This window comes from Desulfobotulus mexicanus, from assembly GCF_006175995.1.
Lineage (GTDB): Bacteria > Desulfobacterota > Desulfobacteria > Desulfobacterales > ASO4-4 > Desulfobotulus > Desulfobotulus mexicanus.
Map to the genome: position 1 here is coordinate 1 of NZ_VDMB01000013.1, position 57,671 is coordinate 57,671.

Here is a 57,671-nt window from a genome sequence, read left to right on the forward strand (position 1 = left end):
GGGTTGCAGCGGTACTCAAAGTGACAGGATTAAACATCCTGAGGGCAACTGCGTTCAGAAATCGCCTCAAAAGGGTAAAAAGGGGAGGTGAGGGGGCAAACACCCTTAAATTTGCCCTTCATAAGGTTGTCAAAGAGCGCATTTTACATCTACCAGACTCGATTCATCAATTTGTAAGGATATTTTTGTCCCGGAACAATCTTTTCAACTTTTCCTCACAAAATATGGCTTGAGACTTTTTGCGAGTGCATCATTCTTGAAGGCAGGGCGGAGCCGGAAACCGTACAGGAATTGGAAGCTCTGAGGGCCATTCGTATACTGGATACGGTAATTGACTGCATAAGATATCGTTTTGTAAAAAGAAAAATGGATCAGGATGATTATCAGAAAACCCTGCTGCAGGCCCTGAGGGTTCGCAGCCGTCTGGGGGTGGCGGATGATGCCCTGCCACCTGTACCGGAGCCTGTCCGGCCTGAAAATCTGCATGGATCTTCCAGGCTGAGTGCAGGAGTACAGGTCTCTGATGGTAAAACAGCAGCAATTCTCACCTACCGGCCTGCCTTTACGGATCTTACGGATCCGGATTACCCTGAAAGTGATGGTATCCGTATTGTATTTGGTGAAACCTCCCTTCGTATTGGACCTGAGGGTGAAGGCGTTCAGCTGGAAAGCTTTGATGCCATAGATATCATGTCCCTGTCTCCGAGGGATCGTTTTTTTACTCCCCTTTCCTGGGCGGCAGGTATCGGGCTGGAAGGTGTTCCGGGGGAAGCCAGGGGAAGGCTTCTCAGGATTTCCGGGGGAGCGGGATTTGCCTGGGGAGGAGGCCAGTATGGGCTTTCTTATTTTATGGCTCTGCCCCGTTTTTTTGCCGGTTCCGGGCTGGATGACGGATATTCTCTGGGAGGGGTTGTGCGGGCCGGGTGGATTTTCAGGCTCTTTGAGCACAGCAAATGGCAGGCCTTTGCTGAAGGCGGCGGCTTTGGGGCAGGACATCAGAGTTATGCTGCGGCCGCAGGGCTGGAGGGAAGTGTGCGGCTGGGACGCAACTGGCATCTCGGATTTGAGACCATGCATGAAGAGCGCTGGGGGCAGTCCGGTTTTAGAACACAGATGGCTTTGCACTGGTTTCACTGATTTTTCAATAGCTTTTTAAAAAATATACTCTGCACGGTCATTTTTAAGACACGGCCCCTTATTGAAACATCTGCAGTGTTGATAAGTACTGTTCCAATTGTCTGATTTTACATGAATGGCGTTTGGAGCATATAGTGAAAAACAAGAGAGGAAAGCCAAATGGGAAAATAAAAAATCGAAATTTCTGCGGGCCACAGGAACAATTTTACGCAAAGGGCTTAAAAAACGGAAGGCAGAAATGTTTAGATAATGTTATTAAGGTCGAGGGCTTGGGGGAGGAGAGTTTGCGAACCCTTACATTTTCAAGTAAAATATTTTTTTAAATGCAGGAGTAATTGCCATGATCTTGACTGCCGTTATCGAAAGGGATGAATTTGGCTATTTTGCCCAAATTCCTGAATTAAAAGGATGCGTTACACAAGGTAATACTTACGAAGAAGTGCTTTTGAATATTCAGGAGGCTGCTGAATTATATATGGAAAGCCTTAAAACGGAAGAATTACATGCACTTCAAAAGCGCAAGGTAATTATATCCCCCATAGAAGTGGCTATCCATGCCTGAATATCCAAGGCTTACCGCAAAAGAAGCAGAGAAGCTACTTCTCCGTAGTGGGTTTATTTTAGATCGTCAAAAAGGCAGCCATCGGATTTACATCAACAAAACTTTTCGAATGGTTTTGCCCTGTCACACTGGAGAAATACTACACCCAAAAATCATTAAACAGCTTTTTGATGTCATTCAAGAAGCTGAGAATAAAACCTGATCCGATTACCACTGTCTTTCAGCCATCGTAGGGGCAGGCCTTCAAGCCTGCCCGTATTAAAAGTCCGCACCATGGACCTGATAATAAACTGATCGGAAAGCCGTGGCTGAGTCAGGGTGGTAAACAGAAAACCCATTCCCGGTGATCCAGCTTATTCAAACTTTTCCGGATTCCTGTAGGATGCTGCCTTTTCACAATAGTGTTTTGCAGACTCCCGGATTACTTCAATGATATCTTCTCCAAAGTTTTTGACAACTTTTGCAGGCATACCCGCAATGAGGCTGAAGGGGGGAACAATGGTGTTTTCAAGCACCACAGCACCTGCGGCTACTATGCTGCCCCTGCCGATGACAGCACCGTTCATTACAACAGCGCCCATACCTATGAGACAGTCATCTTCCACGGTGCAGCCGTGGAGTATGGCCCTGTGACCGGCAGTGATGTTTTTGCCGAGGGTCAGCGGAAAACCTGGATCGGCATGGAGCATGCAAAGATCCTGGATGTTGGTGTTCTCATCAATCCGGATGGGGGCGGTATCTCCCCGGATTACGGCAGAAAACCATAGAGAGCTGCCTGCTGCCATGTGAACATCACCTATGACAGTCGCGTTTGGTGCAATAAAAACAGTCTCTGCTAAACTAGGGCTTTCAGTTTCAAAACGGTAGATTACCATACTTGACTCCTTTTTTATTCAATTTCATTGTGCGGTGCCGTATATTATGGTTTGACCTTACAACAGATCATGGTTTATAAGTTTAAACAAGAAAATATTATTCCTGTCCCGCATATGATCAAGAACTTCCCTGTTACACCATTGTATTTTTCTGCAACTTCAGCAAAGCGAGGAAAACCATGGAGCCAAAGCCTGTATCCCGTATCAATCTCCGGGAATTCAAAGCCATCAGCCATGCCATTTCCACCTATGAAGATCTGACGGTTCTCAACCATCATCTGGTGGAAGGTATATGTAAGGCCTTCAATATTAAAGCCTGCAGTATTTTTCTTTATGATGACAGGGAAAATCAGCTTTTCCGTGTTACCAGTTATGGACTGAGTGAAGAGTATTTAAGTAAGGGTCCCATTATTGTGGATGATAATAAAAACAGGGAAGCCCTTTCCGGAGAGGTGGTTTTTTATCAGGATATCAAAAATGATGACCGTGTTCTTTACCCGGAGGAAGCCATTTCAGAAGGTATCATGTCCATGCTGTCCGTTCCCATAAAATACCATGAACACACTTTGGGGCTTTTGAAAATGTACCACAGTGATCCATGGATTCTCCATGAAGATGATCAGGATTCTTTCTGTGTTCTTGCGGCCCATCTGGGCCTGCGCATAGAACATACAGGGCTAAGAAATTTCTTTGAAATGGTGAAGGCAGCTGCGGGCAGTCTGCCCCTTCGTATGATGCAGGGTCTGGCTCTATGAAAAAAGGCGGTCGGATTGTTACTGATACCACAGGTTTTTTTGAGATAACATCCGGAGACATCATTGAGATAGGTGGCCGTAAATTCCGGGTAACGGGTAACGAAATGGAGCGTCGGTTTGGTGTGGAAGATCCCAAATACTGGGTGAAGCGCGTCATAGAAGATGCCACCGGCGACCGGAAAATAATCAAGCTTTCTTTTCTTGAAACCTTTAATACAAAAATTGGTGGCGTTCCCATACGCTGTTACCGTGACCCGGATAAGGAAGGTGATATTCTGGATCTTGTCCGCGGCAGGGATGATTTTATGCAGGGTGAAGTGTATCGGGATTCCATGGGGAATAATATTCGAATTCTGGATATTGTCCGGGGTGCGAATTTTTATGTGGCCATGGGTGATTATTTTCAGATCCCCCACAAGGTATATTATGAAAAAATAATGCCCGGCCTTCTGGCGAAACTCCTTGATGCCTTCCGGTCCATCCGTTTTTTGCATATCAATGGTTTCCGGCATGGTGATATCCGAAATGACCATCTCATGATAGAAAATCGTACAGGCAATTATGTCTGGATTGATTTTGATTATGAATACGATGCTCCGGAAAACCCCTTCAGTCTGGATCTTTTTGGTCTGGGGAATCTTCTGATCTACACTGTGGGTAAAGGCTTCCATGAGTTGTACATGATCCGCCATGAAAGAGAGCTCTACGGAGATTTCTTTGATCAGATTGTGGAAGAGGATATGTCCCTTCTGGATGCCAGCCGTTTTATAAATCTTCGCAAGCTTTATCCCTATCTGCCCCGTATGCTGAATGACATCCTCCTGCATTTTTCCAGGGGGACGGATGTATACTATGAATTCATTGATGAAATTATTGAGGACCTTGAGGGGTTTCTCCGTTCCCTGTAGGAGGTGAAGTGTGATCAATTCCATTCTGATTCCTGTAGCGGATGCGGCCAGTTCCCGGGCCGTGGTGGAATATATAGCAGGGCTTGCCCTTTCTCCGGAAAAAACAAAAATTACCCTCCTTTATGTAAACAGAACGCCATCGGGCAGTGAAGAGCTGATGGGTTACCGTTTTGTTGCATCGCTTCCTGAAAGGGGGGATAAAGCTGTCCAGTGGTCAAGGGATACCCTTGTGGCAGGTGGTATGGACCCTGACAATATTTATGCGGATATCATATCCGGTCCCTTTGCCACTGTTGCAGAGGGTATTATGTCTTATTTTAAAAAGGCACCCCATAACATGGTTGTCATTGGCCGGAAAAAGATGAGCAAGGCGGAAGAATTTGTGTTGGGTGATGTGAGTATGAAGCTGGTCCGGGCTTTGGAAGAGACGGCTGTTATGGTGGTCAAAATTAACTGATTTTTTATGAATTATTCTGTACTGTTTTTTCACGGGCATCCCTAAAGGGTGCCCGTGCCCTCAGGATCAGCTTTTTCGGGTGTCCCCGGGCTGATACTGGCAGAGGGGTTCTTCGGCCATGAAATCACCAGTTGCTTCATAGGCCCTGGCCCGACATCCACCGCATACGGCCCTGTACTCACAGGGACCGCATTTTCCCGTGAGCTGATCATAGTCCCTTAACCGTAAAAGGGTAGGGGATTTCTGCCAGATATCCACAAAAGAGCTTTCCTTCACATTGCCGCAGGGTGTTTCCAGAAAACCGCAGGGCTGAACTTCGCCCACATGGGAGACAAAGCAGAAGCCGATTCCGCCAAGGCATCCTCTGGTCATGGCATCCAGTCCATGGGTGGCAGGGGAAATGGTCTTTCCTTCCGCCTTTGCCCTCTGGCGGAGAATCCTGTAGTAGTGGGGAGCACAGGTGGCTTTGAGCTGTAAGGGCACCTTGTCCCGCTGATCATAAAACCAGTTTAAGGTTTCTTCGTACTGAACCGCATCAATGGCTGTCTCTTCAATCTCCTTGCCACGACCTGTGGGCACCAGAAGAAAAATATGATGGGCCGCAGCACCCAGGGAAACCGCAAGATCCAGAATTTTAGGAATCTCTTCCAGATTCTTTTTGGTGATTGTAGTGTTGATCTGAAACTCAATGCCTGCTGCCTTTGCGTTGGCAACTCCCTGCATGGCACCTTCAAAGGCACCGGGCATGGCACGGAAAGCATCATGCACCTCCTTTGTGGCACCGTCCAGGCTGATGGAAATGCGTTTGATACCTGCATCTGCCATGCGTTCTGCATTTTCAGGTGTTACAAGGGTTCCATTGGGAGCCATGGTCATGCGCAGCCCGAGATCCGTACCATGCTTTGCTATATCAAAGATATCCTTACGCAGAAGGGGTTCACCGCCGGTAAGAATGACAATAACCTCTCCCAGTTTGCGGATATCCCCCATAAGCCTGAAGGCTTCCTCGGTGCTGAGTTCTCCGGGATAGGGTTCGTTTCTGGCTGCAGCACGACAGTGGATGCAGTTCAGATTGCAGCTTCGGGTGGTTTCCCATGCCACAAGGCGCAGGGTATCCCGTTTGCCGGAAGTGGTTCCGGGGTGGCTGTTATTTGCGTGCATACTTATCCTTCCTTATAAAAAATCAGCCCCTGAGTTTGCGTGCTGCTTCCATGGCAAAGTAGGTGAGGATGATATCCGCACCGGCCCTGCGAATGGATAAAAGGGTTTCCATCATGGCAGCATCGCCGTCAATCCAGCCCTTTTCAGCAGCAGCCTTGATCATGGCATATTCACCGGAGACATTGTAGGCGGCCACGGGAAGATCCAGTTCATCCCTCAGGCGGGTAATAATATCCAGATAGGCAAGGGCAGGTTTCACCATGATGATGTCTGCACCTTCTTCCACATCCATGGAGGCTTCCCGCATGGCTTCCCTGCTGTTGGCAGGATCCATCTGATAGGTTCTCCGGTCACCGAATTCCGGAGCATTGCCTGCGGCCTCCCGGAATGGGCCATAAAAGGCGGAGGCATATTTTACGGCATAGCTCATGATGGCAACATCCGTATAACCTTCCTGATCAAGACCTTCACGGATTTCAGCCACGCGGCCGTCCATCATGTCCGAAGGGGCTACCATCTGGGCACCGGCACTGGCATGGCTGACGGCGGTGCGGGCCAAAAGATCCAGGGTGGCATCGTTGTCTATGCGCCCCTTTTCCACAATGCCGCAATGTCCGTGGTCCGTGAACTGACAAAGACATACGTCCGTAATAACCAGCATTTCCGGTACGGCATCGCGAACGGCCTTAATGGCCTGCTGGACGATGCCGTCTTTTTTATAGGCCTGGGTGGCTAAAGGATCTTTTTTCTCGGTAACACCGAATAGAATTACTGCGGGAATACCTAAGTCCCAGGCTTCCTTTGCTTTTTTTTTGATATTGTCACAGGAAAGCTGGGCTTGTCCCGGAAGGGCGTTTATGGGGTTTGCCACGCCTTTGCCGGGTACGGCAAAGAGGGGGAGTACCAGATTGTTCACGCTTAAACTTGTTTCACGTACCATGCTGCGGATAACTGGGCTCTGGCGAAGGCGTCGTGGCCGGGAATCTGGAAAAAGCATGGATATCTCCTTGCTGATGGGTTCGGAAAATTTCTGTTCTGAAGGAAGAAAAGGGCCGCCTCCATGGAGAACGGCCGGATTTTTTCTCTGAAATTATCAGTGATATTTTTTTATATGTATTTTCAGCCTAAATACTCTGGCTGATTTCCTCATCCGTAAGATAACAGGCCGGATCCGGAGCCCATACATCATCGGTTAAGGCTTCGGCACGTACCCGGAAGTTGCCACCGCAGATATCCAGCCACTTACAGGTGGCACAGCGCCCTGTAACAAAATCTTTTTTGTGTTTTAGCTGGGCGAGAAGCTGGTCTTCGGGTTGGGACCAGATCTGCGAAAAGGGGGTTTTTCTGATATTCCCGAAGCTGTGGTGACGCCAGAACTGATCTGCGTGTACTTCACCGTCCCAGGAAACGCAGCCGATACCCCGGCCGGAAGAGTTGCCTTCGTTCATTTTCAAAAGTTCCATGACCTCTTCAGCCCTTGCCGGGTCTTCCTGTAAAAGACGCAGGTAAATGTAAGGGCCGTCGGCATGGTTATCTACGGTCAGCACTTCCTTGGGCTTGCCCCTTTCGTGCAGATCCCGTGTCCGGTCCAGAATAAGGTCCAGGGCCTTGCGGGTTTCTTCGTGGGAAAGATCATCTTCCACCAGCTTTGAGCCCCGGCCTGCATAGACCAGATGATAAAAGCAGACCCTTGGGATTTCCATTTTTTCCATGAGATCAAATATGCCGGGTATCTCGGCAACGTTCTGCTTGTTCATGGTAAAGCGCAGTCCCACCTTGATGCCAGCCTCCTGACAGTTACGGATGCCGTCAAGGGCTGCCTGAAAAGCGCCTTTAACTCCCCTGAAGTGGTCGTTGACGGCTTCCATGCCATCCAGACTGATGCCCACATAGGAAAGGCCCACTTCCTTTAAGCGTTTTGCTTTTTCTTTTGTGATCAGGGTACCGTTGGTGGAAATAACCGCCCGCATACCCTGGGAAACGGCATATTCCGCCAGCTCCGGAAGGTCTTTGCGCATCAGGGGTTCTCCGCCGGAAAAGAGCATAACCGGAGAACCAAAGGCTGCAAGATCCCTGATGAGGGCTTTTCCCTCATCAGTGCTCAGCTCATTGGCAAAGGCCTCATCCTTGGCATGGGCATAGCAATGTACGCATTTGAGGTTACAGCGCCGGGTCATGTTCCAGACCACAACGGGTTTTTTATCTTCGGAAAACTGCAGAAGGTGGGAGGGAAGGGAGCCGGAGTGGCGTCCGTAGCGTAAAGCATCCGAAGGTTCGACTGTGCCGCAGTAAAGTTTGGATATACCTATCATAAGATCACCTGTTGGGGGAGATGGCAGGGAATGGAAGTATTCCTTCATTGAATAAAAGGCTTGTGAGGCCTGTACATGAAAGTGGATCACCGGTTGTTTCGGTCTCCGGAATCCATATTCCGTTTATATAAACAACCACTCTGCTTTATACCCTTTCCGGCTTTTTCCGGCAAGTATAAGAAAATCCATATGCTGAATCTGTGTGTAAGGATTGTTTCAGAAAGCTGCACGCTGTGCCGCATAGTCTGTTCTTGACAGGAATCTCTGAACCTGAGAAATAAACTTATATAAAAAGAATTTCTTATTGTCGGATAAAGGTGGGAAACTGATTTATTTAACGGTCAGTTTTTCATTTTTACCTTTGTTTTATTAACCATAAGGACCAGGGAGTGATTGACCATGGAAGAAAAAAACCTTGATAAGATTGAGCCAGATGGAGAGGTGAGTCCCATTGATACGGACTACCAGGTGGGGCAGGATAATGTCTTTATAAAAATAGGGCGTTTTGGTTTTGATATTCATAATCCTGTTTTTGGGACAGCTGCTCTTATAACTATTCTTTTTGTTGCCGTTACTCTGATCTTTCAGGCGCAGGCGGAACCGGTTTTCAGCAGTATCCGTGGCTGGCTGACATCCAATCTTTCATGGTTTTTTATTTCTGCGGGCAATGTTTTTGTACTCGTCTGCCTTGGGCTTATAGTATCCCCTCTTGGCCGTGTCCGCCTTGGCGGAACAGAGGCTGTGCCGGAATTTTCCTATCCCGGCTGGTTTTCCATGCTTTTTGCTGCAGGGATGGGTATAGGTCTCATGTTTTATTGTGTGTCTGAGCCCCTTGCCCATTACAGCACTGCCTATGGTGGCATAATTATGGATGGTGGTGTTCGTACGGACTGGGCACCCCTTGGAGGTGCTGTTGGTGATTCCCTTGCTGCGGAGCGCCTGGGTATGGCGGCGACCATTTTCCACTGGGGGCTGCACCCCTGGGCCATTTATTCTGTACTGGCGCTGGGGCTTGCCCTTTTTGCCTTTAATAAAGGTTTGCCGCTGACCATCCGGTCCATTTTTTATCCTCTGCTGGGTGAGCGTGTTTGGGGCTGGCCGGGACATGTCATTGATATAGTAGCTATTATAGCCACGTTGTTTGGTCTTGCGACCTCCCTTGGTATTGGTGCCTCCCAGGCCGCAGCCGGTCTTGACTACCTTTTTAAACTGCCATCGGGAGTGACAACTCAGGTGCTGCTGGTCATTGCCATTACCATAGTGGCACTGATATCTGTGATTGCCGGTCTTACTGCAGGAGTACAGAGGCTTTCAAAAATTAATATGATACTGGCGGCTTTTCTGCTTCTTTTTGTGCTTGTGGTGGGGCCCACCATGGCCATTGTCACCGGTTTCTTTGCAAACCTTGGTGCCTACCTTCAGCACCTGCCTGCTTTGGCCAACCCCATTGGTCGTGCGGACAGCAATTTTGCCGAAGGCTGGACTTCCTTTTACTGGGCATGGTGGATTTCTTGGTCTCCCTTTGTGGGCATGTTCATTGCCCGTGTTTCAAGGGGCCGCACAGTGCGGGAATTTCTGATTTCCGTACTTCTGATTCCTTCGGCGGCCTGTGTACTCTGGATGACGGTTTTCGGCAGCACAGCCATCCGTCAGTTTGTTAAAGACGGTTACACGGCAGCAGCTGAAGCTGTTTTACCCCTGCAGCTTTTTGCCATGCTGGATGCATTGCCCCTGGCACAGCTTACCTCCTTTGTAGCCATTATTCTGGTGATAGTGTTTTTTGTTACTTCATCGGATTCCGGCTCTCTTGTGATTGATACCATTTCCGCAGGAGGTAAAGTCCAGTCTCCTACGCCTCAGCGGGTTTTCTGGTGCACCTTTGAAGGTCTGGTGGCCATTGCTCTGCTTGTTGGCGGTGGTCTTGTGGCTTTGCAGGCCATGGCCGTTTCAACGGGTTTTCCTTTCACGATAATTCTGCTGGTGGGCTGCTGGTCTCTGATCAAGGGGCTTTCCACGGAGCCGCGTCCTAAAAAGCAGGCTGCCGGGGCTTAAGCAAAAAAATGAGTAAACAGGGGATGAAATATTCCCCTGTCCATACATTAAAAATGTCACAGCCTGAATTGCATGCGGGGTGGAAGGGATTGCTTTATGGAAGTTGAGCTGATGGATATTTCTGAACATCTGCGTCGTTTTGAACCCTTTGCCGAGCTGCCCGAAGAGGTGGTGCATGGAATTTCAGCCAGGGTGGATGTCCGTTATTTCAAGGCAGGCAGCACCATCCTTACTTCAGGTGAAAGTATTCATGAAATATACTTCATCCGTAGTGGGGCTGTTGAAGTTTACCGCAGGAACGGCAGCCTTTATAATCGTCTGGAAGAAGGATCTGTTTTTGGCCACCTGAGTCTTCTTATGCACAATCGTGTACGTTTTCCAGCAAAGGCTCTGGAAGATACCCTTCTTTATATTATTCCCGAAGATATTTTTAACGAGCTTTGTGATCAGCATGATTCCTTTGCCGATTTTGTGGAAATTGGGGGTAAAACCCGCCTGAGTCAGGCCGTATCCCGTGCCCAGCAGATGAATGATGTGATGCGTACCCGGATTCAGAAACTTCTTACCCGGGAGATTGTCAGCATTGATGCCGCAGCCAGTGTGTATGACGCAGCTCGTAAAATGACAGAAGAAGGGGTTTCATGTCTGCTGATTACCCATGGCCCTAATGACAGCATTTCTGCCATTGCTGGCATTGTCACAGACCGGGATCTGCGTACACGTTTTATTGCCGGGGGACTGCCTATGGAGACGCCGGTTTCTGTTATCATGTCCAGCGATCTGATTACTCTGGAAGCACAGGAATATGTTTTTGAGGCTATGCTCTGCATGCTGCGCTACAATATTCATCATCTTCCGGTAATGCGGAACAAAAGATGTATTGGCATGATATCCATTTCAGATCTGCTGCGCTATGAGTCCCAGAACAGTCTGCTGGTGGTGGCCCGTATTCTGAGGGCTCAGGATATGGACGAGCTGATTCGTATGAAAAGTGAAATTGATTCCAGTTTTATCCGGATGGTGAATGAGGGGGCCAACTCGCATATGGTGGGCAGTGCCATGAGTGTTTTTGGCCGCAGCATCAAGCAGCGTCTCATGGAGCTGGCACAGGAGCAGCTGGGACCATCTCCGGTGCCTTGTTGTCTTATGGCTATGGGTTCCATGGCCAGAGATGAGCTACTTCCCGGTGGTGATCAGGACAATGCCCTGATTCTTGATGATTCCTATGATGAAGTATTGCATGACACTTACTTTAAACAGCTTGCCAGCTTTGTCTGTGATGGTCTGGCGGCCTGCGGTTATAGCTATTGCACCGGTGGGATAATGGCCACGGAAAAAAAATGGCGTCAGCCCCTGTCCATATGGCGTCAGTATTTTCACCAGTGGATTGAAAAACCGACCAACGAGTCCCTGCTGCACAGTTCTATCTTTTTTGATCTGGACGGTGTCTGGGGGGAGGTACAATGGGTGGAGGAACTCAAGGAACAGCTTGCTCGCAAGGCAAAAAACAGCCCGAAATTTCTTTCTTATCTGGCAAGAAATTCCCTGAACCGGACACCGCCCCTTGGGTTCTTTAAGGATTTTGTCCTTGAAGAAGATGGAAAATATAAAAATTCCATGGATCTGAAACGCCGGGGGTCTGCCCCGCTTGTGGCATTGATACGGGTTTATGCCCTGGCCATCGGCTCCACGGCCCAGAATTCCTTTGAACGGCTGGAGCATATCCGTGACTCAGGCCTTCTTCCAGCGGGGCACACCCATACCCTGCATGATGCGCTGGAGTTCATTTCCATGGTTCGTCTCCGCAATCATGCCCACCTTCTGCAGGAGGGACAGGAGGTTAATAATAAGGTTAACCCGGAAGACTTAAGCCAGTTTGACAGGCGGAATCTGAAAGAGGCATTTCAGGTTTTAAGCAATGCCCAGAAGTTTATAAAATTCCGTTACTGAAAGGCCAGTCTGTTCAGGCCTTTTTAAAGGATTAAAGTATTGCATGTTTTCCCGGTAAAAAAAACAGCTTCAGAAAATAGACCGGACTGGCAGAAGCTCTTTGTCAGCAGGGCTGCAGAGGCCCAAAGCCCTCTTCTCCAGTATTATTATGGTGGGGGGGTAGTGGATGGAGATACGCCCTTGGGCGAGCTTTCTTTACTGGCACTGGACGTAGAAACCACGGGGCTGCATCCGGGGAAGGATGCCATCGTCAGTATAGGAGCTGTCCCCTTTACTCTGGAGAGAATTTTCAGCAGCCGTTCACGCTACTGGGTTGTCAATCCCGGTCGGCCCCTGACAAGGGAGTCCATAGTTATCCATGGGATTACCCATTCTCAGATTTTAAACAGTCCTGATATTATTGACATTGTGCCTGATCTGCTGGCTGTTATGGCAGGCTCTGTGATTGTGGTACACTGCAGGCAGGTGGAGCGTCTTTTCCTTGATGCTGCTTTGCGAAAAGCCATTAATGAAGGTATTTCTTTTCCGGTGATTGATACAATGGATATTGAGGCCCGATATTTCAGAAGGGGTTTTCGTTACCGGTTTTCTCAGTTTTTTGGTTTGAACAGAGGCTCCATCCGCCTTGCGGACAGCCGTACCCGCTATCATCTTCCCCAGTACAGGCCCCATCACGCCCTTACCGACGCCCTCGCAACTGCAGAGCTGTTCCAGGCCCAGGTGGCCTGGCGTTTTGATCCGCTGATGCCCGTGAAAGAAATCTGGTTATAAGTTATATAAAATGGCAAGAATCTGATGCTGTTTTTAATGGGACCAGCCTCTGGGGGCTGTGCGCAGAAGGGCCATGAAGTCGGTAAAGTTTTTGATATGAAGACTTTTTTCAAGCATGGTTTCATTGCGGAATATGCCTGCGATTTCCGATGCAATGGCCAGTTGGGCACCGGCATCGGAAAGGGGGGTAAGTATCAGAAAAATGACATGGGCCAGCTTGTCGTCCGGTGCATCGAAGTCAATGCCGTTTTTGGATATTCCCACAACAATTACCGCCTGTTTCAGGCCTTCAATGCGGGCATGGGGCAGGGCAAGCCCCTTGCCGATACCCGTACTCAAGGAGAGCTCCCGTTCCCACACTGCGGCTTCTATCAGGTTTTTCTCCAGACCCATGGTCCGGCATGGAGACTCAAGCATTTCGCCGATGGCTTCTCTGGGACTTGTTGCTTCCAGCCGATGGATAAAATATCTGGAAGCCAGCATATCTGCCACACTGAGGTTCTGGCGGTAGCGGAGGATGATACGGATCATGGGACCGCTTATCATCGATGTTGTCATGGCCATAATGACAAGGGCTACGAAAAGTTTTTCCTCAATAATACCTGCATCCATGGCCAGCAGGCCGACGATGATACCCATGGCTCCTACGGACACCATGGAAAAACCGACAGCCCAGGCTTCCCTAAGGGGCATTTTCCCCCATCTTGCACCAAAGAATGCACTGCTGACTTTGCATATGATTGCAAGGCCTGTGATTGTAAAAACCAGTTTGAAGTCAAAGTTCAGGATAAAATTGACCTTAAGACCGATGCTGGCAAAAAAAACAGGGGCAAAAATGTAAGAAACAAAATGGTCGATGGTAAAGCGGGTCCGTTCCCGGAGGTGAGCTGAATCTCCCAGAGCAGCTCCCACAAGGAAGGCACCGAACATGGCATGGATACCGATCCATTCACAAAGTGCCGCTCCAAGCAGGGCAAGGATAATGGCAAAGCTCAGTTCTCCACCGGGCCATTTGGTATAGGCCTGAACAAAGGGTAAGGCCTTGTGGATGGCTTGACGACCCAGTGTCAGCATCATAGCCGTAAAGGTAAGGGTCATGGCTATGGTTATAATGACAGGCATACCGTGGGTGCTGTTACCACCGATAAGGCCCAGTATCATGGCAAAGATCATCCAGCCCACAAGGTCGTTGAAAATGGCAGCACTGACCACCACCATTCCAAGATCACTGCGGTATAGATCCATATCCATGAGGGTTTTGGCGATGATTGGAAGTGCGGAAATAGATATGCCAATGGCCAGAAAAAGGGCGAAAATCAGAGGCGATGCATGGGCCTGTTTTCCCATGAAACCAGGGAAAAACCATGCAAAGGCAAATCCCATGGCAAAGGGTAGAAAAATACTGGTGAGTCCGACTTTAAAACCTTTGTTTCCCTGTTTCCATATGGTGGAAAGATCCACCTCAATGCCTGCGACCATGAGAAAGAGGATTATGGCAAGGGTGGCTATGGTATCCAGTGCAATGGCATTGGGACCTGTCAGGGGAAATAGGAAAAGGTTGAGTTCCGGGGCAAGGCTTCCCAGTATGGTTGGCCCCAGCAGCACACCGGCAAGCAGTTCCCCCAGTACGGCAGGCTGGCGGAAGCGTTGTGCCAGTTCACCGAGAATACGGGCTGCGGCAAGAAGGACACCCAGAGAAAGCAGCATAACCAGAATATTGTGGGGAGAAAGGGTTTCCATGGCAGCTCTTTACTTATCCTGTTGTTTTTGGTTTGTAACTGTTATGCACCATTTCCGCCTGGGGATGAGGGATGATAATATCCGCCAGGCTATGATGGGAGAGTAAATTTTGATACGGGCAGGTGCAATGCCTGATCCTGCGAAGGGTTTTTAAGGTTCTGTTTTATTGGGGCACCCTTTAAGAGCGTAAAGCAGGCAAGCAAAAAATCTGGTCATGCAATTTTCCTGATTTAAGGTTCGCATGGCTGACAGATCGTGGTAATGGAAAAAACATAGTATATTTTTTTCCGGAAGGGAATGGATTGTTTTGGTGTTTTGCAGCATGGACGTGTGTATCTTGATTCTATTAACAGGTTTTATCCAAGACTTTTGACAAGTCCGAGGCGTATACCGAATCCCACAAGAATACCGCCGCTTATGCCTTCCATCCATCGGGTGAAAGCTGGTTTTTTGAGGCAGTGGCGTATCCGGTGAAGGCCGTGGGCCACCATGCAGAGCCAGATAAGGGCCATGATGAAATGCAGACCTGCAAGGAAGAACGATTTCAGAAGAACTGAGTCACCAGCCTGAATAAACTGCGGAAGAAAAGCAAGATAGAATACAGCCGTTTTCGGATTCAGTACATTGGATATAAAGCCTTCCTGAAAGGCTTTATAAACAGATTTTCTTTGGGTTTTTTCGCAGGAAAAATCAAGGCTGCTTAATTCTTCTGCTGGTTTTGTGGCAGATTTGAGACTTTTAAGACCCAGCCATATGAGGTAAAGGGCACCGAGTATTTTTACAAAGGAAAAAACCGTTGCAGAGTGCATGAGGATAAGGGATATGCCGCAGGCGGAAAGGGCAGCATGGACAAACAGCCCGGAACAGACACCAAGGGATGTGATGCTTCCCTGCTGCTGACCGCCCTTCAGGGTATTTCTGATTACAAGGAAAGTGTCGGCACCCGGAGCAAGGGTGAGTATGAGCATGGCAGAGAGAAAGGCAATGACAGATGCGTCGAACATGGAAGCTCCATGGGGAAAGGGTCCGAATGACTGAAAGATCTCCCTTTTCAGCCGTAATGGCTCTGTATTTTCAATACGCCCTGCAATCGGCTTTGTCCAGGCTCTTTTGCTGGGTGATCTCAGGTCATTGTTTTAAGATATTCTTTGGTCATGTTTTGGTTCTGTTGTATTTATGGTAAATTCGTGTAGTTCCTTCCCCACATCTTTTGTTATATTTTAGATTTTTACCCATATCATCCTTCGGAGGTGAGACTTTTTCAGGAGAAAGGTGGCTGATATGAAAAAAACAGGATATCTCTTTGGTTTCTGGATACTTCTGATATGCTGGCCGGATATGGTAAAGGCAAAGGATCTTTCCCTTACGGTTTTTGGTGGTCAGAGTACAAGAAATGTCTGGGAAGAATTTTTTATTTCTCCCTTTGACCTTGATTTTGCAGACTCAAGGATTGCAGCACTTGCGCTGTCCTATACCTTTGCCCGCATACCGGACTGGCATCTTTCCTTTGAAGTGGAAGGGCAGATTGTCCGTCACTGGGGAATACAGAATCACTGGGAAAGCAACTTGCCGGTGGTAGTTCGCCGCCATCGCATGCCCTGGAGTCATGAGTTCCGTAGTACTGCCGCCTTTGGTGTGGGACCTTCATGGTCCAGTGATACGCCTCCTCTGGAAGTGGAAACCCGCGAGGACAGCCAGCCGGTTCTTTTTCACTGGTTTATGGAGCTGACAGCAGGTCCGCTGGAGGCACCATGGATGTTCACGGTACGCCTGCATCATCGATCCAAAGGATATGGCATGCTGGCGGATAAGGGAGGGCTGGATACCCTTGTCGGGGGTATCCGGTGGGATTTTTAGCTGTATTTATGCGGTTTTTTGAAAGGATGTTTTTCTGATGAAGTCCTGTCTTACGGATTATGGAATGATTTTTTTTGCAGGTATTCTTTATGCTGTTGCACTGAAATATTTTGTTCTTCCTTCCCAGGTTATTCTCACGGGCAGCGAAGGTATTGCTTCTGCCCTTTCCTATTATTTTGACAGTTACTGGCTTTTCATTATTCTCTACCTTGTTTTTCAGTCATTTTTGCTGATTTTTGCCTTCTTTAAGGTGAGCCGGACCTTTGCCATGCGCACTTTGATTGTGGTTCTAACGGTGGTTTGTTTCCTTGCACTTATGCCGGAGTTAGAGGTTGCCGATCCTGAGCCCCAGAGCGAGCGTATTATTCTGGTAATTTTTGGAGGGCTTCTTGCCGGTGTGGCAAAGGCCATGGCGTTTAAGAGGCGTGGCTCCACAGGGGATGAAGATATTCCTGCCGCTTATTTTGCCATGAAATATCTGAAGCCAGTAGGATATATAGCTATTTTTGCGGCCATGACATCTACGGCTTTCGGGCTTTTCATGGATTTTCTTAAATATGGGGAACTGGCTTCCGTCATCAATACCCTTATGTATACCTGTATTTATATTTTTGTTTCCACAACTACCCTGAACAATCTCTACCGGAAGTTTCAGCTGACCATGCTATCGGTTATTACCCATCAGAAGGATGCCGTAGGTGCAGCAATTAAGGCAACATCCAGTCATCGGACTTATACGATGCAGCAGGGTATAGGAGGATATACGGGTGAAACATTCTGGATGGTACGGACCATAATCACCCATGAAGAGTTGCCCCAGTTTCTTGCGGCGGTGGAAGAAGCTGATGCCAGGTGTTTCTACTATTTTGAAAACATAGAAGGTATATCAAAGGGTTATTATATTGCGCCCATTGGTTAAGCAGGAGGGTTTGTTGTCGATGGCTTTCAGCTTCATGGGAGAAAGCCGGTCCGGCTTTCTTTGGTGGAAATTACCAAAAGTCGCCGTAAAGCCCCTGGCTTTAGCCATGGGGAGGTTCAGATGCTATGATTATGCCGTTCCCAGAATCTCCAGGCACTTTTACCTGAGTTTTTAGCGTCATAGAGGGCAATATCCGCCCTTTTGAATAATTCACCGAAATTTTGGCTGTCATCCACATCTATGGCAAGACCTACGCTTACAGAAACTTCTGCATGGGGAAAATGAAGCACAATGGTTTCTTCAAAACCTGCCACGAGTTTTTCTGCGTACTGCTTTGCTGTTTCTGCTTTTTTTGTATCTGGAAGAATGATGGCAAATTCATCTCCGCCTAGACGGAACAGATTGTCTGAGGGAAAAATCTTCTGAAGCAGGGTTGAGAAGGCAATCAGTATTCTATCCCCTTCATCGTGCCCAAAGTTATCGTTAACTTCCTTGAAGTTATCCAGATCTGCGAGTAAGAGTGCCGTGCTTCGCTGACAGGGTGTTTTTCTCATAAAGTCCTGAAGACTGCGCCTGTTGTTCAGTCCGGTAAGATGATCCGTGTTGGCATCTATGAGAAGCCGGTTTTTATGGCTGTGTTCAAGGGTGATATCAATAAAAAGGTAGATGTAGCCTGCCGGGATACCAAAAATATCCAGAAGCGGTTCATTATGAATTTTGAGGACCGCATCCTGTGAAAGCAGCAGCGTGTTTTCTTCTTCCTGTTCAATTATCCATTTTTTGCTTCGTGTGAATTTACGGCTTTCATCGATGAATGAATCTATCCTCCTTCCTTCCAGATCACTTTGCTCTAATGAAAATAGACCCATAAATTTTTGATTGATAAGGGTAATCTTTCTGTCCCTGTCGGCCACCATGACAGCAAAGGGCAGGCTCTCCATCAGAATTTTCAATTCAATCTTAAGGTTCTGCAGATCTGTAATGTCACGGGCTAAGCCTACCGTGCCGAGAACCTCTCCATCTTTGTCAAAAATGGGTGATTTGTAAGTTTTGAACTTACGCAGCTCATCCTGGCATTTTACGGTTTCATCAAAAAGACAGGTTTCTTTTTTATTAAGGACAATTTCTTCGGATTCCAGGCATACATATTCACCCTGGGCGTACTCTTCGGGTTCTATGTCCCAGATGTAGTAATGGCCACGGTCCTGAATCTGTTCCTTTGTTTTGTTCACTGCCCTGCAGAAGCTGTTGTTGACTTTAAGATGGGAACCCTCTGCATCTTTAAACCAGATCATGTCAGGCAGGCTGTCGATAAGAGTATCAAGGTATCTCTGGGTGAGGGCCGCATCTTCGTTTTCTTTGATGCGTATGAGGATTTTTATGAAGGAAGCACGTATTTTTTCCTCTTCAAAGGGTCTGATCCAGACCTGATCCAGAAGATTGTGAACTTCTGCCAGTGTGCTGAGGTTTTCCATGGTGAAACAGGCAATCAGCAAGGCATCTTTGTTTTTTACAGCATGTGTCTTTTTTATGAAGTCGCTGTCACTGGTGAAGGAATCAAGGATGATAATGGAACAGTCCTTCAATAAAGATACATCGGGATGGGGCTGGCAGATGATCTGATGTGAAAACCGTTCCAACGGATTAATATCTTTCAGGAGGTTTTCAAGTTGCGGCTCCTGAGCCACAATGAAAATTTTCAGCATGCGTTGATACATGTTCAGCTCCTGTGTTTTGGGTATCCATCCTGACTCGGTATATCGTTATATAATGCCATGTTTTTTTCTTTTATGAAAGGAATTCCGGAGATTTGGAAGCTGTCCTGGTGAGGATACTGCCCCATGGCATGGCCATGAGAATCTCAAACAGACGTTGGTTTAATTTGCTGGCATGTGATCCCATTGGATCAAAAAATGTATTACAGAATTCTGACCTTTCCTGTGAAGTGACAGGTATGATTCGAAGAATTATCTAAGAATATTGAAGGCTGTCATTTTGCCGCTGGCTTGAGAGATTATCCCCATTGCCAAACAAAATAATCTGGCGTATTTCATACAGGATTTCCTTTTTTTGATATGCCGTGTACCAGGAATCGGCTGGGCGAACAGTAGCTTACTCATTTGAGGAGAAGGTCATGAAACAGTCAGGATGTTTGCGTACGGCGGTATTCTGTCTCACCTTGGTTTTTTCATCCATATGCATTGCAGATGATGTTACCGACAGCATCAGTGAGGCTATGGAGCTTTACAAGTCAGGCAACTATACGGAAGCCGTTTCCAGTCTGAACTATGCCACCCAGCTGATTTCTCAGAAAAAAGCAGGTGCACTGGAAGCTTTTCTTCCTCTTGCTCAGACCGGATGGAATCGTGAAGGGGTGGAATCTCAGGCTGTAAGCAGTTCCATGTTTGGAGGCGGCATTGGTGCCAGCGCTGTTTATACCAAAAAAACCGGTCAGGATGAGGAATACGACTTTCCACGGATTCAGGTGAAAATAGCTGCGGATTCCCCCATGCTTCAGGGAATGATGGTCATGATGTCCAATCCTATGTTTATGGGCAGTGACGGGGGCAAGTTGGAGCGTATCAAGGGGCAGCAGGCTGTGGTCCGGTATGATACCCAGAATAAATCCGGTGAAATCAACATTACCGTTGCCCAGCGCTTTCTTATCACCATAGAAGGCAGTCATGTGGCCAGAGAAGATATGCTGGTTTATGCCAATGCCATTGACTACAGAAAACTCACCAGTCTTCCATAGTAAAGACAGACAGTTAAAAAACATACTGATCCGCCGTCCTGTAGCCAGTGGGTGGATCAGTATGGTAGGCTTCATTGGACCGAGGACTCTTTTGCAGCCTGTTGTAAGGTCTGTTTGCTTATAAGTAACCCATTGAGATAATGGCAGGATTTTATAGTATGGTAAGGATGGGTAATGATGGATGTTGTGAGGGTAAGTGATTCAAATTTAAATGTTTATATGAATCTTTGTCAGAGTTATGAGGGAGAATTTTCTTCCATAACGAATAAAAAGCCGGATAAAAATGGCCTGTTTGAACTGGATACCCGTATAGAGGGGAATGTGGTCGGTTATCTTCTCTATGATGGGGAAGTCCCCCTGGGTTTTGCCGCTGTAAATGTTGCGGCAGAGGGAAATGCTTATGAGATATGTGAGTTTTATATTGTTCCCGTATGCAGGAAACAGGGTATGGGCAGGGAGTTCGTCAGTCGTCTTTTCCGTATGTACAGGGGCAGATGGGAAGTAAAGCAGATCAGCGGTGCTGAGCATGCAACCGCATTCTGGCGCAAGGCCATTGGCGGCTTTACCAAAGGAAAATTTCAGGAAGATTTCTATAATGATGCCTATTGGGGCCGTGTTATAAGACAACGGTTTGATTCTGCAAACCTTATGTAAGATGGTGTGGGAGTCAGCTCAGCATTGGGTGTCCCTATCCCTATATGGAAATTTAGTTTTATAGCCATATAGACCAGTCGCCGTAGTCATATGTCCCGCTGCCATGATGTAATTTACCATCAGCCTTTAATTTTCGAAAGGCATCACGCATTCTGCCTAGAATTTCAGGCTGAATATCCAGAGTGTGATGTGCAGGAAATACATTTTTCACCGGAAGCCTCGATAATCTTTCAAGGGAATTGAGGTAGGACTCTGGATCAGTGGATGGAAAGTAGGCAAATAGCGTGTCTTTATAAACCAAATCACCGGTAAAAAGATAACCACGCTCCTTTTCCCAAAAACACATATGTCCCGGCGTGTGTACTATTTGAATAATACGGTCTCCAAGATTAATTGTATCTTCATCCTTCAGTATTCTTGTCGGGTTGCCTTGAAAGAACACATATTTATTTACATCAAATCCTTCCGGCAGGTCACAACGGTCAACGACCATATCTTTGATCTGTTCCATTGACAGAGGGAATTCTCCGTTAAGCCAGTTAAGTTCAGCGCCATGAGCATAGAAATCTGGAAAAAATTCATGACCGCCAATATGATCCCAGTGGATGTGGGTAGCGACAGCTATGACCGGATTGTCAGTCAGCTTTATGACTTCATCATAGATGTTGCTGATTCCAAGCCCGGTATCAATCAGCAGGCTACGTTCAGAACCATTCAGGAGATAACAATGCGTTTCTTCCCAGTGGCGGTATTCGCTTATGATATGAGTTTCTTTGTCAATTTGATCAATTGTAAACCAATTATTCATTTGATTCCCTTTGCAATGGCACTGGTTCAGTTGAATGGGATAGTCGGATTAAGCAGCCATGGGAATTGCCAAAAGTTCTTCCCATGAAAGATCTTTGTCGATAATTCCAAAAGCAACGGCTGGAACCTGTTTCGTAGTGAAATGAGCACGTAGAAAATTATGCACCACCCAATAGACATCAAGCGTTCTTTGAAGACTCGTTTCATTTTTTGCGTATGTATTAGATCTTCTTCGAAATGTAGAATTTCTCCGGCGAAGCGAGCTATTGAAAGCTTCGCAGTGGTTGGCATGGATGTCTCCGTCTTTAATATCCTGTTCAGTGGTTGGATGCTCAGGATGAGGTGTTTGATATTTGGATCGTTTGGGTCCTCTTTTATGTGATTGCGAGCCTTTGTTCTTTACCCTGACCTTTACTCCTTTCTTGAGAGTTTTACGGGGACGTCCCTTTTTGCCGTTCCGGATCAGCCCATGGCAAATTTCGAACAAGACATTACCATATCTTCGCTCACCATCCGTAATCAAGGACAGGTCCTGCGTTTGATTAATGAGTTGTTCCAATGTCCCTAAGGCTTTCTTGAAGAGCTTGCTGTCTTTCCTACCGCATCTGAGTTCCCAAAGAAAACGACTGGACCTGTCCATTAGTACAACAGTCCAGCCCAGTGATTCACCCGGGGGAGCATTCTTTTTGACTTTTGTATAGACCTCATCGCCTTCGATGATGAGTTTGAGGTAGACATGAAGCAGGGCATAAAGAAGCAACGTCTGTTTGATTCCAGTGAAGCGAGCCTCCCAATTGAGAAGGGTGTTCTTTGCCACATCAAAGGTTCTGCATGTGGCATTGAATCCAAGTCCTTCGGTCCTGGCCTTAATCACTTGAACTATAACGCTCAGAGGTTTTTTGATGCCAGCAAGGAAAGTGTTACAAGTCTGGGAAAAGTACCGACCACAGCTGGTGCAGCAATAAATAGTTCGCCCGTCGCCGTAGGTGGTTTTATAAGCGGTATGCTTTTTATTTCACAGCACTGACAAGAAGGACAAGCGATCATGAAAAGTTCCATGATGAGATAGTCTCCATAATTGAATGGGTTGATAAAAAAGTATGTTCAATGAACCACTCCGTCCTTTTTGTCAATTGTTTCAAAGAATCCCATTCAACTGAACCAGTGCCTTTGCAATATTTCTTATAAAAAATACCAGTTTGGAATATTTCCAGCGCTTTTGCTCGCCGGTAAATTGCTAGTGGGGCGAGTATTTTATCCGTGGTCAGAACTTGCGAGTGTTAACTGGCGGTCTTTATGGAAGAAAGTTTTTTTGTTAATGCAATTTTATTTGCTACCAAGAAAGCATTTTCTAAAGGTCTTAAAAATATTCATTCTTGACCATAGTCATTCCTTGAAATTGATTTAAAGTAATGAAAGCATTACGGATTGGATTTACACTTTGTCAGAAAGCTAATTGCTTTTCAGCGGTGCGGCTTTTTGCGCTCCGCTGTAAAAGCCTTGTTAAGGGGCTATTTTGTCAATTTTGAAAAATACACCATCCCATAGTGTATAAGCAAAATTTTCGTTTGTTTTTATTATTGTGGAACCAGTTGCAACCCAATTAGATGGGCAACTTACCTGTAGTATTTCCACAACCTCGCCTTCAATACTCAATTCATCAAATGTAGCTTTATATGATGAGAAAAATTTGTCTTCAGTTTTAGATTCGATTTTAAAAACAGGATTTTCACATAATTCATTACGGAATATTACTTTTTCTTTTGTGTATGTAGCGGCGGAACCAAACCAAACTTTTGCTTCTTCCATACTCATCGCACATATGCCAGGAAATTTAGCGTCGATCACCTTCCATTCCCCTATGTACCAGTCGCTTGCTTGCGCTGAACTCGAAATTAATAAAAATATAAGGATTGTAATATATTTCATTTAACCCCTTAACGGGGCAGCATGCGGATGGTATACGCCGCCCCGATGGCGCGGCGCGAAGCGTCCGCGTCATCGCTTTGCTCACCGGAAAATTGGGAGCGCAGCGAGTAATTTTTCCGAGTGCAGCAATTTGTTATGCATTATCAATAAGTGTCACCGCAACATTGTAATCTGGAAAAATCGCCAAATATTTACTGTCAGTTATTTCGAGAGTTGCTTTTATACATCCCTCTCCCGAATAACCGTGCTGACATAAAGTATCTTTCAGGTTTATTAATTGTGATTGAAGATGCTCCTCTAGACTTTTTAGCATTGATCGTTGTCGGTCTGTACTTATAATTGCTTGGACGTTGTATCCGGAACCTACAACGCCACCACCAATAGGTGCGTATACCGTTCCATCCGATACCGTAAAAAAGCTATTCGCATTCTTTGCTCTTAAAGTTAGTCTTTCATTCTCTGATATTTCAGTAGCGGATATAACATTCTTGATTTGATGCTGACTGACAACATCAGGCCAGTTCCTATGTATTATCTCAACTATATTTTGATCAGCCCAAGCATCGTGATTAAATACATTGGTTGCATAAAATTTATCTTTAGTAACAAGAGCAAAGAGTAGAGGCCCGGTTCTTTCAATGAAATTTCCGTTAAGCGCCTCGCCCAAATGAAAATGGTGAACACTCCAGTCATTTAACAACGAATCTTTATTATTTAGCCTGCCGACTAACTTGCTCAAATTTGGAGTGACATCTCCACCAGATTCAACTACGGCCATCAAGCGTTCCCAGCCAGCCTGAAGGTCTGCCGGGCACGTAAAAACATCAGAAACTTCAACGCTTCTTATTCTTTGATCGGGCCTACGTTTTTCAGCGTTAAAGTACACATAAGGCAACTCATCTTCCGAGACGCCAGAAATATCGTATCCCCAGTGATTCTGAAGAATATCTTTGAGGATATTTAACCAGTCACCAAAAAAATCTGAACTTAGCTGCATTGGTACTCCTTGTACGCATAACGGGGCGGGGTATCCGGCTGTTCTGCTCATTCATTATCAAAATAATCAGAATCAAGCTTTTTTACTTCATATTGACCAACAGTTGAAACACCTACATTATGTTCAACCATAAGTTTTGATAGGCGCTCACCATCAATAAGTATTATTTTTGATTCTATCAATGAAACATATTCAAGAGCTTCCTTGGAAAAAGATGAGGTTGTAATAAATACACCCTTTCTTGCACGTTGGCCTTGTAAAGCACCAGCAAATTTTTGTATTTCTGGCCTGCCAACTGTTCCTTCCCAACGCTTGGCTTGAATATATATAACATCTAAACCGAGACGATCTTCATTGATTATTCCATCAATTCCACCATCACCACTCTTACCAAGAGCTTTTCCTGCGTCTTGCCTGTTACCACCGTACCCCATAGTAACCAAGAGATCGACAACTACACGTTCAAAAAATGAAGGTGAGGCTTCTTTAACGGAACTTAACACCTCAGACTCAATTGCAGATCTAAGTTTTTTATAAGCGGATGCCAAAGCATCTTCTGGTGTTTGCATGGAAGACTCTTCGACAGTTGTATCTGATGATGTGTCGCCTTCTGTTTTATCTTTTTTCCTGTTTTTGAACTCAATAAATTCAGGATATTGTTCAAGAACAGATGTATCAATTTTCTTTGGATTCGTTTTAAGTAATTCAATGCCTTTTGGGGATATTGTGAAGAAGCCCCTTTTGCGGGATTCAAGTAATCCGGCCTGTTTTAGGTATGATCTTGCCCATCCAACACGATTGTTAAAAACGGCTTGACTACCACTTGGGAGAAGTTCATTTCTTTCTTCTTGAGAAAGATCGAATTGGTCAGCAAGTTCTTCGACTGCCTGAGTAAACTTATGCTCCAATTTATCTCCAGCTAATTTTAGAACCGGAAGCATCAATGTTTGATAGTCTGGAATTGGCATATTTTTCCTATTTTTGCAAATTGGTACGATTAAAGCAGAACGCCCGGCTCACGCGCCGGTTTGGAGCCGTGACGCGGCGAAAAATCGGTCGCTGTGCAGCCGATTGTTAGGCCGGCACTGTAAGCTGACTCGTTCAGCATGCCCTCCCCAAGAATCGCCATGCTGGTGTAACGACGCGGACGAAATTGCCATCATAGTCCAACCTATCGATCAAGACGAACGCGAAGCCGCCTCGCTCGCTCCCTGAAAGCAGCTTCGCCACCTTCAAGGATGTCACAAACCACCTTGCGGATCGTAGCGTCCTCTAGCCCACCCGCTACATAGCTGATCGGCGGCAGACCACCTGAGAGATGCGGACCAGCTTCGGCGACGATGATCTGATCCGCGTCGGTATTGATCACGAGATTGGCGTTGTGCGTCACCATGATCACCTGGCGTTTCTCCTTCGCCGCGATGAACAGCGCCACCAGCTCGTCGAAGACCGACTTTGGATCGAGATTTTCCTCGGGCTGGTCGATAATCAACGGTCGGTCGTCAGAGTCGTCGAGCGCGAGGTAGAGCAGCAACAGGACGATCCCACGCGTGCCTGGTGACAACTTGCGGATGTCGACACCGTCGTAGGAAATCTCGTAGCGGACGGCGATATGTTCGGTTCCGAAAAGCCAGTGTGCGAACCGCTTCGACCACGCGCGGAATTCAGTTTGCTGCGTTGGGGAAAATGGCGCGTGCGATAAGAGGTCTTTCAGGTATTTTCCCATAAAGGCCGTCATGGCAGCCTGAACCTCGGCGGCAGAGCCGGTTTCCCATGCAGGTTTAAGAGCGTCCGTCGCGGCTGCGATCAACGAGCCGCGCCCGTAAAAAGGGCCCGCCTTTCGCCGGTCGAGGAGTTCCTCTTCGGCAAACGCGCCCCAAGTCTGGACGTCGGCAATCCTGCGGACTGAAAAGCTGAGTTTCTTGAGCGTGCCCGATGACGCGGAAAGGCGCGCCATCAGCGGTGCGTACAGGTCAGCCAGCGCGTTTTGCTCGTTTATGATGGCCTCGAACACGCGGCCATAGGTGTCGTCGCGTTCGGCCTGCAGGTCCTTCCGCCGTGCTGCCGCGCCCTTGGCGTCAGTAAGCCGTGCTTCCAAGGTCTGAAGCGCCGAATTTTCTTGAGCAATCCGCTTTGTAAGCGCAGCGTATTGCTCACGAACTAGTTTGTCCGCGCCGAATAGCGCCTCGAGTCGTGCCATCTCTGCTTCGATCAGCGCAAGCTGAAGCATCGCGAGATCTGCGTCATCGGCAATCAGGGCAACATTTGGATCGCCGGGCGGTGGCGGAACACCGTTGAGCTTGCGAACCTCTCCGTCGGCCCATGCAGTGTAGGCAGTGAGGCTCTTGTCGACATCTCCCTTGTAGATCAGCAGGAACTCGTCCCATTGATCGGTATTGAGGCCACTGTTGTTGTGCCGCGCCTGGATCTGACGGAGCATTTCAGGCGCGCCGGTGGCGCGCATACTGCGAACCTCGTCCTGCAGTGCGACGAAGGTTCGACGCTGATTGTTGTAGGCTTGTATCTTGGTCCTTAGCGTCTGTGCCGCCTCGCTGAGCTGGGTGTGCCTTGCGACCTGCGCTTCAGTACCCTTGACCACCAGCTTAGCCTGATCAGCGGTATAGCCAGCGATCAGCTTCTTCTTTTGCTCAACCTGATTGCTCAGGCTGGCCACGAGGCTCTCTTTCTCGAGCTCGGTAGCAATACCCTCGGAGATGTCGGCGATCGCCTCCACCTCACGCTCGCGCGCTTGCTGGAAGCGGGCGGTCCGTTGCTCGCGGAGCTCAGTGAAGTCAATCGCCCACTCGCGGTCGTCCTGTGAGTGGGAATCGAAGATAACGCGCTCAATCTCATCGACGAGACCATCTGAGACACCTTTGGCCGAACACAGCTCCTCGACGAATTGCTGAGAGAGATATCTCGCACGAGGGAACGACATATGGCCGTTTGCGTCACGACCATCAAGTGCACGTGTCTCCGTCGCGCCGCCGCCCCAAGTCAGTGTCGTGGAGGAGTCCCCGATGAGTTTGCGTGCGCGAGCAAGGAACGATGGGCTGACGTTCTCGTCAGCCTCCCAACCAGCTGGAGTTATTGCATCGCAACCGGCGGCAATCACATCGGCCAGTGCCGTCTTGCCCGATCCCCGCGCGCCTATGATGGCGACTAGGCCGGGATTGAGAGGAATATCGGGCGTGGCCGCCCAATCTGCGTCTTCAATGTGTACATGCGAGATGATTTGCGACGGCATGGCCGAACGTGGCGGTTTCTCACCAACATAGGCCCGGCCTTCCGGATCGATGCAGGCCTGTCGTAGGGCATCAAATGTCAGTGCACCCTTGATCCACGAGAAGCGATTGTCGACTGGCTGCCCAACGGACGCTTGGTCGTGGGAGTCACTTCCATGGAGACACGGTTTACACCCGTCATAGCGCGAGCGCAGCTCTTCGACGCTGACGCTCCGTTGGCCGATCCAGAATTCACGCTGTGCGACACTGCTGGAGAAGATGATGTGGGCGAATTTCTCTATCTCCTGGCGCACGGTCGCGTCTGCGGCCTGACGGACGCCGGAAGTGCCGTCACCGGAACCGCCAGCAACAGCGATCAAAATATTCCTCTTCGCCCATTCGCTTTCGGCGACAACCTTTCGTAATTGATCGAAGTTGACTTTGAACTGTGTGGCGCCGTGTCGAAGCGCGGCGCCGTCATCAGTGATGGTCGCGTCTGAATGTTTGCCCAGCTTTATCAGTTCCTCGCGCGTGCAGTCGAAACGGTCGCCAAAAGCATGGAACTGAAGACGCTTGAGAATGCGTTTCACTTCTGAGAGGTGCTCAGGGTCTTCAGGGCTGACCAGCAAATGGATGTTTACGAAGCCCGTTTTAGCCGCCACATCGAGGCGCAGTTCGATGTTAGGGAAGATTAAAGACACATCGGGCAATCGGCCTGCGCTCTTATGCTGAAGGAATTCCTCATATGTGTCGGTAACGTAGTAGTCAGTGACCGCGACCGCCTCGACCCTCGGCGTCAAGGCTTCGAGCGTCGAGAGGTATGAGCTCCAGGGGTCGGATACACCGAACTGATTGTTGAGGATAGTGCCGGGCGCATGGATATGCGGCTCCCATCTATGCCATTCAGAACCGCGATTGATCACTTACATCTCCAAATTATCATTCTTGTTTAGGTCGCCACGACCCGATTCAATAGGAAAGGCCTAACAAGTTATTGTGCTGATCCGTATAACCTTCAGATCTCTTTGAAATCACCTAGGTCAATAGGCACAAGACCATAAATTTCTATCTGGATAACACGTCTTTTTGCCTGTTAATCAGAAATCCATACAGTTACAAACTTAAGGTTTCAAAAGTATCTTTCCCATAAAAACAGAAACCTCATTTTTTATCCATAAAACACTCTTCCTCTGACTACAAGTTTTCTTTTTCCGGGTATCATCCTGCCGCAAGCCTGCTTTTCCCATGCTATTCAGCTTCGGTTTTATTCCAAATCCAGATCCTGAGCCGATACAAAATCCATGACTTCCTTCCACCATGGGAGATTCGGGGATACGGGCATGGCATTGTGGCGTGCACCGTCAAAAATCCAGAGCTTTTTTTCCATATTAAGGGACTGGTAGAGTCGTTTTCCATGTTTGATGGGAATAATCTCGTCTTCTCCCGCAAGAAGAACCGCAACCCTGCCTTCAAAGTTTTTCAGGTTTTCCATGCTGTTGTACCTGTCCTTTGCCAGCAGGCGGGCGGGAAGAAACCAGTAATGACTCTGGGCAAGATCCGGAAGACTGTCCCAGGGGAGAAAAAGAACTGCACCTTTGACGGGAATGTCCGTTTTTTTCAGGGCCGCTGCCACCACGCCGCAGCCTAAGGATTCTCCCCAGAGATAAAGGGGACCGCCATAGGATTCATGGGCAAGGCGGATGCTCTGCAGGGCATCTTCCACTAAGGTTGTCTCGGAAATCTTGCCCCTGCGGCCGCCATAGCCCGGATATTCGGCCAGAATTACCCGGAAGTTTTGTCTGGAAAGGGCTGTGGTGTAAAATGTCCTGTGCCAGGCAGACCCTGCATTGCCGTGGAATAGTATTACTGTTCCGGCCGGTTCCGCAGGCTCCGGGCTGGCGATGAAACCACGGTATCCCTTTTCTTCTGGCCAGTGGCGAAGACCCTGAGCGATTGCCTGTTCCGGTGAAAGGGTCTGTCTGTCCGGCATATAAAGAAGGCTTCTCTGCATGACAAAAAGCAGAAGGCAGAAAAGTACATAACCCGCAAGGATATACAACACTATTTTTTCCATCACGACTCCAGAGAATTTTTAAAGTCAGGGGCAATGGATTTTCATCCCGCAGATCGCTGCCTGTCCGGAAGGGAAAAGGAGCCATCCGCTGAGGATGCATGGTCACCTTCCATGCAGGGGCGAAGGGTGATGCCCCCTGTTTTGAAGTTTTCCGCCATGGCCTCACTGCCTGTCATGGTCAGGCCCCTTATTTCCATGCAGGGCATATCATCTTTGTCCAGAAAGGAGATGTTGCCTAAAAGCATATGACTGCTGCCGTTTTCGGCTGTATAAATCAGTCCCTTTACCTTGTCCGGAGTAAAGGATGAAGTCGTAAAAGAATGGGGCAGATGAAGGGACTTCACATGGGTGGGCAGGCAGACGCTGCCCCTGCTTTCAAAGCCGAAGAGGCAGGCCAGTTGCATGGCACTGTCCAGAATCAGGGATAATGGATCGGGATGGGCCTTGAGAACTTCCGGAGCAAGGCTGGCTTTCATGCCATTATCTCCCATGATCTCAATTTTCTGCAGTACCTGATAGGCTTTGCCGTGGAAAAGGATCTCATCATATACGGTCCGGCAGTCTCTGGGATAGGGCCGGGGATGGATGAGGGCAGGGGATAGCTGGGGGCGGATACTGCCGGAACGGATGGTGCAGCGCATCCGGGGGGTAGCCGGTTTTCTTTCCAGAGATACCAGCGTCCGCTCACGGCCTTTTTTTTGCACTTCCAGAGGAAGGAGGCTGTCTTCATTCAGAATACAGCCCTTTAACAGGCGAAGATCCTCAAGAATCCGGAAGTCAGTATCCGGATTTGGGCGAAAATCCGGCCTTTCTTCCTGACGCAGGATTTCACAGGCAAGGGAGGCAAAGGGAACCACTGCTTTGCCTGCAATGCTGTGGTCCGTAAATTCAGGCCGGGTTCTGACGGAAAAGATGCGCAGGGTTTCAGGCGCACTGTCTGGGGTTTTCTCTGTTTTCAGAGTTTTTTTTTCCGCCTCCCTGCCTGCTGCCAGCAGTACTTCAGGGTCATTGCCGGAAAGAATTTCGTGGGAGAAAGCTTCGCTGCCCTTATCCAGAGGAATCAGACCCACACCCTGTCGCTGAAAGTGCCGTGCCAGAGCAGGGGTGACCATGCCCCCTTCCCAGGGGCCCCAGCAGATGGATAGAGCCCGGCAATTTTTGCGTGTGAGGTTTTCTCTCCGGGCGAGGGCGTTGAGAACGCCATTGGCCATGGCATAGTCCGCCTGTCCGGGATTGCCCTCCAGACTGGCAACGGAGGAAAAGAAAATCATGGCCTTCATGGGCATATCTTTCAGTGCCTCGGCCATATGCTTTGCAAAAATGGCTTTCACGGAAAAGACTTTGCTGAAATCCTCTGCACTTTTATCCACCATGGCCTTATCCGACAGTACACCGGCTCCGTGAACCCAGAGGGAGGGCAGGGTATTTTCTTCCTTTAGTTTTTTGAAAAGCCCTTCAATGGCATCCGGCTTTTCAAGGTCCATGGAAAGGTAGCGGGCATCGCAGCCAAGGCTTTTCATTTTTTTGAGGGTGTCGCGGATGGCACGACCGTTTTTTATCCGGTTGAACTCCGTATCCAGCTCTCTGGGCGTGGGAGTTTTTTCTGCAAAATGGTGGCGTAGCAGGGCTTTCCGGATGTCTTCTTTTTTCTGGATGCCGGACAGCCAGAGGGGTTCGGGGCCGGGTTCCGGAGATCGGCCCGTAAAGAGCATGCGGCAGGGCCAGGAACGGGCCAGAGCTTCCACACAGGCTGCTGTTACGCCGTAGGCTCCGCCGGTGATGAGCATGAGATCGTCCTTGGCAGGGGTCGCAAGGGCTGGATTCTTTTCTCCGGCGGAACATTCCTTGAGAAGGGGGGTGCGGATGTGGCCTGAGGCATCGCATCCAAGGATCAGGGGGCCACGGCTGAAGAGGAGCTTTTTCATCAGAGGCTCCGCTGCGCCTGCTTCTCTGGAAAGGTCCGCAAGGCGAAGGGCCATATCCGGCCATTCCTTCTGCAGGGTTCTCATGAGTCCTGCAAGGCTCTGGGTTTCAGGGGAAGCACTGAAAGGATCACTGGCCCCAAGGCTTCCGTCACTCCGGGTGATGATGCAGAGGGAGCAGGCCTTAGAAGATGCAAGGGCTTTTTTGCCCCATGCCCCAAGAAAGACGAACAGCTTTTGCAGGGCTTTTTCATCGTTATGGGCTGCCCATGGCACAATCAGGCTGGGCTGAAAGGAGGCGAGGGCTTCTTCGGCACGGCAGAGTTGCAGAGTTTTTCCGATGAGGGATTGCTTTATGGGAAAAAGGCCTGTTTCATCGCAAAAGTCCTGCAGCAGAGCCAGAGAAGCGGGAAGGTTTTCATCCTCAGGATTAAAGGCTTCCCAGTGGATGGTGCTGCGGATAAGGGAGATTTCCTCCGCAGACGGCTCTGTGTCAGCGGAGGACTGTCTGCTTTCTGAAGCTGGGGAAGCTGTTTCCTTTATCGCAGTGATGGGAGAAGGCAGGTCCTTTTCCGGTGCAGGATCTGAAAGCAGGGATGCGATGGCCTGCACGCTGCGGCACTCCTGCAGGGTTTCTGCGGGAATCGTGGCCAGAGAGGGATAGATGCCTTCCAGCTCCGAGAGAATTTCTACTCTTTTGATGGAGTCTATGCCCAGATCCGCTTCCAGATCCATGTCTGCCTGAATCATCTCTTCGGGGTAACCCGTATGGCGGGCGATGATGGAACGGATCGCTGCGGCGGCATCTGCAGGAGGAATATTTTCCTGTACTTTATGGATGTTATGGGATTTTTCATGGGCTGGCTGTGCATCCGGAACCACAAGGGCCGCTATGGCGGATATGCTGCGGGCTGTGGCAAGAATTTCCTGGGCCAGGGTGGCGAGGTCGGGATAAAGGCCTTCCAGTTCGGAGAGAATTTCCACCCTTTTGATGGAGTCTATGCCCAGATCCGCTTCCAGATCCATGTCTGCCTGAATCATGTCTTCGGGGTAACCCGTATGGCGGGATACCAGCTCCGTGATGACAGGGATCGGGGATGCGCTGGCTGGAGATGTCGTGCTACTGGTTTTTTCCGGTACGGAAACAGAGGCCGGAGAATGGTCTGTCAGAAGATCGGCAAAGGCCTGTAGGCTGCGGGCTTCGGCCAGTACTTCCGGTGCAAAACCGGCCATGGCCGGGAAGTGTCCTTCCAGCTCCGAGAGAATTTCCACCCTTTTGATGGAGTCTATGCCCAGATCCGCTTCCAGATCCATGTCCGCCTGAATCATGTCTTCGGGATAACCCGTATGACGGGATACGGTGCTCACCAGAAGGGACAGAATGTTTTTTTCCTGCTGGCTGGAATTTTCCATGGTCTCAGGGGCTCTGGCTGCGGCTGCCTCAGGGACAGGTCGCGCCGGAACCGGGGGAGCCGGGGCGGGATCAGGTGAAAGATTTCTGGCCGGAGTTGAAAGATTCTCTGCAACAGGGGCAAGGCTTCCGGCTTCGGAAAAGGGTTTTTCAGGGTATTCCTGAAGGGAAAATCCTTCGCCCCTTCCCATGGAATGGACCAGTCTTTCCAGTGTGCGGCCCGCTTCGGACTGCAGGGATAAAAACTGTTCGTGGGCACGGGTGGTCTGTTCCTGAAGGGCTTTCAAGGTTTGGAAACCTTCCATCAGAACCCTTGAATCCATGGGGGTACCTCGTTTCTGTAAAGTCTCAGTGGGTCTATGGGTGAGGGAATGCATGGCCACATCAGCAGAATCTTGACGGGTGCCGGCCGGAGTTGTCGCAGCAGCAAGTTGTCGGGTGGATGCAGGTGCCACATCTGCAGAATTTGTATGGGCCTCTGCCGGGGTCTTTGCTGCTGGTTCAGGCCGGTGGATTGTTTCCCTGCTCCGGGCAGGGGCCAGATTCTCAGCGGAAAGGAGTCTGCTGTCAGCTGCCCGTAAAAGGGGCTTTTTTTCTGCGGCCTTTTTCCCCTGTTCCGGTTTGATATTGGCTCCGGAAAGCCAGATGGTCATCCGCCGCTCCGGGTTGGGCGGTGGTTCCGGGATGCCGGACCAGTCCACTCCATAGCCAAGGGCAGCCAGCTGGCAGAGAAGAATGAGAAGATCCATATCTCCTGAATTTTTTCCGGCGGAAGCATCCATGGCAAAACAATGCACGGATTCCTGTTCCAGAATGGCGGAAGCAAGGCCAGTGAGAACATTTTTAGGGCCTGTTTCCACAAAGGTGCGCACACCTTCATCATAAAGATATTTTATATTGCTGATGAAACGAACAGGAGAAAGGAGCTGGGAAGAAAGGGTCTGGCGGATGGCATCCCCATCCCTTTCATAGGCAAGGCCTGTGCCGTTGGCCATGACTTCCATGGAGGGAGCTTTGGGGGTGATGCCCTGCAGGGCCTCTGCAAAGGGTTTGGCCGCATCTTCCACAAGGGGGCTGTGGAAGGCGGCGGCAACGGGCAGCCTTATTCCCCTGATTTTGTGGCTCTTCAGCACCTTGGCCGCATGATCCAGAGCCTCTTTTCCGCCGGAGAGCACGCACTGGGAAGGGCTGTTTTCATTGGCCAGTACCACATTAAGGTTTTCTTTTTCAATGAGGCTTTTCAGGGTTTCCACATCAGCCCGTACGGCCATCATTGCGCCCCGGTCCCTTGGGTCATCGGGGTCTCCTGCCATGTAGCGTCCCCGGAGGACGGAAAGCTGCATGCATTCTGTTTCCTGAAACACACCGGCGCAGCAGAGGGCCGGGAGTTCCCCGTAGCTGTGTCCGCATGTGGCATGGGGACGGATGCCGAAACGTTTCAGTATGCGGGCCATGCCAAGGCTGACACAGCCGATGGCAGGCTGGGCCAGATCCGTGGACCGCAGGGTTTCTTCCTCTTCTTTGCCCTCACCTGTAAAGGGATGGATAAAACGGGAAAGGAGATGTTCTTTGCGGTGAGGGGCAGCGTATTCGGCCAGAGTGGCATCCCCTAGCTCAAGGCTTTCCAGCATTTCCGGGAAAATACAGGCAAGGCTTTTCCCCATGCCGGGATACTGGCTGCCCTGTCCGGGAAAGAGAAAGGCGAGTTTTCCGGGCGACTCCCCTTTGCCGAAAAAAATCTGGCCATGCTGGCCTTTCTTTTCTTCCCCGATAATGGCTCTGGCTTCTTTGATGATACCTGCCATATCCCCATCTTTTTCCAGAAGGAGCAGCAGACGAAAGCTGTGGGCGGAGGAGAAATCTGATCGGGAACGGCGGCAGACTTCCTGCAGCATCCGGGGTTCCTTGGCCTCTGTATTTTCCAGCTCCGAGAGTTTCTGAAGAAGGGTCTCCGTGTCTGGGCCGGAAACAGAGAAGATATCCGTATGAAAATCCCAGACCCTTTCGTTTCGTTTTTTGCCATATTCTTCCAGCACGGCATGGTAATCCGCTCCGCCAAAGCCAAAGGCACTGACCGCAGCCCGACGTGGGCGGTCTTTTTCTGTCGTCCATGGCATGGCTTGGGAAAGCATGCAAAAGCCGGAGGAGGGAATGTCCAGATCCGGATCCGGGGGGAGGTGTTTCAGTGCCGGGGGCAGCACCTTATTATAAAGGCAGAGTACTATTTTGATGAAACCAGCCATGCCCGCTGCGGCTTTGGTATGGCCGATGTTGGCCTTGACGGAGGAAAGAATGCAGGGCCTTGTGTCCCTTTCTTTGCCGTACACCGACTGCAGGGCCTTGAATTCCACGGCATCGCCCACACGGGTGCCGGTGCCGTGGGCCTCCACCAGATCCACGCTGGAGGGATGAAAGCCAGCCTCTTCACAGGCCTTTTCCAGGGCACGAATCTGACCTTCCGCTCCCGGTGCGTAGATGCTCTGGTTTCTGCCATCGCTGGCCGTACCCATGCCCTTGATGACCGCATAGATACGGTCGCCGTCTTTTTCGGCATCTTCAAGGCGTTTGAGAACGGCCATGCCCACGCCTTCTCCCAGTACGGTGCCGTCGGCTTTTTCGGAAAAGGGTCTGGCATCGCCGGAGTGGGAAAGAACGCCGGTCTGGGCAAAGCACATGTGCATGAAAATATCGTTTAAGGTATCCACGCCGCCAGTGATCACCATGTCGGCCTTGCCTGTCTGCAGTTCCAGAGCGGCCATGTGTACGGCGGCAAGGGAGCTGCCGCAGGCTGCATCCACAACGCAGTTGCTGCCCCCAAGGTTGAGGCGGTTGGCAATGCGTCCGGCAATGACATTGCCCAGAAGACCGGGAAAGGCATTTTCCTGCCATGCCGTATGTCCGGCCGCCATGCGTTCCATAATGGCGGTCTGGATATCTTCCGGGATTCCTTCGGCTTCCAGTGCTTCTTTCCACAGGGGATGGCTGAGTCGGGACGCCAGCGGCACCACCAGCTCCTGAGTACCTGTGGCACCGAGAATCACACTGGTGCGGGAACTGTCATATTCCCTCTGCTGGGGGTAGCCTGCGTCATCTAAGGCGCAGCGGGCCGTGACCAGACCCAGAAGCTGGGATGTATCCGTTACGGCAAGGAGATTGGGCGGAATGCCAAAGGCGGATGGATCAAAGGGATAGGGAGAAAGATAGCCTCCCCGGGTGCAGTAGGTTTTGTCCGGCGCACCGGGGGAGGGAGCAAAGTAGGCTTCCCTGGACCAGTGACTTTCAGGTACTTCACCGATGGCATCAAGGTTGCGGAAAATCAGCCGCCAGAAAGCCAGTCTGTCCGGTGACTGGGGAAAAAGGCAGGCCATGCCGATCACGGCCAGATCACAGGGTTTGGATATGGAAGAAGGGGTCATGGAATATCCTGATCCTCTTTAAGACATCATGGGTTCAAGGGTGTTAAGGCCCAGTGGTGAGAAATTGCCGAGATGTGCCGGAATCTCCGGATACTGGACTTTTAGCATGGAGAAACGGGTAAGGGTGGCGGCTCCGGCCAGAAGATTGAAGGCCACGGTGCGGATGCGGCGTTCGGATACCTCCTCCAGAAAACTGTTTTTGGTCCAGGCATTGAAAGCACCCATGGCCGGGCCGCACCAGACCTGATAATCCACCTTGCGGTCCGGATTTCCCTGTATGGCCCAGAGGGAGGCCTGACCGAGATAGGAGCGGAAGAGCAGGGCCATGTGGTGGCGGGGATCTTCTTCGGCCCGTTTCAGCTGGGATGGATCCCGTTCCATGAAAAAGCGGCGGGTGGATTCCCATTCCTCTGCTATGCTTTTCTGAAAGATCTTGTCTTCAAGGAAGCGGATTGCATCCTCCGGCAGGGCTTCCATGGAAGGATACTCCCTGTAAAGGGTGTAGAGTTTCTGCGCCCGTAAGGCAAACATGGTTTCCCTTTTCAGCACCTGCACCCTGCCACCCATCTCAAACATGTCCGCCGCAGCGGTCATGGTGACATCGGCCTGTCCGCAGCGGGCCAGCATCTCCCGCACCGTATCTGAGGTGCCGGATTCCACGCAGGCCTGATGGACGGAGCCCACCAGTATATAATCCGCTCCCAGGGCAAAGGCCGCCGCCGCAGAAGCCGGAGTGGCAATGCCGCCCCCAAGGCCAACGCAGGGGATGTGGGTATATTCCCTTGCAGCCATGGCCGCATCCCTTGCCGCTTTGATGGCGGGAAGAAGGGCCATGGCCGGACGATTATCCGTATGTCCGCCGGAATCCGCTTCTGCCGTGATGTCATTGGCCATGGGAAGTAAGGCCCCGAGTCGGGCTTCTTCTTTACTTAGCAGCCCTTGGCTGAGCAGTTGCTTAAGAATTTTTTCAGGAGGGGGGGCAAGGAATTTTTCAGCAATTTCCACCCTGGAAACCTTGGCTATGATGCGGTTTTTCGGTAGGGGACGGCCCTTTTCATCCGCCGTGACGCCCCTTACCCTGTACAGAACAATGGCCGGGGTCATGCGCATGAAGGCGGCGGCACAGACGCTGGTGATGCCGGAATTGAGATAAAGTTGCGCAAGGGCCATTTCCCCTTCCGGGGAGCCGGGCTGGTGCAGAAAATTAAAGCCAAAGGGAAAGGGGCTTGATTCTGCCGCTTTTTTCAGGGTGGCAATGGCCTTTTCAATGCGGGCAAGGGTGCAGCCGCCAGCCCCGAAAAAGCCCATGCCTCCGGCCCGGCCCGCTTCCATAACCATGGCTTCTGATGTGATGCCGTTGGCCATGGCTCCTGCAATGTAGGGGTATTTCAATCCGTGTCGCCGGAGAAAATCCCGGCTGCCGAGGTTTTCAGGCGGAAGAGGGGGAACAAAGGCAAGAAGAGGCAGTGAGTTTTCACCGGAAAGGACACTTCCCAGAATCGCCTGCCCGTATGTGCGGAGCTGGGGTTTGCCGTCTTCTCCCAGTACAAGAAAAAGGGGACTGCGCAAGGAGAGCAGTGCCGCTTTTGGATCGTCTGTCTCAGGAAAGGCTTTATCAGAAGGGCCGGGTTGCCACCAGCCCATGGAAGAATCTGTTATGTCTGTTGTCATTTACTATCCATAAAGAGCCTGTTTTTGGCCTGATTGCAGGTTGTTATCTGTTGGTTCTGAGAAGAGTCGGATTGTCCTTATAAGAGACAGGAGATAAATACTGTCCCTGCCCCGGCATGATAAACTTTTAAGATATATCCAAAACAGGTTAAGCTGTCAAGGCGACCGTGAACAGCGTTCTTTGTGCGAATTCTATGTACTTCTGGGGTGAAAACGTCTGTGAACTTCCTTAAGACCTTTGCGGTTCACATGGGTGTAGATCTGGGTGGTGGCAATATCCGCATGGCCCAGCAGGGCCTGCACCACCCGAAGATCCGCCCCACCTTCCAGAAGGTGGGTGGCAAAGGCATGCCGCAGGCTGTGGGGTGTTATCAGTCTGGCAATGCCTGCCTTCAGGCTGTAGCGTTTCACGTTTTTCCAGAAGGCCTGACGGGTGAGGGGCTTTCCCGTTCCGCCCACAAAGAGATAATCACTGAAGCGGGTTTTCAAAATGCGTGGTCGTCCTTCATCCATATACAGTGAAAGGCTCTGCCTTGCTTTTTGATGGAAGGGCACCACCCTTTCCCGGCTTCCCTTGCCCTGCACCCTTAAAAATCCGGCATCCATACGAAGATCTGTAACTTTTAGCCCCATGAGTTCTGAAACCCTCAGACCCGTTGCGTAGAGCAGCTCCAGCATGGCCCTGTCCCGGAGTCCCAGAGCTGTATCCATGGCCGGAGCGGAGAGAAGTGCTTCCATTTCCGTAAATGAAGGCACATCCGGGAGTTTCCGGCCTGTGCGGGGCAGGCGGACAATTCGGGAAGGATCTTTTTCCAGTGTTTCCAATGAGGCAAGGAAGGTGAAAAAGCCCCGGATGCTTACCAGATGCCGCCCCCGGCTGCGGGCTGCAAGTCCTTCCTTTTCAAGGTGAACAAGGTAGGCCAGAAGATCCATGGGTGCAAGCTCTTCCACCTCAAGATCATTTTCTTTTACATAATGAAGAAAACGACCAAGGTCTTCCGCATAGGCGCTCAGGGTCAGCTCCGCCAGACCCTTTTCGATGAGAAGATGTCGCAGATAGGCATCCAGCAGGGGGTGCGGGTCTGTATTCATCGTGGCAGAAATTCTTCAACCGTGGTGGTGTTGAGAACTTCCGGTCCATCTTTCCGGACCACCACCATGTTCTCAAGGCGGATGCCGCCCCATTCAGGAAGATAAATCCCCGGCTCCACGGTGACCACCATGCCGCTTTTCAGGGGGATATCCTGCATGGGGCTGAGCCTTGGAGCTTCGTGGATGGCAAGGCCCACACCATGGCCTAGACCGTGGCCGAAGAAATCTCCATATCCCTTTTCCTTGATGTAATCCCTTGCCAGTGAGTCAATTTCCTTTGTACTCACACCCTCGCGGATGGCGGCCGTGGCCCTTTCCTGAGCGGTTTTCACCACTTCAAAAATTTCCATGAAGCGGTCATCGGGTTTTTCCAGAAAAAAAGTGCGGGTGATGTCGGAGCAGTATCCTTTGAGCTTTATGCCCCAGTCAAAGAGGACGGGGGCATGGGTGGTGAAAAGATAATCCGAAGGATGGGCATGGGGTTTGGCCGCATTGACACCGCAGGCAACAATGCTGGGAAAGGAAAGGCCTTCAGCACCCGTTTCCCGGAGTTTTTTCTCAAGCAGCCATGCTGCTTCTTTCTCGCTCATGCCCGGCACAAGGGAGGGGATCAGATTTTTTAAGGCCTGTTCCGTAATGGCAAGGGCTTTTCGAATGGTGTTAATTTCATCTTCGTCTTTGATGATGCGTAAGGACTCCACCAGATCCGTGACTGGCAGCAGTCTTGCGGAAGACCCTGCTTTCTCAAGGGATTCAAGCATACGTCCATGGTCTTTTACGGATAGCTTTGCCGGTTCAAAACCTAAGCTTTCAGACCCTATTTGAGAAAGAATATCGGGAAGTTCTGCAGCAAGACCTTTTTTATAACAGTATATTTCATAGCCATGGGCTTCGCTTTCTCCCTGAAAAACAAAGCGGGAGTCCGTGGCGAGAAGCAGCTTGTTTTTTGTGATGAAGAGGGCTCCTGCGGACTCATCATAGCCGTTGTCTTCACCGGTAAAACCGCTTAAGTATCTGCGGTTTTCTTCCACAAGAACCATCATGGCGTCTATGTCACAGGCGGCCATGCGGATGCGGAGATTCTCTATGCGTAAGGAAGTGGAAGGGTTCAAGGCGAAAGTCTCCTGGCTTATTTAAAAGTTAAGAAATCACAAGGGCCTGGATTTGTAAGGCCGACTTCTGAATTTTCAGGCTCTCCATAGCACAGATCTGAAACAGTGGGCAATTCTATCTGCGGGGTTTTTGGGCTATGCTGAGGTAAAGGAAAAATGGTAATATAATGTCTGGAGTATTCGTAATTATAAAAAGCAGGAGAGAACATGTATTGGAGCAAAAGAATTAAAATATTGTGTGGGTTTTTCTGCCTGCTTTTTTGTATACCCTTGGGGACCTTTGCGGAAAAACCTGTTATCAGGTTGGGAGTGGATGAGTTTCCTCCATATATTTCTAAGGAACTCCCAGGATACGGGATTCTGAGCCAGATTGTTTCTGAAAGCTTCGAAAAGGCTGGTTTTGAAGCTGTTTTTGTTTTTGTCCCCTGGAAAAGAGCATTGAAAAGTGTGGAGGAAGGGGAATTTCTGGATGGAACTCCTGCCTGGTTTCGTACGCCGGAGAGGGAGGTTCTTTTTTATGTATCCGATTCTTTGGTGGATGACAGCCAGTCTTTTTTTCATCTGAAAGATTTTGCCTTTGACTGGGAAAAAATCGAAGACTTAAAGGGGATACATATTGGAGCTACCCTTGGTTATGATTATGGAGAAGATTTCAGCAGGGCATACGCCAGAGAAGAAATACTTGTTGAATGGGTTTCTAAGGATGTTCAGAATTTCAGGAAAATGCTTGCGGAACGGATACAGGTTTTTCCCATGAATACCCTTGCAGGTTATGGCATTCTGCAGACGGATTTCAGTGAAAAAGAGTTTGCCAGCATTACCCATCACCCTAAGCCCCTGCGTGCGGAAGCTCTGCACCTTCTTCTTTCTAAACAAAATCCTGCGAACGCTGAAGTGATGGAGCGCTTTAATCGGGGTTTGAAAGAACTGAAAAAAAGTGGTCGGTATGATGAGATCCTGAAATAGAGTAGGTTTTCAGGGTCTTTGGGTTTTCATTAAAGTCCTTAAGGTCTTTAATGTCATTAGGGTCTTTAGGGAGGGCAGGCTGTAGTGTTTCTGCTCTGTGATTGATGGGTTTTAAGGTCTTTAATGTCCTCAAGGTCCTTAGAGACGGCAGACTTCTTCGCTTTACTCTGAGTTCATAGCGATATTACGTTTTTTTAAAATCTCTGAGGAAAATAATGCAGGCTTGTCCTTTATGTTGTTGTGATTTTGTTTCGGAATTTTACCGGGGGCGGCGCAGACTGTACTGGCAGTGTTCGGCTTGTAATCTGGTTTTTGTGGATGCCGCCTTTCTTCTTGCCCCGGATGCGGAAAAGGCCGAGTATGATCTCCATGAGAACAGCCCCGAAGATGAAGGATACCGTCGTTTTCTGAGTCGCCTTACCATACCTCTTCTGGAACGTCTTGGAGGGGAAAAGCTGGAGGGGCTGGATTTTGGCTGCGGTCCCGGCCCGGCGCTGGCCTCCATGATGGAGGAAAATGGCTACCCAATGGCCCTTTATGATCCCTATTATGCACCGGATAAGAAGCCTCTTGAAAAAGAGTATGATTTCATAACCTGCACGGAAGCCATGGAACATTTTTACAGGCCGCAGAAAGAATGGAAGCTTCTGTTTGAATTACTGAAACCCGGCGGATGGCTGGGTATCATGACCAAACTTGTTAAAGATGCAAAGGCCTTTGCAGGCTGGCATTATAAAAATGATCCAACACATGTAAGTTTTTTCAGTCGAAAAACCTTTGAGTATATGGCACAATATGAAAATCTCATGGTGGATTTTGTGGGCGAAGATGTTATTTTTTTTCAGAAATCGCCTTTGTTTTTCTCTGAGATTTCTGAAAGGATAGATTTATGATTGAGGCTATTGTCATCGGCTCTACTGGAAATGAACTGGAAAAGATGCTGGCAGATCTTGGCCGCAGCTATGGTATCGCCGTTTTGACTGAAGAAACTGGTGAGGGGCAGGGTGATCAGAATACACTGTTTCCTGTGGAGATGCAGGCTGACGGCTGGGTTTTTTTTACGGAAGATCCGGATTCGGAGTCTGCCGCAGCTGTAAGGGCCAGGGTTCGGTCCGGATCCGGCCCTTGGCTTAGCCTGCCACCTGATGAAGATGCCGTTCATGCTCTTGCAGCCCGCTGCCGGGAATGGGTCTATGAAAGTGGTATTGTCTGTCTCGGATTTGCAGCAGATGTGGCACCTTCCCAGTTTTCAGTCTGTAGTGAGATAGCAAAGGCGCTTTTTGCCATGTGCCTGCTGAGGACCCGGCCGGAACGGCTCCATGAAGCCCTGAAAACAAGAATGCCGGAGTCTGGGGAGACTTTCTTTCCGGATATTGACTCTGTACTCAAAGATCTTATTGAACGGATGACCTTAAGGGATAAAGTTGCGCTGGCCCATTTTAATGAGGGGCTTCCTGCCCTTGCGGATTCTACTTTGGCTGTCTACATTCTGGGGCATTATCTGTGGCCGCCCAATCCTGATCTTTTGGAAGACTGTGCTCGCAGGGAAGGACTGAGGGAAAAAGAAATGGATGAAACCCTTGCCGTTTCAATTATTATTGCCTGTTTGATGGAAAAACTGAAAGAGTCCCACAGGCTGCGCCTTGTTCCCGGAGGCGCTTCCGGATAAAGGGGCTTGGTCTGACAGGTGAATGGGGTTAAGCTTTTGCCTCTCTGGATCATGATAAGGAAGGAAATGAGATGGGAGAAATCATAGCCTTTGGCGGCGGCAAGGGAGGCAGCGGGAAGAGCTTTCTCATTTCCCTCACGGGAAGCCTTCTGGCTGCTGCCGGAAAAAAGGTGGTGCTGGTGGATCTGGATCTGGGTGCTGCCAATCTCCATTCTTTTTTTGGTATTAGCGTTTCAAAACCGGGGCTACAGGATTTTATGGAAGGCCGTGCTGCCAGCCTTTCGGACTGCTGCCTTGAAACTTCCATCCCCCGTCTTTCTCTCATATCGTCCAAGGGATGCACAGCCCATGTGGCGGATCTGCCCGCAGGCTGGGTGCAGCGCCTGATTCAGGGGTTCAGAACTCTTCCCCACGAGTGCATACTGCTGGATCTTGGGGCCGGAACCTATAAGAACAATCTGGATTTTTTTCTGGCCGCATCCCGTGGTGTGCTGGTGACGACACCGGAACCCACGGCTGTTGAAAATCTTTTCCGTTTCATCCATGCCCTTTTCATGCGTAAAATCAGAGGCCATGTGGGCGATGGCGGTTTGAGGGAGCTTACCCGCATCTGTCTTGCCTTAAAACCGGCCACTTCCATTCGTCCTCTGGATATGGCCAAAGCCCTTGAAACCAAAGATTCCGAAGCTGCCCGCAAACTGATAGCAGACATTGAAGGTATGCGCCTTTATCTGCTCCTCAATCAGGTGAGAAAAACCATGGATGCGGAAGTGGCCGCCCAGCTCATGGGTTTTTACCCGAAGCTTTTTGGTTCTGTTTTTTCCCTTGGTGCCGTTGTCAGCCATGGAGATGAGGTGAATGATGCCATCATGAGCCGGGAACCCTTTTTGAAAAATTACCGAAGCCATACCATCACCCGTCAGGTGATGGGGCTTGCCCGCCAGCTTCTCTCAAACAGGTAGGGGCGACCCTTGCTGTCGCCGGAATCTTTTTCCTGTCAGGCAGACTGTCCCTGTGACGAAAAACCCGTGAAGGGTGTTGCTTCTCCCCTGAAAACTCCCTCTTCCTAAAATTAAAGTTGACTTTAACTTTATCTGTGTTATCCATTCACCATGAATTCAATAAAGATGTACGCCATATCAGAGCTGGCCGCAGAGCTGGAAATCAGTCCTTCCACCATCCGTTTTTATGAGGATAAGGGATTGATATCCCCTGAACGCAGTGCCGGTAACCAGCGGCTCTATTCCAGAAAACATAAAGCAAGACTCAAGCTGATTCTTCGGGGCAAGCGTTTTGGATTTTCTCTGGCAGAAATTGCGGAAATGATCGGATATGCGGATGTTCCCCTCCATGAGGCCGAGCAGATTCGTAAAAGCCTTGCCTTTGGCAGGGAAAAGCTTGAGGAAATACGAAGAAAAAAAGAGGATCTGGCCCTTCTGGAGGCTGATATTCTTTCCATGCAGGAGTTTCTGGAAAAACGTTTGCAATCCATAAAATAATGTAATTGTTCAGCACATTTTTTTAACTTTCATACCTGCCAGATAAATGCAGAGGCATCCAAGCTATTTGCCCGTGACGCAATCTTATTCGGGAGCTTCTTGCCCTGTGCGGAAGCGGCAAAAACTCCCCGCCACAGGCAGGATGAACTTTTCGATTACCATAGCAGGCTTAAGCACGCTGCCTTTGTGGCGGCTCAGACAGTTTGCCGCTTCTTTCGCACAGGGCTTCAAAGCTCTGATCCGAAACGATTGCAACGTCACTTGCAAATTGCCAGGATGCCTTGCAGCCGTACGAAGCTGTTGAAATTAGAACGGTGACAATTTTGAATAAAATGTGCTGAACAGCAACTCATGCCGTGTTATGGCGTTTTGTCATAAAGTAACTTTTGAAGTTGCTCAGAAGTTACAAAATAATAAATGATGCCCAGAAAAAGCCTTCCGGAACAGGTTGCCATTCCCAATTGATTCCCCTTAAAGGAGACCGCCATGTATGATTTTCTGTTGTCCGATGAAGCCAGAGCCTTGCGCAGTGAAGTCCGGGATTTTGTAAAAACCATTCCAAGGCAGCTTCTGCTGGACATGGATGCGGATAAGGTGCAGTTTCCCAAAGAATTTCTTGCAGAAGCCGGGAAACGGAACCTTATGGGCTGCCGGTATCCCAAGGAGTGGGGCGGTCGAGGGCTGGACTGGGTGAGTACCGTCATGGTCATGGAAGAAATCGGAACCCTTGGCTATATTATGGCCTGTACCTTCGGTGTGGGGGCGGAGCTGGTATGTGATGCTATTATCCGCCATGGAAGTGATGCGCAGAAGGAAAAATATGTCAAACCCCTTCTGAAGGGAGAAATATTTGCAGCGGAATGTCTAACGGAACCCAGGGGCGGCTCCGATTTCTTCGCAACAAACACCACGGCCGAAGACAAGGGAGATCATTATGTCATCAATGGCCAGAAGCGTTTTATCGTGGGTGGTGAAGGTGCGGATTATTTTCTGGTATACGCAAAGACCGATCCCGAAGCCAAGGCCCACAAGTCCCTGACCTGCTTTATTGTGGATCGTAGCGAAGGTGTGATTGTGGATTATATTTACGGACTCATGGGCTGCCGGGGTGGTGGTGCCGCGCGGATTGTCTTTAAAGACGCAAAGGTTCCTAAAGAAAATATTGTGGGCAGCCTCCATGGAGGATATGCGGTTTTCAATACCATGATGATACCGGAGCGGCTGGGTACGGCAGCCATGACCATAGGTGCTGCCCGTCCGGCTCTGGAAGTGGCCACGGGCTACACCACAAGGAGGAAAGCCTTTGGCCGGGAAATTGCCCGGTATCAGGGTGTCAGCTTTCAGGTGGCAGAAGCTGCCATGCTTCTGGATGCCTGCCGTAGCATGGCCTACACCACCAGCCGGGCTGTAGATGCGGGAGTACCTGAAAACGAGATCCGCAGGCTTGTTTCCGAATCCAAAAAATTCATCACGGAATCCTGCCAGAAGGTGGTGCATAACAGCATGCAGGTGATGGGAGGTATTGGCTATACCAATGTTTTCCCCGTGGAGCGGATTTTCAGGGATGTGCGTCTGGCTTCCATCTGGACCGGGACCAATGAGGTAATGAGTCTTATCATTGCCAGTGAATGGTACAGAAAATATATGGAAGACAGGGTTTCCGGCATCACCCGTGACTGTGAAAACGATGCTGCTGAAGCCTTTGCCGAAGGAGAAAAGATTTACGAATAGGGGCAGGATATCGGGTGCTTGAGGTTTGTGCCCGCGTACCTGTCTGCTTGTGTAGTCACCAGAAGATCATGCTGATGCAAGGTAAAAAGTTTTGCATCTGAAGAACCAAAGTCAGGTTCTTGGGATGCGGCGCATGGCAAGGCCTGAAACAAAGGCAAGTATACAGAAAGCCGCTGCTCCGGGCAGTATCCATGAAAAACTGAAATTAGAGGCAATCATCCAACCAAAAAGAGCCGGACTGAGTGCTGTGCTGAAAACCACCACCATGGCACTCAGGCTTTTGACCTGTCCTAAAACATTCACTCCATATATTTCCGCCCACACTGTTGTGGCAATGATACCGGAAACCCCCTGGGAAGCTCCCGCCAGAATAAAAAAGAGATAGATGCACCAGATGCCGGACTGTGTCCAGAGCACAATAAGCCCCATAAAAAGCGGTATGACAGAGAAGGGAAACAAGCGAATTCCGCCCAGACGGTCTATCCATGGACCCACGGCAATGGAGCTGAGCATGCGCATCAGTGCATAGGCGGTAAATCCGGAAGCCATCAGGCCGGGCGTGTAGCCTTTGAAATCGGCAAGGCTTGTCTGGTAAAGGAAAATGCCGGTAAGCAGAAAAGGTATCGCCATAATTCCCGGCAGGATCAGATAAAAACGAACATCTCCGAGAAGATGTTTTGGTGACCATTCTTCTTCTGTTTTGGTGGTTTCTTCAGCTGGTGTTCCGGTATCTCTAATAAGAAAAATCGAAAGGGGCAGAAAAATCAAAGCTATAAAAAAACCTGCAATGAGCCAGGTTATACGTAAGCCGTAGCTATGCAGTATCAGTACTGTGACAAGGGGCAGAATTCCTTCTCCAAGGGGATAGCCCGTTGCAGAAATACTTAAAGCCCGTCCCCGGAACTTTGTAAAAAGCCTTGCCATTGCCGTTGAAGCCGTAAGTCCCATAAGCCCCTGACCGGAAATTCTTAAGCCCAGCAGTGCGGCAAACAGAAAGGCAACTCCCGGAGACAGGGCCATGAGCCAACATGATAATAACAGGGTCAGACCAATACAAAAGGTAAAAGTACTGATTCTGCTTTTGTCCAGAAGTCTGCCGAAAAAGGGAAGCAAGGCAGCACTGCACAGGGTTGCAAGGGAGTAGATGGTTCCGAACTGGCCGCTGTTGAGTGAAAATTCCTTAAGAATATGGGGGACAAATACTGAAATCAGAAAAGTCTGTCCAAAGCTTGAAAAAAAGGTCAGCAGGACACCAAAAAATAGAACCTTATGATATTGGCAGAAAAAATTTAAATATGACATGGCTTGCCTGAATGGAAAAATAAGAATATCGAGAAAAAAAGAGAAAGTCTAACGGTCTTGGTGTTATATTTTGCAGGGTCATTTTTGAGAGAGTGGTCATTATTCAAATATCACGAGAAAACTATTGATAAGTGGGTTTCAAGTATTTAAATGTTATACGGATGACAGTTCCGAGTATAAAGGCTTTGATAACGGCATTGTAGAATTTCAGGGACCTGAAGGATGTCTGGATCGAAGCTCTGCAACTGGTTCTGCACAGATGGAGGAGCCCTCGTTGGCCTTCAGTCTCGGCCCTTCTGGCTCAGGGCAATAAGATTTTCTGCCCTATGGTGTCAATGCTCAGATGTTTTCGGTAGTTTCCATGCAAGGCAATTTCTATTAAATGATTTGCATTGGAGCTTACCTTGGTTTTGAATAGCTATGAAATCAGGGCAGATGTCAAGTGGGTTTTTCTGTAGAAACTTGCGGCTGCATGGAGGTGTGAATAAAAAAAAAGCTGGCACAGAAAAAATACTCTGCACCAGCCTTTTCAGGGTAGGGATAAAAATCAGAAACGGTAGCTCAGGGTTACACCTGCACCCAGCAGATGACCGCCTGCTTTGGCGCTGACCATGGGATCATTTTTTTCAATATAATCTATATAACTTTTATTAAAGTTGTTGGATTCACCGCCCACAATACGGTCCTGTTCTACAACCGTGAGCTGAAGTACAGTATCCAGGGTAAAGTTACCGAAGTTGAATCCTGCACCGATGGAGTAGGTTTTTTTATCGCCATCCGGCCACATGAGATCAAGGGTGTCATCGGGGATGGGGCTTGGGTCATAGAAGTAACCGCCGCGCAGGGAGATCATATCACTGAGAACATATTCTGCACCAAAACGGATCTGCCTTGTATTGTCCCAGTTTCTTTCATACTCAAGGGGAAATGATGGGGAGCCGTTAATTGGGAAAATATCTTCCCGTTGGGTCTTGTTGATGCTCCATTCTGTCCACACAAGGTCAAACTCAATGGAAAAACGGTCATGGGGAGCATAACGGATTCCCGCCTGAACCTGCTGGGGATGGTTGTATTTCATGGTTGCTTTCGCAATTTTTACACCGTTTCTTTTAAGATCCCCTTCAAAATCAGTGCTGGTTTCACTGCGGTAGGTCAGGCCAAGGGTAATGGTTTCAGTGGCTCTGTACATTGCGCCAAGGTTGAAAGAATAATTGAGGTCATCGCTGATCTCAAGTTCCATTTCATGACCATGCATTTCAAGGGCTCTTCCAAGGGCATGGGCATTTGCAATTACAGCCTGATCGGTTTCAGGGTTAAGGGCTTGTCCTGTAGTTGGGTTTATACCATTTTGAACAGCATTGACATAGGCACTGGCTTTGGGCTGGTTTTCATCAGAGAAGTAATATGGAATTTTTTTACCGCCAGCCTTGGACTGACCAATGGATATGCCAAAACCCAGTGAAAGCTGATCATTGAGTTTATAGGCAATGGTGGGTGTAACGGCAAGGCGTTTGTAGTAGGAGTGATAGGAAGAGTGAACGCCGGGGTTTTTATCCCGATCACCGGGCCATTCAACTTCAAGACCCCATGGAGCATAAGCAGCCACGCCCATGGATATTCTGTCTGTAATCGGCATGGCAAAACCAAGGTGTGGAACAACCAGTGTGGGAAATTCATCTTTAACCGTGAAATTTTTTGGATTGCCCTGTTCATCCAGGAATCTTGGGTCCTTAGTTCCTTTAATGTGAAAGCCTTTTGCTTCCAGATCCGGCTCAATGATGTGGGCACCAAAGGCAAGGGTTGGCCTTTTGATCTGTGTCAGGCCGGCCGGGTTGTAATAAACCGCAAATGGATCATCTGCATAGGCGGAAAAGGCTCCACCCATGGCTGTGGCCTTGGCTCCGATGCCAAAGGTGTCCACACAGCCTGCATAGGCTGTTGGTGCAGCTAAGGCGAGACAGGTGGCAAAAAGGATAAAATACTTTTTCACAAAAAACCTCCTTAAACATTTGGGTAATAAAAAGGGGGCATGAATGGGCATGTTTTAGTTTGAACGCATTGTCTGAAATGCAAACCGTGTAGATTTTTAATAACAGTGTTTACTTAATGTCTTTGGTGTCAAGAAAAATAAGAATGTGGTATCTGAAGCCCTGCAGCGGTTGTTATGCTGCGCCGTTAATAACAGGATTTGATTTTTTGGGATTGAGTGTTGGCTATGGAAACAGAAAAAACAGGAAGTGGCGAAGAGCTTTTTCATCTCTGCGATCATGGAAACGGGTGCAGAGGAAAAAAGAGTTCTCCTTTTTTGAAAAAACCATCCTGGCTTCGCCGGAGTCTTCCAAAGGGGCCTGTGTATGGACGGGTTCAGCATCTTTTAAAGGAAAAGGGACTGCATACGGTTTGTGAACAGGCCCACTGCCCCAATCAGTTTGAGTGCTTTGGAAAGGGGACGGCCACCTTTCTTCTGCTGGGAGAAACCTGTACCCGTCACTGCCGTTTCTGTAATATTGAGTCGGGGACAGTCTTCCCGCCGGACATGGAAGAGCCCGAGAGGGTTGCAGAGGCTGTCTCAGGTTTAGGACTTTCCTATGTGGTGCTGACCTCTGTGACCCGTGATGATCTGGAAGATGGTGGGGCAGAAATTTTTGCAGAAACCATCAGGGCCGTGCGCAGACAGCTTCCCTCGGCAGGTATTGAGGTGCTGATTCCGGATTTTATGGGTTCTGCAGAAGCTCTGAAAAAGGTGATTCATGCAAAACCGGATGTGATCAATCACAATATCGAAACTGTGGAAAGGCTTTATCCTGAGGTGAGACCGGAAGCACTTTATCAAAGGTCGCTGGAACTGATATCAAGGGTTGCTGCCCATGAATCTGGTATCCCTGCCAAATCCGGTATCATGCTGGGCCTTGGGGAAAAAGATGATGAGATCATGGAAACCCTGAAGGATCTGAGGCAGGCCGGATGCCGTATTCTTACCATGGGGCAGTATCTTCAGCCCTCGGAAAGACATCTTGCCGTAAAACGCTTTGTCCTGCCGGAGACCTTTGATTTCTGGAGAAAAGAGGCCCTCGCCATGGGTTTTTCAGCCGTGGCCAGTGGGCCCTTTGTCCGCAGCTCCTACAGGGCCGAAGAGCATAGGGCTGTTCTTGAAACCCTCAACCCGTGAAAATTTTTTCTGTATTTATCGTATAAGTATTTGTAAATATAAAAGGTTTGTTGTGGAAATAAAACATGCATCCGGCAGAAGCCGGATTTTTTTTGTGGAGTCTTCAGCCCTGCTGCGCCTTGCTATTCCAGTATGGATCGGGCAGCTAGCCTTCAGTGCCGCAGGTTTTGTGGATACGCTGATGTCCGGTCGTGTGGGTGCTGTGGATCTTGCCGGTGTTGCCATGGGAGCCAGTACCTGGGTGCCTGTGCTTTTCGGACTCAATGGTCTGCTTCTGGCTGTCAGCCCTATGGTGGCCCAACTGGTAGGAGCAGGTAGAAAATCTGAAATTGTGGACGTAGTACACCATGGTCTGCTGCTGGCCTTTATAATGGGGATCATCATTGGACTTTTGCTTCAGTGTATGCAGCCGGTTCTGCGTTTCATGGGGGCTCCTGCGGATGTTATAGCGGTAACGCTTCTTTATCTGAAGGGGCTTGGCCTTGGTGTTCCTGCCATGGCAGGCTATCTGGTGTTTAAAAGTTTTTCCGAGGCCATGGGGGATACAAGACCTCAGATGCTGATTTCCATTGTGGGGTTGTTTTGTAATGTGGCTTTGAATTTTCTTTTTATTTATGGTGGGTTTGGCATTCCTGCCATGGGTGGGGCCGGATGCGGATGGGCCAGTGGCCTGACCTTCTGGATCATGTTTCTGGCCATGGGGATTTATCTGGGCAGGGCCAGATTTTATCGCAGCCTAGGCTGGCTGCGCCGCCCCCGTTTCAGGGGAAGACTGCTAAAGGACATTCTGCGGCTGGGTGGGCCTATAGGCCTGACCCTTTTCATGGAAGCCAGTATTTTCGGCTGTATTACCCTTTTTATTGGAGGTCTGGGGGCCATTGCCGTGGCAGGGCATCAGGTAGCCATGAACATTTCAGGGCTGATTTATACCATTCCCCTGAGCCTTGCCACGGCAGTCACGGTCCGGGTAGGCCAGGCTGTGGGGAGAAAAAGTATAAGGGATGCCATGGCAACGGCGTGGTCTGGCATGGGTCTGGCGTTTTTGATCGCAGGAATAACCCTGACATGCACCCTTGTTTTCCGTTACTGGCTTGTGGCCCTTTATACACCGGACGGGGCGGTGCAGGCCATGGCTGCGGGGCTTCTCGTTCTCGGGGCTTTGTATCAGCTTTCAGATGCGGTGATGACGGCTTCCCTCGGGGCCTTGCGGGGATTTAAGGATACGGCTGTTCCCATGCGCCTTACCTTTGTGGCCTACTGGGGAGTTGCCATGCCCCTTGGCTATATGCTGGGCATGACGGATATTTTTTTGCCACGCATGGGAGCTGCAGGTTTCTGGATAAGCCTCATTACAGGACTGACCCTTGCCGCATGCTTTCTTCTTTTGAGGCTCTTGAGGGTACAGAAAAAGCCTTTGTAGGTTCTTTTCTAAACCTGAGGCTGTTCAAAATAGAGACTCAGCTGCTCAAAAACGCCCGGCCAGTTTTTTTCTATGATGTGGGGGCATTCAAAGAAATATTCACAGCATACGGCAAAAAATTCTGCCGGAGATTCCGTTGCATAGGAGCCGATGGGAAGGTGCCCATTCTGATTGATACGTTTTCTGGCGTCTTTCCATGCCGTGCGGAAAGCTTCGCTCCAGGCTCTTGAATCCATATACCGGGGCAGGGGAGGGAAGCCATTGGCTTCTCCGTTTCTCATATCCAGAATATGGGCGATTTCGTGGATAACAACATTGTACCCGCTGCCCTGACCCGACGCATGGACGTCTTCCCATGAGAGAACCACAGGTCCATTCTGCCAGGCTTCTCCGGAAAGCGCTTCATTTCTTCGATGTACGATGCCTGCCTCATCAACCTCTTCTGTATCAGGAACAAATTCAGAAGGGTAAAGGATAATGGATGTGATGGCATCCAGTGCGGAAAGCCCGAAATTCAGAACCGGAATACAGGCCAGAGTTGCCACATAGCCCCGCATGAACTCATCCACCTCAAGGCCGTGGATGCCTTCAAAATCCTTTTCATGGCAGAAGAGGGATGCCAGATCCCTCAGCTGGAAAGCTTTATCCGGAGCCATGGAATCGAGAATAGGGATATCCGTACGCACGCTTTCCCAGAGATCCCGGTCCATGCGTACCCTGTCCAGATTTTTTTTTCTGCGCCATTCCCGGATTTTCCACCACATGTTTTTCTCTCCAGAAAAAAGTTGCCGTGCAAATGCTGAGGGAATCATCCCGCATATGATCTTAGGTGTTACTACGCTTCCAAACAGCCATGGCGTCTTGCATCCGAACCAAGTCTATTGATGATTATTCTGTGATTGTGGGATCTCCTGCGTTTCTGTTACCGCAGGTTTGCGGGTCTTCCAGCGGTCATGCACCCACAGCCATTGCTCCGGGTATCTGCGGACCATAACCTCAATGGCATTGTTGTACCTCTGGGTATTGATGCGGATATCTTTTTCGGGATTTCCCGTACGGACAAGGGGAATTTCCGGATAGAAAATCATTTTATATTTTTCCCCTTCTCTGGCAATGAGGGCAGGAACAACGGCTGCTTCCGTTGCAAGGGAAAGCAGAGCCGGACCCTTGGATGCATAGGCTTCGCATCCCATAAAATCAATCAGTGTACCGTTTTTTGTATTGGCGTTCTGATCAATGAAGATGGCTATACTTTCACCCATGTTCAGTCTGTCATGGATTTTTTGTACAGAATTACGCAGGGGAATCATGTTTGCGCCAAGGCGGGTTCTGGCCCGGAGAAAAAAAGCATCTAAAGGTTTGAAATCCATGGTTCTGTAAATGGTATTATTGGGTAGTTTGATTCTCTCAAGGCAGGCAGGCAGGATTTCCCAGGTACCGATATGACCTGTGATGAGAATGACTCCCTTTTTTTTCCGGTAAGCTCTGCTGAGATTCTCCAGACCTTCTGGCTCAAGGTAGTCATAGATATTACGAGCATCAAGGTGCAGGCCCCATCCGATTTCAAAAAACATTTCCCCCCAGTGTTTGAAAACATTAAAGGTAAGGGAACGGATCTCTTTTTCTGATTTTTCCGGAAAGACCATGGCCAGGTTTTTTTCTGCCAAAAGCCTGTGCCTGCGGTCCAGTCTGTACCAGATCCGTGCAATGGCATGGGCTATTCCAACACGCCATGATTTTGGCAGCCCGCCAAGGGTCCACATGAAACCATAGATGATTGTGTAAATGATTTTATCCTGAAAACGCATGGGGAATCCTTTTTCTTATGCTTGCGGGTGCTTGAAAGTATATTTTTCCGGTAACAGGGGGGGTGCCCCGTTTAAGATGGCTTTACCATAAGCCTGCGAAGCTTTCATGGAAAAAATGCAGTTTATGATTTTTACATTGATCCACCGGCAAGTTTTACCACAATCACCTTCGGACCATCCATGAAATTTCTGTGTGAAAGGGCCTGTTGAAGCTGAGAAGCCGTGTGCACTTCTTCCGCAGGAACGCCCATGCTTTCCGCAAGACCGACCCAGCCGATGGAAGGGTTTTTAAATTTGGTAAGACTGGCAGCCATGGGGCCGGGGCTGCTGATTCCAGCTCTGCTCATTTCAATATCAAGGATGTTGTAACCGCCGTTTTCGCAGAGAATGGTGGTGATGGGCAGTTTTTCCCTTGCCTGTGTCCAGAGGGCCTGAAAGGTGTACATGGCACTGCCATCGGCCTGAAGCCCTATTACAGGCCGTTCAGGGCAGGCCATGGAGGCACCTATGGCACAGGGCATACCAAAACCGATGGCACCGCCTGTAATGGAAAGGGAAGTGTGCGCGGAGGCACCTGTGGCGTAATAATTATAAAAAATCCCGGAACTGATACCCTCATCCACCACAATGGCATTTTCCGGCTGCATGCTGGCAAGGATGATACCAAGGGAAACCATATCCAGCTGTTCTCCTGGATCTGCATCAAAGAGAGGAGAGCCTTGTGTGATAATATCCCCGGCATTGGCAGCGAGGATTTTGGCAAGGGTTTTTAGACTGTTTGCGGCATCGTCTTCAGATTTTGCGATTTGCAGGGTATGGTGTCCGGGCCTCAGTATCTGCCCTGGGATACCAGGATAGCCGAAAAAGGCCACGGGTGCATCCATGCCCGCAAGTATGATGGTGTCAAAATCTTTGAGTCTTTCGATGGCAGCTTCCGGGAAGTAGGGGATTCTCTCTGGAGCAGGGATGTCTTTTCCCCGTTCCATCCGGGCTGCAAAGGTTTCCATGAAAAGGGATGCCCCGGTTTTACCGCATATGGCTGCCGCTGCTTTAAGACCTTCAACACCTAAGGCTGAGCCGCCCAGAAGAAGTGCTGCATTTTTTGCATTTTTAAGCATATCAGCAGCACTCTCCAGTGTCTGCTGATTTTCTTTATAATATGCATGATAAGAAAGTTCTTCAGGCAGGTTATTCATTTCCATGGCCTGCAGATCATGGGGCAGGACAAGGCTTGCAATGCCACCGGACATGGCGGCCTCGTAGCAGGACAGTAGATCCGCCCCCAGCGTCCGGGTCCGGCCTGCATACCGTACCCAGCCCGGCAGGGAGGCGGCCAGTTTTTCCACTGGCATGGTTAGGGGAGCATTGGCTCCCCTGTGCCAGGTGGCGTGGTCTCCGATGAGGTTAATGATGGGGCTTTTTGCACGGCGGGCATTGTGCAGGTTGGCAATGCCGTTGGCAAAGCCGGGACCAAGGTGCAGAAGGGTGAGGCCGGGCTTGCCAGTCATGCGGGCCTGTCCATCCGCAGCTCCGGTGGCGACACCTTCGAAGAGACAGAGAACGGGCCTGATACCCTTTACCCTGTCAAAGGCTTCCACAAGGGGCATTTCCGTTGTTCCGGGGTTGGCATAGCAGGTGGTTATGCCTGCATGGGCAAAACTTTTAAATAAAAATTCAGATGCGTTCATGACTATGATTTTTCTCCTTTTTTAAGACCTTGTCTCTATACCCTGAATTTTCCCACAAGTTCAGAAAGGGTGGCCCCCAGATCTGCAAGTTCGCCAGCACTGGCCGTAATTTGCCCACCTTCATGCTTCAGGTTTTCGGTTTTAGCGTTCACACCGTTGATATCCGTAGAAATTTCCGATGCCGCAAGGGAAAGCTGACTCACATTACTATTGACTTCCTGAGTACCTGAGGATGCCTGGGAGATGTTGCCTGCTATTTCCCTTGTGGCCACGGTCTGTTCTTCCACCGCCGTTGCAATGGTGGCATTGATTTCTGAGATATCACCGATCACCCGGACCACATTGCCAATGGCCTTAATGGTTTCTGCGGAAAGGGCCTGAACACCTTCGATGCGCTGGCGGATTTCCTGGGTTGCGCTGGCTGTCTGTCTGGAAAGTTCTTTAATTTCTCCGGCCACAACGGCAAAGCCCTTACCTGCTTCCCCGGCCCTTGCGGCTTCTATGGTCGCGTTGAGGGCAAGGAGGTTGGTCTGCTCGGATATTTCAGTAATGCTTTCGGTAACCTTGCTGATATCCATGGCTGCCTGTTCCAGAGCCATCATGCGTTCCGATGCCTGTTTGCCTGTGGCTACGGCCTCTTCGGAGATACTGCGTGCTTTTTCCGCATTCAGGGCAATTTCTGTGATGGTACTGGTCATTTCTTCCGTGGCAGTGGCTACCATATTGATATTTGTGCTGGCTTCTTCCATGGCTGCGGCGACATTATGAACACTGGAGCTCATTTCTCTGGAGGCGGCTGCCACCCTTCCTGCATTTTCCGCCGTGCCACGGGTTTCTTCCGACATACGTGAAGCAATGGTATTGAGACCGGAAGAAGCCAGCCCCAGGGTTCTGGCATTGCCCTGTATCTGCTGAATCATGTTCTGAAGTTTTGCAATGAAGGTATTGAAGTTTTCACTGAGACTTGCAATCTCATCTTTTCCCTTTACGGGCAGGCGTCGGGTGAGATCCCCTTCACCCTCGGATATTTCTTTAAGATTAATGGCCACATGCTGAATGGGACGGACAATGATGCGGTCTGCAATAAAAAAGACCACAAGGAAGAGCATGCCAATGGAAATAATTCCGATGACCAGGCTGATATTGCGCAACTGACGGGAGCCTTCCAGCACCCTGTCCATGGAAACAGCCACGGCAAGGCTCCATGGGGCTTCGCTGGATCCGATGCGGACAGGTGCATAAAAGGTAAAGCTTTGTCCGCCGAGAAGGGCGGAACGACCATATTCCCTTGCAACCTTACCTTCCTGAACCGCCCGAATAATGCTTTCGTCAATATTGAAATCCCGCATATGTGCGCCAATGGCCTTTTCCATGGGGTGGGCTACACCTATGCCTTCATTGGAAACAAGAAAACCGTAGCTGTGTTCTTTTCCAAAGGGCTGTACTGCAGCAATGATGTCGGCCATGCGTTCCATGGAATAATCCACACCGGCAACGCCCACGACTCTGCCGCCGGTACGGATGGGAACGCAGGCTGAAACCAGCGTGGTTTTTTTACCCGCAATCTCGTATTCCGTGGGAGGGGTGATGAATATTTTGCCTGTCCTGTAGGGCTGCCAGTACCATCTGCCATCGGGGCTGTCTTCGGCATAGGCACCTGTGATATCCAGTTCCGGCTGACCGCTGCTGCGGTGCCAGTAGGGCATGAACTGGCCCTTGTCGTCACTGCCCGGAGTATTTATGAAATCTGTATCTTTGCCGTCAAAGGCATCCGGATGCCAGACGGCCCAGGCTCCCCAGAATTCAGGATTGTCCGCCAGCACACTGCGCATAAGAGCTGCTGTCATGGCCCGTGAAGGCTTATATTCCGTATTCTGGATGCCACCCAGTATCTGGGCC

The 57,671-nt window shown here is 49.5% G+C and carries 46 protein-coding genes (1 of these 46 running past the window's edge); 22 read left to right on the forward strand and 24 right to left on the reverse strand.

The window, feature by feature from the left end:
- The 4 genes from FIM25_RS17320 to FIM25_RS10640 all read left to right on the forward strand — a co-directional run.
- Positions 1-233, forward strand: a 233-nt coding sequence (locus tag FIM25_RS17320) for a hypothetical protein (protein WP_218961381.1), incomplete at its 5' end; no start/stop codon positions are given.
- A gap of 58 nt (positions 234-291) precedes the next feature.
- Positions 292-1,137 (forward strand): DUF7840 domain-containing protein, encoded by an 846-nt coding sequence (locus FIM25_RS10630; protein ID WP_139449078.1) that lies wholly within the window; start codon positions 292-294, stop codon positions 1,135-1,137.
- A 340-nt stretch (positions 1,138-1,477) separates the two neighbouring features.
- Positions 1,478-1,699, forward strand: a complete 222-nt coding sequence (locus FIM25_RS10635) for a type II toxin-antitoxin system HicB family antitoxin (RefSeq protein ID WP_139449081.1) — start codon at positions 1,478-1,480, stop codon at positions 1,697-1,699.
- A complete protein-coding gene (locus tag FIM25_RS10640; protein WP_139449083.1) occupies positions 1,692-1,901 on the forward strand; it encodes a type II toxin-antitoxin system HicA family toxin in 210 nt (69 codons plus the stop codon). The genes FIM25_RS10635 and FIM25_RS10640 overlap by 8 nt, the downstream gene beginning before the upstream one ends.
- 151 nt (positions 1,902-2,052) lie before the next feature.
- Here the strand turns inward: FIM25_RS10640 and FIM25_RS10645 are convergent, their stop codons facing one another.
- Entirely contained in the window at positions 2,053-2,574 is a 522-nt protein-coding gene (locus FIM25_RS10645; protein WP_139449085.1) for a gamma carbonic anhydrase family protein, read from the reverse strand.
- 179 nt (positions 2,575-2,753) lie between these two features.
- Between FIM25_RS10645 and FIM25_RS10650 the strand changes: the two genes are divergently transcribed.
- The 3 genes from FIM25_RS10650 to FIM25_RS10660 are packed head-to-tail and all read left to right on the forward strand — an operon-like array spanning position 2,754 to position 4,694.
- Positions 2,754-3,329 carry a GAF domain-containing protein gene (locus FIM25_RS10650; RefSeq protein WP_139449087.1) on the forward strand — a complete coding sequence of 192 codons (576 nt, stop codon included), beginning with the start codon at positions 2,754-2,756 and terminating at the stop codon, positions 3,327-3,329.
- Entirely contained in the window at positions 3,326-4,237 is a 912-nt protein-coding gene (locus FIM25_RS10655; RefSeq protein ID WP_139449090.1) for a protein kinase, read from the forward strand. The genes FIM25_RS10650 and FIM25_RS10655 overlap by 4 nt, the downstream gene beginning before the upstream one ends.
- 10 nt (positions 4,238-4,247) lie before the next feature.
- Complete coding sequence (locus tag FIM25_RS10660) at positions 4,248-4,694, forward strand: universal stress protein (RefSeq protein WP_139449092.1); 447 nt, start codon at positions 4,248-4,250, stop codon at positions 4,692-4,694.
- Positions 4,695-4,760: 66 nt separating this feature from the next.
- Here FIM25_RS10660 and ahbD read toward each other — a convergent pair whose 3' ends face one another.
- The 3 genes from ahbD to ahbC all read right to left on the reverse strand — a co-directional run bounded on the left by ahbD (position 4,761) and on the right by ahbC (position 8,167).
- Positions 4,761-5,855, reverse strand: a complete 1,095-nt coding sequence (ahbD, locus tag FIM25_RS10665; RefSeq protein WP_139449094.1) for a heme b synthase — start codon at positions 5,853-5,855, stop codon at positions 4,761-4,763.
- Positions 5,856-5,877: 22 nt separating this feature from the next.
- Positions 5,878-6,852 (reverse strand): porphobilinogen synthase, encoded by a 975-nt coding sequence (gene hemB / locus FIM25_RS10670; protein WP_139449096.1) that lies wholly within the window; start codon positions 6,850-6,852, stop codon positions 5,878-5,880.
- A gap of 127 nt (positions 6,853-6,979) precedes the next feature.
- A complete protein-coding gene (ahbC, locus tag FIM25_RS10675) occupies positions 6,980-8,167 on the reverse strand; it encodes a 12,18-didecarboxysiroheme deacetylase (RefSeq protein WP_139449098.1) in 1,188 nt (395 codons plus the stop codon).
- Between the two features lie 399 nt (positions 8,168-8,566).
- On the opposite strand from ahbC, the gene FIM25_RS10680 reads away from it, so the two are divergent.
- From FIM25_RS10680 to FIM25_RS10690, 3 genes are all read left to right on the forward strand, one after another.
- The gene (locus FIM25_RS10680; protein ID WP_139449100.1) at positions 8,567-10,219 is read left to right on the forward strand and encodes a BCCT family transporter; all 1,653 of its coding nucleotides are present in this window, start codon (positions 8,567-8,569) and stop codon (positions 10,217-10,219) included.
- A gap of 96 nt (positions 10,220-10,315) precedes the next feature.
- Complete coding sequence (locus FIM25_RS10685; protein ID WP_139449102.1) at positions 10,316-12,169, forward strand: putative nucleotidyltransferase substrate binding domain-containing protein; 1,854 nt, start codon at positions 10,316-10,318, stop codon at positions 12,167-12,169.
- A 39-nt stretch (positions 12,170-12,208) separates the two neighbouring features.
- Positions 12,209-12,940 carry a 3'-5' exonuclease gene (locus FIM25_RS10690; protein ID WP_139449104.1) on the forward strand — a complete coding sequence of 244 codons (732 nt, stop codon included), beginning with the start codon at positions 12,209-12,211 and terminating at the stop codon, positions 12,938-12,940.
- Between the two features lie 33 nt (positions 12,941-12,973).
- Here the strand turns inward: FIM25_RS10690 and FIM25_RS10695 are convergent, their stop codons facing one another.
- Positions 12,974-14,680, reverse strand: a complete 1,707-nt coding sequence (locus FIM25_RS10695) for a cation:proton antiporter domain-containing protein (protein ID WP_139449106.1) — start codon at positions 14,678-14,680, stop codon at positions 12,974-12,976.
- A 356-nt stretch (positions 14,681-15,036) separates the two neighbouring features.
- Positions 15,037-15,684: a LysE family translocator gene (locus tag FIM25_RS10700; protein ID WP_139449108.1), complete on the reverse strand. Its 648-nt coding sequence runs from the start codon at positions 15,682-15,684 to the stop codon at positions 15,037-15,039.
- 277 nt (positions 15,685-15,961) lie between these two features.
- On the opposite strand from FIM25_RS10700, the gene FIM25_RS10705 reads away from it, so the two are divergent.
- Positions 15,962-16,537, forward strand: a complete 576-nt coding sequence (locus FIM25_RS10705) for a hypothetical protein (protein ID WP_139449110.1) — start codon at positions 15,962-15,964, stop codon at positions 16,535-16,537.
- Between the two features lie 37 nt (positions 16,538-16,574).
- Entirely contained in the window at positions 16,575-17,456 is an 882-nt protein-coding gene (locus tag FIM25_RS10710; protein ID WP_139449112.1) for a YitT family protein, read from the forward strand.
- Positions 17,457-17,572: 116 nt separating this feature from the next.
- On the opposite strand, the gene FIM25_RS10715 is transcribed toward FIM25_RS10710, so the two are convergent.
- Entirely contained in the window at positions 17,573-19,174 is a 1,602-nt protein-coding gene (locus FIM25_RS10715; protein ID WP_139449114.1) for a sensor domain-containing diguanylate cyclase, read from the reverse strand.
- Positions 19,175-19,590: 416 nt separating this feature from the next.
- On the opposite strand from FIM25_RS10715, the gene FIM25_RS10720 reads away from it, so the two are divergent.
- A complete protein-coding gene (locus FIM25_RS10720) occupies positions 19,591-20,211 on the forward strand; it encodes a hypothetical protein (RefSeq protein WP_139449116.1) in 621 nt (206 codons plus the stop codon).
- Between the two features lie 174 nt (positions 20,212-20,385).
- Complete coding sequence (locus tag FIM25_RS10725) at positions 20,386-20,865, forward strand: GNAT family N-acetyltransferase (RefSeq protein WP_218961383.1); 480 nt, start codon at positions 20,386-20,388, stop codon at positions 20,863-20,865.
- A gap of 58 nt (positions 20,866-20,923) precedes the next feature.
- Here the strand turns inward: FIM25_RS10725 and FIM25_RS10730 are convergent, their stop codons facing one another.
- From FIM25_RS10730 to FIM25_RS10780, 11 genes are all read right to left on the reverse strand, one after another.
- Entirely contained in the window at positions 20,924-21,673 is a 750-nt protein-coding gene (locus FIM25_RS10730; RefSeq protein WP_139449118.1) for an MBL fold metallo-hydrolase, read from the reverse strand.
- A gap of 48 nt (positions 21,674-21,721) precedes the next feature.
- Positions 21,722-22,489 carry an IS1 family transposase gene (locus FIM25_RS10735; protein WP_218961384.1) on the reverse strand — a complete coding sequence of 256 codons (768 nt, stop codon included), beginning with the start codon at positions 22,487-22,489 and terminating at the stop codon, positions 21,722-21,724.
- 686 nt (positions 22,490-23,175) lie between these two features.
- Positions 23,176-23,601 carry a hypothetical protein gene (locus tag FIM25_RS10740; protein ID WP_139449122.1) on the reverse strand — a complete coding sequence of 142 codons (426 nt, stop codon included), beginning with the start codon at positions 23,599-23,601 and terminating at the stop codon, positions 23,176-23,178.
- A gap of 133 nt (positions 23,602-23,734) precedes the next feature.
- Positions 23,735-24,598, reverse strand: coding sequence for a hypothetical protein (locus tag FIM25_RS10745; protein WP_139449124.1), 864 nt, complete (start codon positions 24,596-24,598; stop codon positions 23,735-23,737).
- 47 nt (positions 24,599-24,645) lie between these two features.
- The gene (locus tag FIM25_RS10750) at positions 24,646-25,566 is read right to left on the reverse strand and encodes a restriction endonuclease (protein WP_139449126.1); all 921 of its coding nucleotides are present in this window, start codon (positions 25,564-25,566) and stop codon (positions 24,646-24,648) included.
- Positions 25,567-25,769: 203 nt separating this feature from the next.
- A complete protein-coding gene (locus tag FIM25_RS10755; protein WP_139449128.1) occupies positions 25,770-28,745 on the reverse strand; it encodes a TrlF family AAA-like ATPase in 2,976 nt (991 codons plus the stop codon).
- A gap of 341 nt (positions 28,746-29,086) precedes the next feature.
- On the reverse strand, positions 29,087-29,896 hold the full coding sequence (locus FIM25_RS10760; protein WP_139449130.1) for an alpha/beta hydrolase: 810 nt from the start codon (positions 29,894-29,896) through the stop codon (positions 29,087-29,089).
- Positions 29,897-29,937: 41 nt separating this feature from the next.
- Positions 29,938-36,645 carry a type I polyketide synthase gene (locus FIM25_RS10765; RefSeq protein WP_139449132.1) on the reverse strand — a complete coding sequence of 2,236 codons (6,708 nt, stop codon included), beginning with the start codon at positions 36,643-36,645 and terminating at the stop codon, positions 29,938-29,940.
- A gap of 18 nt (positions 36,646-36,663) precedes the next feature.
- On the reverse strand, positions 36,664-38,316 hold the full coding sequence (locus tag FIM25_RS10770) for a PfaD family polyunsaturated fatty acid/polyketide biosynthesis protein (protein WP_246052149.1): 1,653 nt from the start codon (positions 38,314-38,316) through the stop codon (positions 36,664-36,666).
- A gap of 192 nt (positions 38,317-38,508) precedes the next feature.
- Complete coding sequence (gene xerD, locus FIM25_RS10775) at positions 38,509-39,408, reverse strand: site-specific tyrosine recombinase XerD (RefSeq protein WP_139449134.1); 900 nt, start codon at positions 39,406-39,408, stop codon at positions 38,509-38,511.
- Positions 39,405-40,520 carry an aminopeptidase P family protein gene (locus FIM25_RS10780; RefSeq protein ID WP_139449136.1) on the reverse strand — a complete coding sequence of 372 codons (1,116 nt, stop codon included), beginning with the start codon at positions 40,518-40,520 and terminating at the stop codon, positions 39,405-39,407. The genes xerD and FIM25_RS10780 overlap by 4 nt, the downstream gene beginning before the upstream one ends.
- 309 nt (positions 40,521-40,829) lie before the next feature.
- Here FIM25_RS10780 and FIM25_RS10785 point away from each other — a divergent pair, with 309 nt between their 5' ends.
- The 6 genes from FIM25_RS10785 (at position 40,830) to FIM25_RS10810 (ending at position 46,385) form a co-directional block, all read left to right on the forward strand.
- Complete coding sequence (locus FIM25_RS10785; protein ID WP_179953306.1) at positions 40,830-41,486, forward strand: substrate-binding periplasmic protein; 657 nt, start codon at positions 40,830-40,832, stop codon at positions 41,484-41,486.
- Between the two features lie 215 nt (positions 41,487-41,701).
- Positions 41,702-42,379 carry a class I SAM-dependent methyltransferase gene (locus tag FIM25_RS10790; protein ID WP_139449140.1) on the forward strand — a complete coding sequence of 226 codons (678 nt, stop codon included), beginning with the start codon at positions 41,702-41,704 and terminating at the stop codon, positions 42,377-42,379.
- A complete protein-coding gene (locus FIM25_RS10795; protein WP_139449142.1) occupies positions 42,376-43,155 on the forward strand; it encodes a hypothetical protein in 780 nt (259 codons plus the stop codon). The genes FIM25_RS10790 and FIM25_RS10795 overlap by 4 nt, the downstream gene beginning before the upstream one ends.
- A 71-nt stretch (positions 43,156-43,226) precedes the next feature.
- Positions 43,227-44,117 (forward strand): MinD/ParA family ATP-binding protein, encoded by an 891-nt coding sequence (locus FIM25_RS10800; protein ID WP_139449144.1) that lies wholly within the window; start codon positions 43,227-43,229, stop codon positions 44,115-44,117.
- 165 nt (positions 44,118-44,282) lie between these two features.
- On the forward strand, positions 44,283-44,654 hold the full coding sequence (locus FIM25_RS17690) for a MerR family transcriptional regulator (RefSeq protein ID WP_281279322.1): 372 nt from the start codon (positions 44,283-44,285) through the stop codon (positions 44,652-44,654).
- 486 nt (positions 44,655-45,140) lie between these two features.
- Entirely contained in the window at positions 45,141-46,385 is a 1,245-nt protein-coding gene (locus FIM25_RS10810; RefSeq protein WP_139449147.1) for an acyl-CoA dehydrogenase family protein, read from the forward strand.
- A 111-nt stretch (positions 46,386-46,496) separates the two neighbouring features.
- Here the strand turns inward: FIM25_RS10810 and FIM25_RS10815 are convergent, their stop codons facing one another.
- Positions 46,497-47,687 carry an MFS transporter gene (locus FIM25_RS10815; RefSeq protein WP_139449149.1) on the reverse strand — a complete coding sequence of 397 codons (1,191 nt, stop codon included), beginning with the start codon at positions 47,685-47,687 and terminating at the stop codon, positions 46,497-46,499.
- Positions 47,688-48,234: 547 nt separating this feature from the next.
- Positions 48,235-49,677, reverse strand: a complete 1,443-nt coding sequence (locus FIM25_RS10820) for an OmpP1/FadL family transporter (RefSeq protein ID WP_179953307.1) — start codon at positions 49,675-49,677, stop codon at positions 48,235-48,237.
- A 225-nt stretch (positions 49,678-49,902) separates the two neighbouring features.
- Here FIM25_RS10820 and lipA point away from each other — a divergent pair, with 225 nt between their 5' ends.
- The gene (gene lipA / locus FIM25_RS10825) at positions 49,903-50,856 is read left to right on the forward strand and encodes a lipoyl synthase (RefSeq protein WP_139449153.1); all 954 of its coding nucleotides are present in this window, start codon (positions 49,903-49,905) and stop codon (positions 50,854-50,856) included.
- Positions 50,857-50,908: 52 nt separating this feature from the next.
- Positions 50,909-52,276 (forward strand): MATE family efflux transporter, encoded by a 1,368-nt coding sequence (locus tag FIM25_RS10830; protein ID WP_179953308.1) that lies wholly within the window; start codon positions 50,909-50,911, stop codon positions 52,274-52,276.
- A gap of 8 nt (positions 52,277-52,284) precedes the next feature.
- On the opposite strand, the gene FIM25_RS10835 is transcribed toward FIM25_RS10830, so the two are convergent.
- From FIM25_RS10835 to FIM25_RS10850, 4 genes are all read right to left on the reverse strand, one after another.
- On the reverse strand, positions 52,285-53,040 hold the full coding sequence (locus FIM25_RS10835; RefSeq protein WP_179953309.1) for a M90 family metallopeptidase: 756 nt from the start codon (positions 53,038-53,040) through the stop codon (positions 52,285-52,287).
- A gap of 114 nt (positions 53,041-53,154) precedes the next feature.
- A complete protein-coding gene (locus FIM25_RS10840) occupies positions 53,155-54,084 on the reverse strand; it encodes a lysophospholipid acyltransferase family protein (protein WP_139449159.1) in 930 nt (309 codons plus the stop codon).
- Between the two features lie 131 nt (positions 54,085-54,215).
- Positions 54,216-55,772 (reverse strand): acetolactate synthase large subunit, encoded by a 1,557-nt coding sequence (locus FIM25_RS10845; protein WP_139449161.1) that lies wholly within the window; start codon positions 55,770-55,772, stop codon positions 54,216-54,218.
- A gap of 35 nt (positions 55,773-55,807) precedes the next feature.
- Positions 55,808-57,671 carry the 3' portion of a methyl-accepting chemotaxis protein gene (locus tag FIM25_RS10850; RefSeq protein ID WP_179953310.1) on the reverse strand. 212 nt of this gene lie beyond the right edge of the window, so the window shows 1,864 of its 2,076 coding nt (coding positions 213-2,076); its start codon lies off the right edge, out of view — the gene reads right to left on this strand; its stop codon occupies positions 55,808-55,810.

Bases quoted from the DNA above. Each gene is read 5' to 3' on its own strand.
- FIM25_RS10635 (WP_139449081.1), top strand. From the start codon at position 1,478: ATGATCTTGACTGCCGTTATCGAAAGGGATGAATTTGGCTATTTTGCC.
- FIM25_RS10640 (WP_139449083.1), top strand. From the start codon at position 1,692: ATGCCTGAATATCCAAGGCTTACCGCAAAAGAAGCAGAGAAGCTACTT.
- FIM25_RS10645 (WP_139449085.1), bottom strand. From the start codon at position 2,574: ATGGTAATCTACCGTTTTGAAACTGAAAGCCCTAGTTTAGCAGAGACT.
- FIM25_RS10650 (WP_139449087.1), top strand. From the start codon at position 2,754: ATGGAGCCAAAGCCTGTATCCCGTATCAATCTCCGGGAATTCAAAGCC.
- FIM25_RS10655 (WP_139449090.1), top strand. From the start codon at position 3,326: ATGAAAAAAGGCGGTCGGATTGTTACTGATACCACAGGTTTTTTTGAG.
- ahbD (WP_139449094.1), bottom strand. From the start codon at position 5,855: ATGCACGCAAATAACAGCCACCCCGGAACCACTTCCGGCAAACGGGAT.
- hemB (WP_139449096.1), bottom strand. From the start codon at position 6,852: ATGCTTTTTCCAGATTCCCGGCCACGACGCCTTCGCCAGAGCCCAGTT.
- ahbC (WP_139449098.1), bottom strand. From the start codon at position 8,167: ATGATAGGTATATCCAAACTTTACTGCGGCACAGTCGAACCTTCGGAT.
- FIM25_RS10680 (WP_139449100.1), top strand. From the start codon at position 8,567: ATGGAAGAAAAAAACCTTGATAAGATTGAGCCAGATGGAGAGGTGAGT.
- FIM25_RS10685 (WP_139449102.1), top strand. From the start codon at position 10,316: ATGGAAGTTGAGCTGATGGATATTTCTGAACATCTGCGTCGTTTTGAA.
- FIM25_RS10695 (WP_139449106.1), bottom strand. From the start codon at position 14,680: ATGGAAACCCTTTCTCCCCACAATATTCTGGTTATGCTGCTTTCTCTG.
- FIM25_RS10700 (WP_139449108.1), bottom strand. From the start codon at position 15,684: ATGTTCGACGCATCTGTCATTGCCTTTCTCTCTGCCATGCTCATACTC.
- FIM25_RS10705 (WP_139449110.1), top strand. From the start codon at position 15,962: ATGAAAAAAACAGGATATCTCTTTGGTTTCTGGATACTTCTGATATGC.
- FIM25_RS10710 (WP_139449112.1), top strand. From the start codon at position 16,575: ATGAAGTCCTGTCTTACGGATTATGGAATGATTTTTTTTGCAGGTATT.
- FIM25_RS10715 (WP_139449114.1), bottom strand. From the start codon at position 19,174: ATGTATCAACGCATGCTGAAAATTTTCATTGTGGCTCAGGAGCCGCAA.
- FIM25_RS10720 (WP_139449116.1), top strand. From the start codon at position 19,591: ATGAAACAGTCAGGATGTTTGCGTACGGCGGTATTCTGTCTCACCTTG.
- FIM25_RS10725 (WP_218961383.1), top strand. From the start codon at position 20,386: ATGATGGATGTTGTGAGGGTAAGTGATTCAAATTTAAATGTTTATATG.
- FIM25_RS10730 (WP_139449118.1), bottom strand. From the start codon at position 21,673: ATGAATAATTGGTTTACAATTGATCAAATTGACAAAGAAACTCATATC.
- FIM25_RS10740 (WP_139449122.1), bottom strand. From the start codon at position 23,601: ATGAAATATATTACAATCCTTATATTTTTATTAATTTCGAGTTCAGCG.
- FIM25_RS10745 (WP_139449124.1), bottom strand. From the start codon at position 24,598: ATGCAGCTAAGTTCAGATTTTTTTGGTGACTGGTTAAATATCCTCAAA.
- FIM25_RS10750 (WP_139449126.1), bottom strand. From the start codon at position 25,566: ATGCCAATTCCAGACTATCAAACATTGATGCTTCCGGTTCTAAAATTA.
- FIM25_RS10760 (WP_139449130.1), bottom strand. From the start codon at position 29,896: ATGGAAAAAATAGTGTTGTATATCCTTGCGGGTTATGTACTTTTCTGC.
- FIM25_RS10765 (WP_139449132.1), bottom strand. From the start codon at position 36,645: ATGACCCCTTCTTCCATATCCAAACCCTGTGATCTGGCCGTGATCGGC.
- FIM25_RS10770 (WP_246052149.1), bottom strand. From the start codon at position 38,316: ATGACAACAGACATAACAGATTCTTCCATGGGCTGGTGGCAACCCGGC.
- xerD (WP_139449134.1), bottom strand. From the start codon at position 39,408: ATGAATACAGACCCGCACCCCCTGCTGGATGCCTATCTGCGACATCTT.
- FIM25_RS10790 (WP_139449140.1), top strand. From the start codon at position 41,702: ATGCAGGCTTGTCCTTTATGTTGTTGTGATTTTGTTTCGGAATTTTAC.
- FIM25_RS10795 (WP_139449142.1), top strand. From the start codon at position 42,376: ATGATTGAGGCTATTGTCATCGGCTCTACTGGAAATGAACTGGAAAAG.
- FIM25_RS10800 (WP_139449144.1), top strand. From the start codon at position 43,227: ATGGGAGAAATCATAGCCTTTGGCGGCGGCAAGGGAGGCAGCGGGAAG.
- FIM25_RS17690 (WP_281279322.1), top strand. From the start codon at position 44,283: ATGTACGCCATATCAGAGCTGGCCGCAGAGCTGGAAATCAGTCCTTCC.
- FIM25_RS10810 (WP_139449147.1), top strand. From the start codon at position 45,141: ATGTATGATTTTCTGTTGTCCGATGAAGCCAGAGCCTTGCGCAGTGAA.
- FIM25_RS10815 (WP_139449149.1), bottom strand. From the start codon at position 47,687: ATGTCATATTTAAATTTTTTCTGCCAATATCATAAGGTTCTATTTTTT.
- lipA (WP_139449153.1), top strand. From the start codon at position 49,903: ATGGAAACAGAAAAAACAGGAAGTGGCGAAGAGCTTTTTCATCTCTGC.
- FIM25_RS10835 (WP_179953309.1), bottom strand. From the start codon at position 53,040: ATGTGGTGGAAAATCCGGGAATGGCGCAGAAAAAAAAATCTGGACAGG.
- FIM25_RS10840 (WP_139449159.1), bottom strand. From the start codon at position 54,084: ATGCGTTTTCAGGATAAAATCATTTACACAATCATCTATGGTTTCATG.
- FIM25_RS10845 (WP_139449161.1), bottom strand. From the start codon at position 55,772: ATGAACGCATCTGAATTTTTATTTAAAAGTTTTGCCCATGCAGGCATA.